This is a genomic window from Bifidobacterium sp. LH_389 (genome assembly GCF_056357235.1).
The window spans coordinates 1-57,671 of sequence record NZ_JBKEVR010000001.1 but is presented as its reverse complement, the minus strand read 5'-3'; the positions used below and the strand labels follow the sequence as shown (position 1 = coordinate 57,671).

The window sequence follows — 57,671 nt, the reverse complement described above, 5'->3', positions numbered from 1 at the left end:
CGATCATTAGTCGGTCATGCCCTTCCCATTTTGTGAGTTAACGGCGAATCACGCCGGCAAACAGACCCACGCATTATATAATGATTGCATCTGCACGAAACCGATCAAAGGGGATTGCTGTGGGCAATTCGGAACGCCTTCACATCCAAGCTCAGGACATCCAGAATACTCAGAACACTCAGGACACCCAGAACGTTACGGATGCTGCAAGCGTTCGGGGAGATCGGGGAAATCACCACGTCCCGTCACCGCAGGCAGTTCCCCCAGCACCGGCCATCACCCACATCCGCATCAACGACCGCATCGAACCGATCGACCTGCAACCCCGCGAACCGGTGCACGTCCGATGGTGGCCCGAACCGGACGCACACCCCGGCAGCGTCTTCTGGCGCGTCGCCGTCCATGGCGATCCCGATGCATCCAACTCCCCCCTGTGGCGATCCAAGGTGACCGCGACACCGTCCCTCACGCTCGAAGGGTTCGTCGCCGAGCCGTCCGCGCGCTACTGGCTCGTGATCGAGGAAGAGCACGGAACGCGGGACCCTTCGGACGGCCCCGCGGACGGACACGCGGAGGAACACCACGCGTCGCAGGTCGAGGCGGGAAACTCCCCCATCCCGGAGACCATTCCGGACGCCATCCCGGCCCCCGCCTCTGCCTTCGTTCCTGTCTCCTCCCCCATCACATTCGGCACCGCACCCGCCGCCGACGGATGGCATGCCACGCCGATCTGGGCGGATGAGGCGGCGATTCCCGCGCCATCCACGGTTTCCGCCGCCGCAGCCGATGCACAGGCCTCGGAGGAAGCCGAGCCGCAGCCGACCTTCTCCCACCTCGCCGAGGAGTCCAGCGACGCGGGGGATGCGTTCTTCCAGCGTCCCGCCATCAGGCAGACCGAGCACAACGGCCTCGGCTGGGCGTTCCTGCGTGGCACGTTCGTCCTGCCGGACAAGCCTGTCCTTTGGGCCACGCTGCACATGACCGCCGCCAGCGTCAAGCCCGGCCGCCAGTTCGTGTACCGTGCGTGGCTCAACGGCACCTTCGTGGGCCTCGGTCCGACGTTCCCCATCGGCAGCGAGGCGCGCACCGACGGCTTCGATGTGACCGACCTCGTCACCCCCGGCGGCCGCAACGCCATCGGCGTGGTCGCCTGGACGCTTGAGGACCGGCGGTTCCTCGCCCAGTTGGATCTGGGTCTCGCCGACGGCAGCACGCTGCATTTCGGCACCGACGCCGACCACTGGGTGGGCATCGTAGGCAATGCCGCATACCCCGATTCCGCGTCCACCGGCACGCAGTACTGCGAGTCCCCCGCCGAGGACCTCGTCGCCGCCCGCTATCCGTTCACGATCAGCGATCCCGAGTCCGACGACAGAGACGCGGAGCCCGCCGCCCCCGCCAAGCCCACCAGTCATATCGACTCCGCCGACCCCGCCACATGGCCCGCGGCCGCCGCCAGGCCCGCATTCGAGGCGCTCGTCCCCACGCCCACGGACAAGGTGCACGTGGGCTACGAGCCGGTCGCAAGCATCACGCTCACCGACGGAAACCATGCGATCATCGACTTCGGCCGCGCGTGGATGGGCGGCATCCGCCTCGCCCTCGACGCCGAGCGTCCCGTCGCGCTGCGCATCCGCTACGGCGAAGTGCTCAACCCGGACGGCTCGGTCAAGTACCAGCTGAGCGCGTTCAACACCTACGAGGAGACGTGGCGCATCCCGGCCGGCTCCCCCGCCGTGGAATCGTGGGGTCTCAAGGTGTTCCGCTACGTGGAGATCATCGGCTCGGACGAAGACGCCTCGCAGGCCGCGGTCCGCCGGATCGCCGCGCATCCCGAATCCGTGGACGCCGCCGCGATCGAATACCCCTTCGACGAATCGGCCGCCGTCTTCGATGCGGACAACCGTACGCTCAACACCGTCTGGCGGTTCTGCCGCAACACCGTCGAAGCGTTCAACGGCCCGATCTACGCCGACTCGTGGACCCGGGAACGCGCTGCGTACGAGGCCGACGCCTGGCTGCAGTGGCGTTCGCACCTCATGCTTGACGACGCGCCGAGCCTGGGCGCGTATTCCATCGACTACCTCATCGCGAACCGCACGTGGCCCACCGAATGGCCGCTGTACCTGATCCTCGCCGTGCACGACGGCTGGATGTCCACCGGCAGTCTCGCCCAGGCGCGCCGCGAGTACGACCGGCTCAAGGCGCTGCTGCCGGACCGGTACCTCGACGAGGCGTCCGGACTGATCGTCAAGGATCCGGGCGATTCAAGCGTGATGGACGGCGATCTGGTCGACTGGCCGCCGGTGGAGCGCGACGGCTACGCCTTCGGCCGCGTCAACACGGTGGTCAACGCACTGGCGTCTCAGGCGTACGCGGACATGGCCGATCTGTCCCGCGCGCTCGGCGAAACCGCCGACGCCGACCGTTTCGCACGCACGTCCGACCGCATGCGGGCAGCGATTCACGACCGGCTGTTCGACGACTTCCAGGGCGCCTACGTGGACGGTCTCGACACGGGCTCGGACGGCAAGCCCCTCGACCATGCCTCCGAACACGCCTCGGCGTTCGCGCTGGCCTTCGCGAAGGTGCCCGCCGACCGTCTGCACCGCGTGGGCAACTTCCTCGAGGCGAAGGGCATGGCCTGCAGCGTCTACACGGCCGCAGTCCTGCTGGACGGCCTGTACCGCGCCGGGTTCGGCAGGCTCGCCAACCGGCTGATCGCCTCGCACGACAAGCCCCGCAGCTGGTGGAACATGATCCTCGCCGGCGCGGGCGGCACCTCCGAGGGCTGGGACGTGTCCATCAAGGGCAACACCACGTACTCGCACCCGTGGGCCTCCTCCCCCGCGTACCTGCTGCCGCAGGGCATGCTGGGCATCAGGCCGCTGGAACCCGGCTACCGCAGGTTCGCCGTATGCCCCCAGCTGGAACCGAACCACGAGGCGGAGGCGACCGTGCCCACGCCGTACGGTCCGATCGTCGCCAAGGCGCAGCACGGCAAGCACGGCGGAGCCACCGGACTGGTGCTACACGTGCCGCCGTTCACCACGGCGGAAATTACGCTCAACGGGGAAACCACCACCGCAACCGGCCCCGCCAAGGTCACGCTCTAGTCCCCAGCCCGTCCGCTGTACCCTCCCGATGCCGGCGCGCCTCCCGGTGCAAGCCGGCATCGGGAGGCGCGGAACCGTCACCCGAACCGTCGCCTGTCTCTTGAGCTTGCCCACTCGCCCTGTTACCCTAGCAATCTGGAAGAGTTTCCTACGTGAAGCGGGTATTGCATGATCTCCAAGGTATTGTTGGGCCTGCCGGGCGCGGATCTGCGCAAATCGATTGCCATGGGCATACTGGCAGCCCTCGGCTCCCTGATCGAAGTGACGATGGTGTTCATCGTCTGCTTCACGGCCGGAGATCTGCTGCGCATTCCCGTACCGGCGTGGACGCTGCCGGTCACGGGTGACATCCCGGTCGCCATCATTACCCTGATGGTGCTGCTGACGGTCAAATTCGCACTGGGATGGGTTTCCAACGCGCTGTCCATTCAGGTGGCGGGCAAGCTCAACGACGGGCTGGCGGACGCCATGTACATGGGCATGTTCCAGTCGGCGCGCAACGAGACCTGCAACGCCCAGCACGACGACGAAGCCAAGCCACTGGCCAATCAGTCGCTCGCCATGCTATCCGTGGAGGGCGTCAAGGCCATCATCAACTACTTCACCGGCTACGTGCCGAACTTCATTCAAGTCATGCTCATGATGGTCGTGACCCTCGTCACCATCGTCCCGCTCAATTGGGGCGCCGGACTCATCCTCGTACTCGGCATGGCGGCGCTGCCCATGGCCGCGAACGGTTCGCGCAAGAAGGACATTGCCGTGCAGACCGGCCAGCTCAAGCAGTACGAGCACGTGGGACTGCGCTTCGAGGAGGCGCTGCGCGGCCTCAACACCCTGAAGATCTTCCACGCCGACGAACGCGAATCGGAACGCCTGTACAAGGATTCGGAAGGATTCCGACGCATCACCATGGACGTGCTGGCCGGCCAGCTGCGCTCCCTGATCGCCTCCGATCTGGTGATCTACGTAGCCGTCATCGCCGCCGCGTTCACCGCCGCCCTGTCCGGCGCGGATCATCCCGACGGCCTCATGGTCACCGCGATCGTGGTGATCGCCGGCGTACGCCTATTCGCCCCGGAACGTCAACTCGTCTACCTCACCCATCAGGCCGTCGTCGCCATGAAACAGGGCAAGGCCATCGCCGCCGCGCTCGCCGTGGGGCAGGATGGCGGCGCGCAAACCGCCGGCACGCAGGCCACCCTGCCCGATGACGACGAGCCGGAGCAACTCAACATCAACGAAGGCATTCGCGCCAAGGGCCTCACCTTCTCCTACCCGAACGGCTTCACCGCCTTGCGCGACATCGATCTCGATCTGCCGGTCATGGGTCATGTGGCCGTGGTCGGCCCGTCCGGCTCCGGCAAGAGCACGCTCGTCTCCCTGCTGACGGGCGAACGCCGCGACTACGAGGGCAGCCTGAAGATCGGCGGAGTGGAACTGCGCGACATCGCCCAGAGCCAGCTCATCAATGTGGAGACCGTAGTGCGCGGCACCGATCACCTGTTCAGCGGCACGCTGCGCTACAACTTGGACCCGGCCGCCCGCGGCTACACGGCCCAGGAGTTCAACACGGTGCTGCGCGGCGTGGATCTGGACCGGGAGATCTCCGACCGTTCCGGCTACGACCTGAAGGTGGCGCCGCAGGGCGGCAACTTCTCCGGTGGCCAGAAGCAGCGGCTCATCATCGCGCGCGGTCTGCTGCGCCACACGCCCATCTACATCTTCGACGAGGCGACCAGCGCCGTGGACCGCGACCACGACGAGACGCTCGCCAATCTTATGACGATCCTCGCGCAGAACGCACTGGTCGTCACCATCACCCACCGTCTGGCCGGCATTCACAACGCGGACCAGATCATCGTGCTCGACCACGGTTCGGTGGCCGAACGCGGCACGTTCGACGCGCTGGCGGCGGCCGGCGGACTGTTCGCCGCGGAATGGGAAGAGCAGGAACGCATCGAGAACACGGAGGCGGCACGATGATTGCACGCATGTTCAAGCAAATTCGCCCGCTCGCCGGCGTGGAGCTCAAGGCCATCGCCTGCGGTTCGCTCGGCCATCTGTTCGCGGTGTTCGCCGTCATGCTGGGCACGTTCGGTGCGGCGCGATGGTTCCAGGGGCGCGATTTCTGGATTCCCGTGACAGCGGCGGTCGTCTGCGGTTTGCTGGCCGGCCCCTGCGCGTACGGCGAGCAGCTCAACAACCATGAGCTGGCATTCCGTCTGCTACGCGACATCCGCACCCAGATGTTCAACGTCATGCGCCGGCTCGCTCCCGCCAAGCTCAAGGAGCGCGGACGCGGCAACTTGGTGACCATGCTCACCGAGGACATCGAGCTGTTGGAACTGTTCTACGCGCACACGCTCTCCCCCATCGCGATAGCCGTACTGTGCGGCATCGTCAACAGCGTGGTCTTCGCGGCGGTCAGCCCATGGCTCGGTCTGGCCGCGTTCGTCGCTTACCTGCTGGTGGGCCTCGCCCTGCCGTTCATGTTCGCGGATGTCACGTTCGGCACGGCGTTTCAAGAGCGCGAGCGTCAGGGGCGTCTGCACACGGATCTGCTGGAGGCTCTCGACGGCCGCCGCGAGCTCATTGCGCTCGGGGCGAGCCGCAACACGCAGGAGCGCCTGCGCGCGGACACGAACGCCATGACGGCCGCCCGGCGCCGCACCCGCAAGGTGACGGGCTTCAACGCGCTGGTCACCGACGCGCTCACGTTGCTGTGCATCATCGCCTTCGCCGGAATCGTCTGGAAGCTGATCGCAGTCGGCGAACTGACCGATCCCGCCGTGGCACTGGCCGCCTTGGGCGGATTCGCCGTTTCGTTCCCGCCGCTGATCGCTGTATCCCGTCTCGGTTCCGGCATCCAGCCCACGTTCGCCGCCGCCCGTCGCGTGTTCTCGCTCATGGACGAGACGCCCGCAGTACGCGAGCATGATGGCGATGAGGGCGTCAAGCTCGGCGAGTTCACCGGCATCGACGCGCAAAACGTCACCTTCCACTACCCGGACAGCCGCGAGAACGTACTCAAGGAGCTGAACCTTACGATCCGCCCGGGAGACGTGATCGGCGTGCAGGGCGAGAACGGCGCCGGCAAGTCCACGCTCATCGACATCCTCATGCGCTTCCGCGACGCGACCGGAGGCAAGGTGCTGATCGACGAGCAGCCGATCGACGCCGTGAACACCGCATCCCTGCGCGCCACGGAGACGCTGGTGAGCCAGGACACGTTCATCTTCTCCGACACGCTCGCCGGCAACATCGCCGTGGCCCGCCCGGACGCCACGCGCGAGGAGATCGCCGACGCGGCGCACGCGGCCTGCCTGGACGAGGTGATCGACCAGTTCCCCGACGGTCTGGACCACATGCTGCTGCGCAACGGCGCCGAACTGTCCGACGGGCAGAAGCAGCGCGTCGCCGTAGCTCGCGCGTTCCTCAGCCAAGCCCCGTTCATGCTGTTCGACGAGCCGACGAGCAACATGGACGCCCTGACGGAGGGTCAGGTGATGCGCGCGCTGATCGACCAGCAGCACGGTCGCGCCTACCTCATCGTCTCCCACCGCCCCGCCGTGCTCGCCCACGCCAGCCGCGTGCTCACCATGGAGAACGGCCGCCTGCGGTAAGGCGGGCACAGTCGCACTCGAGGCTCGCCATGCCACTCGCCATGCCATGGATCGAACATGTATGGCGAGCAAAACACAGAGACGTTCGCAGCACGCTGGGGACAGCGTGGGCACATTGCACCCATGCTGTGTCCACGCTGTCCTCAGTATGATTCTTCGATCTTGGCCATTGTGCCGCGTCGGCTCCGTCGGCTCAGCCCTATCGGCACCAAATGCGTCAACGATTCCGCCGAGGAAAATCACAGGAAAACCGATTACCTCAGGGGTACCGGATCGAGGCCTTCCGCCGTCACCGTCGCGAGAATGCCCTCCCGCAGCCGCGCCCGCAGCGTCGATGCCGCAGCCGTCGTCGGACCGTCCGTCGACTCGCCCGGCACGCGCAGGATCGCCTGTGCTCGCCCGAAATACGTGGTGCAGGCCCCCGTCGCCCCATCCTCCGCAGCAAACTCGTCGGCGGTGATGGGATTCGCACTGCCCACGCCGAGCAGCTCCACGCCGGCCTTGCGCGCATCCGGCGTCAGTGCGACCGTAATGCGACGATCGTCGCTCGCCTGCACCGCTCCCCTGGCATCGGTCAGCGACACGTCCACGTAGACGATCGCCCCGTCCCGGTGCCTCCCCATGCCGACCTCGGGACCGGCCGCGGAATCGGCCGCGTACGGGGATTCCAGCCACTGCGACCCGTCCACCGTGAGACGGGTCCGCCCCCGTGCGGAGCGGAGCGAATCCCGGGCGATCTCGCGCCCGTCTGCATCCAGAGCCACGGCAGTCAGTTCGCCCGGCTCGTACGGCAGCAGGAATTCGGCGCAGCACCGGCTCACCGGCTCCTCGCCTACCTGCCGCCCGTTGAGCAGCAGCCGCACGGCCTTGCCGCCGGAGAACACCTGCACCACGGCGGTACGCCCCTCGTAGCCCCGCCACGACCAGCTGCGGATGCCGTCATGCCCGCGTTCAATGAACCGCTTCGTCTTGTTCAGCCCGTTGCGCCGGTCGTACCCGCCGAGCCGGAGGAGCCTGAGCATGCCGTCCAGCAGTCTGGAGAACAGCGGGCGGCGAGACGGGTGCCGGCCGTGCAGCAGGGTCATGGGCCGCACGGTGATGACCGGTCTGCGCAACGTTCCGGTGACAACCATGCGGTAGTACGCCTGCGCGGTGGGCCGCCCGGTGATGTCGATCAGACCGCTGGCGCCGAGCAGTGCCGGGTAGCGCCGGTAGGGCGCAGTGCGGATGCCGGCCAGACCGAGCCGATCGCCGAACTGGCCGAGCCAGTCACGCTCGTCGCGCACGCCGGCATACGCCCACGCGCTCACGGACGCCTCGCCGATGTAGTCCCAGCCCGTCCACACGAAGTCGCCGATGTAGTACGGCAGCCGCTTGATGGCCGGCCAGTTGCGCACAATGTCCTGCGGGTAGGTTTCGCTCGCGCAGAACACGCGCTGCGGAGACCTCCGGTGGAAGTACATCGGCCCTTCCTTGCAGTAGTTGAGACCGGCCACGTCCACCTCGCGGAACACGTCCCGGGTCTGCCGGCCCATGATGCCGGTGCGCAGCGCCAGTGGCATGAAGCGATCGATGAGCGTGAGCAGCGCCGGTCCGGAGGCATGTTCGAGCGTGGTGTTGAGCCCCGGCTCCCCCTCGACGCGGGGATCGGGGGTGTCCGGTCCGGCGTTGGTGCGTGCGGCGAGCATGAGGGAGATCGTGTTCACGCAGTCGATCACCGGGCGGGTGCCGTCGGTTTCCCGGATGAGCCGGACCATGCGCCGGGCCATCACGGCGGCGCGCGGGGACTTGGTGTCTGCAATCTCGTTGCCGATGGAGTAGAGCACCACGCCCGGATGGTTGCGGTCTTTGCGCACCATCGCCTCAAGTTCCGCAGCCCAATCGTCGCGGAAATGGGAGGCGAAGTCGTGCGAGGTCTTGTGCATCCACCACATGTCGAACGCCTCGTCCATCACAAGCAGGCCCACCTCGTCGCACGCGTCCAGAAACGCCTTGGACAGCGGGTTGTGGGCCGACCTGACGGCGTTGAACCCGGCGGCCTTGAGCATGCGCGCGCGGCGGAATTCGGCCTGATCCCACGTGGCCGCACCCAGAATGCCGTTGTCGTGGTGGACGCATCCGCCGTTGAGCAGCGTGCGCACGCCGTTGATGCGCAGGCCATGACGGGCATCACAGGTGAGAGTGCGGACGCCGAAGCGTTCCACATGCTCGTCCAGCACTGCTCCGGTCTCCGGGTCCGTGAGGGCCAATCGGCACAGGTACAGGTTCGGTTCGTCCGGACTCCACAGACGGGCGTGCGGCACGGAGACACGCAGCTCCCGGTCAACCGGTCCCTCCGCCGTGGCCACGGACCGGGTCGCCACGGCTTGCTGGGCAGGCTTCCCCGCGCTCACTTTCCCAGAGTTTGCACCCGCCGCGTGTCGGCCGTGCCGGGGCACGTTGGCCTTCGGCAACGCCAGAATCTCCGCGCGCAGACGCAATCCCTGCGGCAGCGGATCCGTGGCAAGCCTGCCACGCAGTTCGGCGCGAATGCCGATCGACGCGGTGGCTTCGCCGTCTGCATCGTTGCCATCGCCGTGATCGATCGAAACGGTCCGTATGCGCACCCCGTCCGGGCGAATCCACGCCGACCGTGCCTCAGTCTCCGCCGGCTGCGCCGCCGCCGGATCCCGGCTCCACAGCCATACCGGCCGGTAGATGCCCGCTCCGGAGTACCACCGGCTGTTCGGCACAGGCGTGTTGTCCGCCATCACCGTGACCTCGTTCTCCCCCGCGTGCAGCAGCGGGGCCAGCTCCACGAAGCAATTGCCGTACCCGTAATGGCTTTCTGCCGCCGATCTCCCGTTGACCGTCACCCGGGCCGAAGGATAGACGCCTTCGCATTCAAGGAGCATGGCGCCACCGAGCGCTTCCGCCTCCACGGCGAACCGTCGACGGTACTCGTAGCGGCCGCCCGGATAGTATCCGGTGTTGTAGGCATTCGCCGTGTGCGGAGTGCGCCGCTCATGCACCATGGCGTCATGCGGGAGCACGACCGTCCGCCACCGTGCCTCATTGCCCGTTACGGGCGCACCGGATTCGTCCGCTACCTTGCGGGACTCCCATCCCTGATTCCAATCGGAACGCTTCATGCTTCACAGTGTAGCGAGGCATGGCTGGCCATGGCACGCGCATGCCACCGAATGGGCGCGCGGCACGCCGATCAGGCGCAAGGCACGTGCTCCCCGTTCTTCAGAGCCTTGCGCAGCTGCTCCTTGAGTTCCTCCACCTCATGTTCAAGCTGGCCGATGTGCTGCACCTGCTGGATGATGAGCAGATCGCGCGGATCGGCGCTCGCGTCGCGCCGGGCCTTCATGAGGGTCTCCAGCTCGCGGGGATCCTGCGGAGTCTGCCAGACGGACGAAAGGGCGAATCCCCGGGCCTCTGACGGCTCGTCCTTCCATGCCAGCACGCGGTCGGCGTCCTGACGCCACCGGGCAAAGCAGCGTTCGATGCGCTTGCGGCCGATCAGCGCCGGCGGCATGCCAGCTTCGATGAACAGCTTCGTGGGGCCTTCTCCCTGCAGGTTGCGGCGCAGACAGTCGCGTGCGAACGTCTTGGTGTAGCAGATGCGCGTCGGCGTCACGGATTCCACGGCGGGAAGGCCTTCGAGATAGGCAATCTCGTCAGGGGTAAAGGCGCGTTTCTGCTGCATGATCGGAGACCTCCATCAATGATCGGACATGATTATTCAACGGCGTTAACAGAAAATTAGTCTACCCCCCCCCCGCGAAATTCCTCCAAAAAATAAGCCAATCATAATAGAACTCCGTTCACATTCCCAGATTGTGAACATGAACGCCCGATCATCGACTCATCACGACTCATAACGCGACTTGCCGGCGCGTCCAGCCGTCCGCCATATCAGGCGAGATCCGACCGGGCGCACCGGCAAGCGCCCCAGACACCGGCAGCGGTCAAGCCACCCGCACCGGAGACGTCACTTCAGCGCATCGGCGAACTGTTCCACGAGCGCATCCATCCAGTCGAGCAGATCGTCGTACTGGGCCGGCATCTGCTCGGTGAGGTCCACCACCGGCACATTGCCAGACTTCGCAGCGGCGGTGAGCTGATCGGTGGTGGCGTTGGCCTCCTGCGTGTTGACCACAAGCAGCTTGACCGAGCCGGCGGAAAGCGCATCAGCGTACTGCTTGAGATCCGCGGGGGTCGGCTCGCTTTCGTTGGCGGCGGCCTGCGCATAGCCGGACGGGGTGGCGTCCTTCATGCCCAGATCGTCGGCCAGATACCACGCCACGGATTCGGTGGCGGCATAGGACTGCCCGGAGAGCGCGGCGGACGCGTCCTTGATCTTCGCCTCCAGCGCGGCCTCGCGCTCCTTCCACGCCTTGTTGAGCTCCTCGAACTTGGCCTGCTGCGAGGGCTCGGCGGCGATGTACGCCTTGGTGATCGCATCGGCGGCGGACTCGCGCACCTTGGCGGAGAACCAGACGTGCGGGTTGTCGCCCTCCTTGACGCCGCCCGCCTCGGCCGCATCCACGAGCGCGGCATTGGTGGAGGATGCCGCCTTGGACGCCCACGGGTCGTAGTCGGCGCCGTTGACCACCGCCACTTGGGCGGAGCCGAACTTGGCGACGTCCTGACTGGTGGGCTCGTAGTCGTGCGCCTCCACGTTGGTGTTGGTCATGATGGCGGTGACGTTCACCAGATCGCCGCCAAGATCCTTGGCCACGGACCCCCACTGGTTGATGCTGGCGACCACCTCGATCGGCTTTGCCTCGCCGGTCTGCGCAGACCCGCCGGCAGATGCGGTCCCGTTGGCGGATCCGGCACCCGTGCCGCCGCATGCGGCAAGGCCGAACAGGGCAACCGCGGACACGGCGACCGCCGCAGCGCGCCTGACGTTGGACATGATCGATGCAATGGACATGATGGTTCCTCTCTATGTTGTCGGTTGACCACCATACCACGATATTGAGAGTGATTTTCATTTGCGTGTCGTGGGCGGACCGGACTGACCGCGGACGGCCGGGACCGGATAGACCAAGGAGACCGGGCGAATCATGCTGACCGGGTCAATCGGTCGAATCGACAAACTTTCCGGGGGATTGTTCTGCCCAAACGTTGGAATGCCAAGGACCGAAGCATCAATACCCCCGAAAGTTTGCCCGAACGACATGGTGTCGTGGCAAACTTTCGGGGGTATTTCACGGACGAATGCCGCCATTCCAACGCCCGGGCAGAACAATCCCCCGGAATGTTTGTCTGCCAGCATCGGTCGGCCCGGCCATCCAGCGGGAGGACGGCCGGCAGGCCAGACATACCATCACATGGACAACCAACCGATCAGGGAAACGGACGGACAGCTGACAGGCGACCGACCGGGTCAAACCGACAGGCGACCGACCGGGTCAATCGGAGGAACGGGTGAATCGACAAACTTTCGAGGGTATTTTCCTCACAGTCGTTGAAAAACCAAGGGCCGAAACATCAATACCCCCGAAAGTTTGCCCGAACGACATGTTGCCGTGGCAGTCCGGCCCATTGCCGGGAGATGCCCGGGCATCCTCATCATTCATGTTCGGGCGGTATCTGCACAGTGTGCAGCAGATTCCGGCGGTTGCGAATGTCTATCTGCGTTCTGTGCAGCAATCGTTTGGGCGAAGACGGCCAGAAACGCCTTCCGAACCCGCCTTTGAGCCTCCTTTGAGCCGGCCGATACCGGAAGGAGTGCTGCACAGAACGCAGATAGACCTCCGCACGCTGACGAATCTGCTGCACACTCCGCAGATAGGCGGCCAATGGGCGGCATGGCTAGCCGTCCCAGCAACCTTCACAGGGTATTACCTACTCGACGGGCGAAATTCCGGCTGTCTAGTCCGGGCAGAAAATCTCCCGGAAAGTTTGTCGGCCACAGGCCCGGCCGGGCCTATCCCCGGCCGGGCCGCCTCACCCCTGACTCTGACCCTACGCCTTCTGGCATTCCGGGCACAGACCGAACACCTCGACCGTGTGGCTGGACACCGTGAAGCCGTACTTGGCGGCCGTCTTGCGCACCCACGTCTCGCTCGGCGGCTCTATCTCCACCGTACGGCCGCAACGGGTGCACACCAGATGATGGTGATGCTCGTCGTCCCCGCACAGGCGGAACATCTGCTGGCCGCCCAGACGGATCGTGTCCGCCGTACCCGAGTCCGCGAGCGCGTTGAGCTGCCGGTACACGGTCGCAAGCCCGATATGCAGGCCGTCGTCCTCGAGCTTGCGGTGCAGGTCCTGCGCGGAGATGAACTCCTCGCAGCGCTTGAGCGCCAGCCGAATGCTTTCCTTCTGTTTGGTCTGCCGTTCCATGCGTTCCATCGCCATGTCCGCCCGGCCTCAGTCCTGCTTGCGGTATTTGGCCAGATCGTCCCAGCAGCCGGTGGCCTCCAGAGCCTCGACGGTCGCGGCTGTGTCGTCCGTAAGGACGGTGATATGGCCCATCTTGCGGTCGTGGCGCACCTGCGCCTTGCCGTAGTCGTGCACGTTCCATTCGGGGTGCGTGGCGATCAGCGCACGCGTGGGCATCACGTGCTGGCCGAGCACGTTGACCATCACGGCCGGGCTCAGCAGCTTCGGCTGGGGCAGCGGCCAGCCGGCGATGCCGCGGATGTGCGCGTCGAACTGGTCGATGGAGCAGGCCTCGATGGTGTAGTGCCCGGAGTTGTGCGGGCGCGGGGCGAGCTCGTTGACGATCACACGGTTGTCCTTGGTGACGAACAGCTCGATGGCGAGCGTGCCGGCCAGCTCGAAGCCGTGGGCCAGTCGCAGGGCCAGCTCGTGGGCCTCGCGCTCGATCTCGGGACTCACCTCGGCGGGGGCGATCGTCATGTGCAGGATGTTGTTGCGGTGGTCGTTGCGCACGATCGGGAACGTCACGTAGTCGCGCCCGTTGCCGGAGACGAGGATGCTCGCCTCGAACGCGAAGTCCACGAACCCCTCGAGGATGGACGGCGGGAAGCCGCCGCCGCGATCGCCGCGGGCACGGATTTTCTCCAGATCGGAATCGTTCCTGAGCACGTGCTGGCCGTGGCCGTCGTAGCCGCCGGAGCGGGTCTTGAGCACGCACGGGTAATGCAGTTCGTCGATCGCGGCGTCCAGTTCGTCGAAGTTGTTGACGGCACGCCACGGCGCGGTTTCGGTGCCGTGCTCGTTGATGAACGTCTTCTCGTTGACGCGGTCCTGCGTCACGCGCAACAGATCGGTGCCCTGCGGGGCGGCCACGAGGTGGCGCACCTCGTCGATGGCCTCCGCGTCCACGTTCTCGAACTCGTAGGTGAGCACGTCGGCCTTTTCCGCGAGGTCGTGGATGGCGGTCTTGTCGTCATACTCGCCCACGACCTGGAAATCGGCCACCTGCGCGGTGGGGCAGTCGGGCGTCGGGTCGAGCACGCCGATGCGGAAGCCCATGTACTTGGCGGACAGGGCCATCATGCGTCCGAGCTGGCCGCCGCCGATGATGCCGATGGTCGCGCCGGGCTGGAGCATGGTGACGGCGCCGTTGGTTTCCTCAGACAAGCTGGGCATTGGATTCGGCCACCTTCTCCTTGAGTTCGTCGCGGTAGTTCTGCAGCGCCTCGGCGAGGCGATCGCTATTGATGGACAGGATCTGCACGGCCAGCAGGCCGGCGTTGGTGGCCCCGGAGTTGCCCACGGCGGTGGTGGCCACGGGGATGCCGCCGGGCATCTGCACGATGGACAGCAGCGAATCCCAGCCGGACAGCGCGTGCGAGCGCACCGGCACGCCGATGACGGGCAGTGTGGTCTGGGCGTCGACCATGCCGGGCAGGTGGGCAGCGCCGCCCGCGCCGGCGATGATGACCTTGAAGCCCTTGGCACGCGCCGAGTGGGCGAACTCGCCCATGAGCTCCGGCGTGCGGTGCGCAGAGATCACCTGCTTGTGGTACGCGACGCCGAACTGATCCAGCACGTCGCACGCACGCTTCATCGTCTCCCAGTCGCTCGCCGATCCCATGATCACGGCGACTTCGGGCCTGTTTTCCTCTGCCATGACGGCAACCCTCCGCTCACAATCGAGAACTTAATGAGAATAGCTTCCACTGTACAACGCGGGGTTACCGACCGTCCCGTCCCGTACCTTCCCTTCCCGTATCCACCCGGGCTCCAAAGGCGACCGAACGGCCTACAGCTCCACCGCGATCTTGCCGAATGCGTCCCCGGAGGCCAGACGGGCGAACCCGGCCGGTGCCGCGGCAAGACCGTCGAGCCTCGAGTCGATGGCGGGATGCAGGTCGGCGTGTTCCACGAAGCGCAGCAGTCGGGCGAAGTCCTCGCGACTGCCCATGGTGACGCCCTGCACACGGATGTCCTGGAAGAACACGCGGGTCAGTTCCGCGCCGGGCTGATCGCCGGTGGTGGCGCCGCACGTGGCGATCACGCCGCCGGGACGTACCGAGCGCACGGAATGGCCCCACGTGGCCGCGCCCACGGAGTCGATCACCGCATCCACCTTGCGCGGCAGGCGCGCGCCCGTCTCGAAGGCCGCGTCCGCGCCGATCTCCAATGCCTTCCGCCGCTTGTCTTCGGAGCGGGAGGTGACGAACACCTCGAGCCCGGCCGCGTGGGCGAGCTGGGTGGCCGCCGTGGCCACGCCGCCGCCCGCGCCCTGGATGAGCACCGTGTCCCCGGGCAGCACGTTCGCCGCGCGGAACAGCAGCGAGTACGCGGTCAGCCAGCTGGTGCCGAGGGCCGCCGCCTCCGCGAAGTCGAGGTTCGCGGGCTTGGCGAACACGTTGGCGCTCGGCACGGCCGTTCTCTCCGCCAGCGTGCCCGGGTAGCGCTCGGAGAGGATCGAGCGCCGCTCCCCCGGCGCCACGCCGGCCCCGTCGGTGCCGACGAACGTGTAGAGCACCACGTCCGAGCCGGCCTTGAGCCCATGCTTGCCGGGGATGTCCTCGTCGAGCGTGCCGGCCGCGTCGGTGCCGAGGATCATGGGCGTCTGCTCGGCGGAGAGTCCCACGCCCATGAGGCTCCACAGGTCGTGATGGTTGACCGTGGCCGCCTTCACACTCACCGTGGACCAGTAGGGCCGGGCCACAGGCTCGGACATGTCGCCCACCTCCAGCACGCTCAGTGGATCGTCATGGTTCACGTTCGCCGCATATACCGCCTGCATGGTCCTGCACCTTTCTGGTCGTCCGCGCGGTCGCCGTTTGACCGTCGCATCACGGTTCCCATCCTCTCACCCGCCCTGAACGGCCCGCCTGCGCGCCGAATTCATGGATTGGAACGTTTGACCGCGAAATCCGCGCTTGCAGGGCCCGATTCATGCACGTTCTTTCCAATCTGCGCCGAACGGCATGCAGATTGGAAAGAACGGACTGACGGCCCGATGGCCTGATACGAAGATTTTGGGACGGTTCCGGCTTCCCGGCCGCAGGTCCCCGGGGTTCGCCTACACTTTCGTGCAGTCAGAAAGTTTCAAGGAAACGCCGAGGAGAGGGAGTCGCGCATGGCCGTCGGATTGGGATTGCTGGATACGATCGATTCCCCCGACGACGTCAAGCGCCTCTCCCCCGGGCAGCTAACCGCCCTGTGCGGCGAGATCCGCGGTGTGCTGGTGCGATACGGCCATCTGCACGGCGGGCACATCGGCTCCAATCTGGGCGTGGTGGAGGCCACGGTGGCTCTGCACGCCGTGTTCGATTCACCGCGCGACCGCATCGTGTTCGACGTGTCGCACCAGAGCTACGTGCACAAGATGCTCACCGGGCGCCGGGCCGCGTTCACCGATCCGGAACGCTTCGGAGAGGTCACCGGCTTCACCAACCCGCAGGAGAGCGAGCACGACCAGTTCGTGCTCGGGCACACCGGCACCTCCGTCTCGCTGGCCTGCGGACTGGCGAAGACCCGCGACATGACGGGCACGGGCGGCAACGTGGTGGCCATGATCGGCGACGGGTCGCTCAGCTCCGGCGTCGCGTTCGAGGGGCTCAACAACGCGGCCGCGCAGGGCGGCAACCTCATCATCGTGTTCAACGACAACGAGATGTCCATCGCCGGCGACTTCGGCGGCATGTACGGCCCGCTCGCCCGCCTGCGCGAGTCGAACGGTACGGCGGAACCGAACCTGTTCCGCGCGTTCGGGCTCGATTACCGCTACGTGGCGGACGGCAACGACGTGAACGCACTGATCGCCGCGTTCCGCGAGGTCAGGGACATCGACCATCCGGTGGTGGTGCACATCCACACGCTCAAGGGACTCGGTCTGGACGACGGCGCACCGGACGGCACGGCGGATGGCTGCGCCTGCGGCAACGTCTCCCACAGCGAACCGTGGCATTCCGACCACTGCAACCTCTCGGACGCGCATGCGCACGCCGGTCAGTGCGAGGCAAACCATTGGCTCACCCCGGACAGCGCGATCGGCCGGCCGGACGACCCGCGCAAGCACTACGGCAAGATCGCCATGGCCGCGCTCGAATCCCGTTTCCCCTCCGAGCCGGGGCTGACGGTGGTGGTGCCCGCCACGCCCGGCTCAAACGGCGTCACGCATGCGTTCCGCGAGCGCGCGGGGGCGCACTACGTGGACACGGGCATCACCGAGTCGCACGCGGTGGCGTTCGCGGCCGGTCTGGCCAAGGCGGGCGGACGGCCGGTGGTGGCCACCACGGCGTCGTTCTTCCAGCGCGCCTACGACCAGTTCTTTCAGGAGATGGCGCTCAACCGCACGCGCGTGACCGTCCTCGACTTCCTGGGAGGCCTTTCCGGCTCGGACAACACGCATTCCGGCGCGTACGACCTCACCATGTTCGCGAACATTCCGGGCGTCACCGTGCTGCTGCCCACGTCGCGCGAGGATTTCCTCGCCGATCTGACGTGGTCCACCGCACCCGAGGGCACTCCGGACGAACGGCATGCGAATGGCCCGGTGGTGATTCGCGTGCCCGGCTCGCCGATCCTCGACGCCGAGCGCGCCGGGACGGTCCTGCCCCGGCTGGACGAGCGCACGCGGGAGGCTGCGGGGTCGCCGTCCCCGTCGTCCCCGTTGGATTGGCGCGTGACGCGTCGCGGTTCGCGCGTGGCGGTTCTGGGACTCGGCAACACCTATCCGCTGGCCGTTCGTGTGGCCGATCGGCTGGAGCGCGAGTTCGGGCATGCCGTCACGCTCGTGGACCCGCATCAGTGCTCGTTGATGGACGTGCCCGCGCTCGAATCGCTGCGCAACGGCCACGAGTTGGTCGTCACGCTGGAGGACGGGCAGCTCGAGGGCGGCTGGGGCGAGAAGGTCACCGCCTACTATGCGAACCATCGCATGCCGGACGGCCCCGCCGGCAATCCGCACGTGATCAACGCCGGGGCGACCAAGGAATTCACCGATCGTGTTTCTCTGCCCGCCCTGTGCGAGCGCTACGGGCTGACCGAGGACGCGCTCGTCGCCCGCATCCGGCGCGAGCTGGGTCTGGATTCCGCGGCCTCCCGCTGAGCGTAGGCGCCGGGCAAACGCCGATCCGGCGTGATTCCGGTCGGCGCGACCCCGATCGGCACGGCTCGCGTCCGGTGCGGCTCGCGTTCGTTCACCCGTGCCGCTACTATGGTTCAGGTTTAGCCTCCATAGCTCAATGGATAGAGCATCGGCCTTCTAATCCGCAGGTTGCCGGTTCGAGTCCGGCTGGGGGCACTCGCACAACCCCGCGACCCGTTGGAAACACTGGGATCGCGGGGATTCTTCGTTTCGCGGACGCTCCGTAAAAAACACCCAAGTCCGTATTTACTCCGTAGATTTACTAGCAACGGATGAAACCAGTCTTTCCTCTATCTTCGCCGCGGACTTGCCCGTGCTCCGGCTCCGCTGCATGTAGACGTCCTGTGTGACCAACACGCGCCTATGGCCCAGATGGTCCGCATGTCCCTCGAATTTCAGCCAGCCCGTTCACAGTCTCTCGACCGCACCGCAGGCCGTCGCATACATCCGAACCAGTCATCGGAACCCCCTGCGGAACACCTGCCATGCCATTTGCACAGCAACCAAAACAGTATTATATTCGTATAGAAATGATATGAAAGGCTGTGGCAATGGAGTTTGAATACGACCCCGCCAAAAGCGCCAAAAACCTTGCGAAACACGGGATCGATTTCGAACAGGCGCAAAAGCTATGGGACGATCCCGACCTGCTCGCCATCAGACTCAATTATCCGACCGAAGAGCGGTGGATCTCCATCGGCACTATGGACGGCAAACACTGGAGCGCCATCTGGACTCCACGCAACGGCAGGACCCGCATCATATCCGTCAGACGATCACGTACCAAGGAGGTCGAAGCATATGAACGCCAAGACTGATGCAGAACTCGATCAGATCTTCGATGACGGCGAAGAAGACATCCTTCAATACGCCGACATGAGCACCGCCCACCGGCCCAACCGCGAGAAACTCCGCGCCATGAGCATCCAGTTGCCCGAATGGCTCGTCGGCGTGCTCGACCGCGAAGCCAGCCGCATGGGCATCAGCCGTCAGGCCGTGATGAAGGTCTGGCTTACCGAACGCGCCGACACCCTACAGCACGCCTGAGCACAGCTCCCCTGCATCGAAATGGCGTGAGGCCTTGGAAACATCCAAGGCCTCACGCATATACGTCAATGGACGCATCCGGATTGACACATCACGAAGCGGCGCGGCTCACCGGTGCTCGTACGGCAGCTTCTCGCCGGCGGTCACGCGCACGGGCAGGGTGTTGCCCAGCGGCGCGAGCGGGCAGGTGCAGTACGGCGAATAGGCACACGGCAGGTTGGTGGCGCGGTTGAAGTCGACTTCGGTCACGGCGGCCGGGTCCTTGATGTTCAGGCCGAGCACGCGCGCCCCGCCGTAGGTTTCCGTGCCGGAGGTGCCGTCGCGGAACAGCACGGTGCCGTGGCCGTCGTCGTGGCCCTGGAACACCTGCAGCGTGTAGTCATGGCCGCCGATGGTGACGGTGAGTTCGCCCACGGCCTGTTCGATGTGCTTGAGGAAGTCGAGCGAGGCGTCCACGGTTTCCTCGCGCAGGCTTGCGTACGGCCGGTAGGAGGCCGGAACCACCCATGCCCGGTTCGGCTCGAAGTACGGGGTGCCCTTGAAGTTCACGATGAGCGGGGACTTCGGGTCGCGCACGCGCACGGCGTACTGCCGCTGCCCGCCGAGCCGCTTGATCACCTCGGCCTGCTTGTCCCCGTAGTTGAGGCGGGCCACGTTGGCATCCTCCTGACCGGGCACGATGTACGATCGCGGTCCCACGATGTTGATGCCGTGCACGCGGATCACCTTGCCGGGTTCGGGCGTGTACGTGAACGTGTCGCCGTCGAGGCGGAACGTGCCGGGGAACGTGTCGAGGTGCGTGTCCACGCCGTCCTCGAGCCACGTGAGGCTTACGAGGGCGAGCATTTCGCGCGGACCGGACAGGATGCGGTCGCGCTTGGCGTGCCATTCGTGCCAGGCGCGCGAAAACTCCTCATCGCTCACGCCGGCGGCGGAGACGGACGGGGATACGGTCAGGGAAACGGATGCGGGGGCGGAAACGGCGGGTTCCGTTGCGGTTGCGGTCATGGCGGTGCTCCTTTGGTCGAGATGGTTGAGATGATGAGTTGGTACTGCGTTGGGTGAACGGGTGATTGACGGATGATTGACGTTGCCGATGATGCCGATGCGATCGATGGCCGGTCAGCCGTTCATCCCCGTCCGGGAATGGCGTCCAGCAGTTGGCGCGTATAGTCCGCGCTCGGCTGGTGCAGCACGCGGTCGGCGGTCCCGTATTCCACGAGCCGTCCGCGGCGCATCACGGCCACGTCGTCCGCGATTTCGGAGACGACGGCGAGGTTGTGGGACACGAACACGTAGGTCAGGCCGAGGTCACGTTGTAAGCCGGCCAGCAGACGGAGGATCTGGTCCTGCACGGACACGTCCAGCGCGGAGACCGGTTCGTCCAGAAACAGCAGCTGCGGTTCGATGGCCAGCGCACGCGCAATGGCGATGCGCTGCGATTGTCCACCGGACAGCTCCCCCGGCCTAACTTTGAGTACGGTCTGCGGCAAGGCGACGCGGTCGATGAGCTCCTTCACCCGCGCCTCACGCTTGGCGGCGGAACCGTAGCCGAAGGCGCGCAACGGTTCCTCGATGGACTGCCGGACGGTGAGCGAGGGGTCGAGCGAGTCGAACGGATTCTGCTGGACGAGCTGGAAATGACGTCGTTTCTGTCTCAGGGCACGTCCGCGCAGCTCACTCAGATCGTTGCCAAGCACGCGAACTCTGCCGGACGTGGGCTTGTTGAGGGCCAGCGCCATGGACAGCAGCGTGGACTTGCCGGAACCGGATTCGCCCACGATCGCCAGCGTGCGGCCACGGTATGCCTTGAGCGAGACGTGATCCACCGCAGTCAGGATGCCGTGCGGGGCACGTTCGCTCACGGCGGCCCGATATTCGCGGGTCACGTCCAGCCAGCTGACCGCCGTACGTCCGTCGTTGTCCACGCCGTCCGCATCGTTCGCTGCGTCCCCGGTCCCGATTGCAATCGCGTCCGCATCGTCCTCCTCGATCCTCGGCACTAGGGAGAGCAGTCGGCGCGTGTAGTCCTGCTGCGGGCGGGCCAGCAGCTCGGCGGTGTCGTTCTGTTCGATCGCCTCGCCGTGGAGCATGACCAGAATGCGGTCGGCACGGTCGGAGGCCACGGCCAGATCATGGGTGATCATGACGAGTGTGATGCCACGACGGCGTACCAGGGAGGTCAGCAGGTCGAGCACGACCTTCTGCACGGTCACATCGAGGGCGCTGGTCGGCTCGTCCGCCACCACGATGCGCGGATCCCCGGCGAGCGCCTGCGCGATGAGCACGCGCTGCTTCAGGCCCCCGGACAGTTCGTGCGGGTATTGGCGCGCTCTCAGCTTCGGGTCGTCGATGCCCACTTCGGCGAGCAAACGCAGGGTTTCCGCCCGCACGTCGCGCACCTCCCGACCACGGTGCAGGCGTACGATCTCCGCGATCTGGTCGCCGATGCGCATGGTCGGGTCAAGGCTGGACTGCGGGTCCTGCGGCACGAAGCCGATGAGGCTGCCGCGTACGGCCAGCCATTCGCGTTCCGTGGCGTGGGTCAGATCCCGCCCGTTGAGCAGGAACTTGCCTTCGACCAGCGTGCCTTCCGGCAGCAGTCCCAGCAGCGCGTTGACGAGCGTGGACTTGCCGGAACCGGATTCGCCCACGATCGCGAGAATCTGCCCCGCGTCCGCCGTGACGCTCACGTGGCTGACCGCCCGGACGGTCCGCCGCTTGGTACGGTAGGTCACGGAGGCGTCGATCACTTCGACCGCGGGATTGCCGCGCACGGAATCGTTGTTCTTGCTCATCGCTTCAGCTCCTTTTCGCTGCGGGCCGCCAGCACGGTAACCGCCAAGACCGTGAGCACCACCACCAGTCCGGGCAGCAGCGGCACCCATGAACTGGTCATGAGGTAGCTGCGGCCTTCATTGATGAGCGAGCCCCATTCAGCCGCCGGCGGCTTGGCGCCGAACCCGAGGAAGCTCAACGTGGCGACGGCCATGATGACGCGCCCGAATTCGAGCAGGGCCAGCGAGAACACCGGTCCGAACACGTTGCGCAGCACGTGCCGCGTCACGATCCCGAACGGGGTGACGCCGGAGACGACGGCCGCCTCGATGTACGCGCTGGAGCACACGCGCAGGGTCTGGGCGCGTGCGGTGCGGGCGAACGTGGGAATGGATGCCACGCCGATGGCGATCGCAACGGGGATGGTGCCGAAACCGATGGCAGTGACGATGGTGATGGACAGCAGCAGCCCCGGGATGGACAGCAACACGTCCACGAACCGCATGAGTGCGGCATCCAACGCCCCTCCCGCGTAGCCGGCGAGCACGCCGAACAGCACGCCGACCGCAACGGCGATGGACAGGGAGATCAGCGAGGCGAGGATGGTCGATTGGGCGCCGTACACCACGCGGGAGTAAAGGTCGCGGCCGAGCTGATCGGTGCCGAACCAATGCTCTGCGCTGGGAGGCAATAGCATCTGCGTGGGCGCGGTGGCGTACGGATCCTGCCGTGTGAGGGCCGCGGGATGGATGGCCGCGAGGACGACGAGCGCCATGAACGCACCGGCGAGCAGCGTACCCGGATAGCGCACGGCTGCGTATAGCCAGCCGCCCACACGGCGCAGCGCCCGGCGGGATACGCTGCGATCGGCGCCGAGTCCGACGGCGGCGTGCGTTTCGGAGCCGGATGCGGCACGGACTCCGCTCTGCGGCGCGATGACGGTTTCCACGGCACTCATGGCCGCTCCTTTCCTGCCGTCCGGACGACGATGCGCGGATCGAAGATCGGGTAGATCATGTCCACGGCGAGATTGATGACGACGAACGCGGCCGCGGCGAGCAGCACGCATCCCTGCACGACGGGAATGTCCTGTGCCTGCACGGACTGCTGGATGAGCATGCCTACGCCCTGGCGGGAGAACACGGTCTCCGCCACAATGGCTCCGGTGACGGTGGAGCCGACGATCATGCCGAGCACGGTGAACGCCGGCAACGAGCCGTTCTTGACGACGTGGCGCAGCACGAGCCGGCTGCGGCTCAGGCCGTGCGCACGGGCCGCGGTGATGAACGGGGAGGCCAGCGCCTCGTCGAAGCCGTTCATGAGCATGCGTCCGAGCAGCGCGGCTGGCGGAATGGACATGGTGACCACGGGCAGCACCATGGTCTGCCATCCGTCCGCTCCCATGGCCGGCAGCCAGCCGAGCGAGAACGAGAACACCTGCATGAGCAGAAGACCCACCCAGAAGATCGGCACGGAGATGGTCACGTTCGGTACGAATTCCAGCAGGCTACGTACAGCCGGATGCCGGGTGTACGAGGCCAGAAACGCGAGCGAGAACGCCACGACCGCGGCCAGCGCTATGGCCGCCAGACTCACGCCCAGCGTCATGCCGAGACGGGATGCGATGAGTCCGGAGACGCTTTCGCCCTGCATGTAGGAGACGCCGAGGTCGCCGTGCAGCGCGGCGAGCATCATGACCGCATACTGCACGAGCACCGGCTTGTCGAGCCCGTACTGGTGCGCGAGCGCAGCGATCTCCTGCGCGGAGGCGTCATCCTGCCCGCGCGACTGCAGGATGGTCTCCATCGGGTCGGACGGCAGCAGGTGGAGGATCGCGAACGTGAGCGTGTAGGATGCCCACAGCACCGCGACCGCCTGCAGCAGCCGTCTGCCGAGGTATGCGAGGTTCGCCTTGGTCATGACAGTCGCCTCCGTCCGTCACTTGGCCAGCCAGGCGTCGTAGAAATCCACCCAGGATTCGCCGATGAACCGCGCGCCCTGTAGCTTGGCAGAGTGAGCGTAGTCCTGACTGCGTTCGTAGAGCGGGAACACGGCGTACTGGTCTTCGAGCAGCTGCTGGAACTGCTTGTAGTCCTCGGTGCGCTTGATCTCGTCCGGCTCGGCGCCGCCGGCCTGATAGAGCTGCTGCGCCTTGGCCCAGTTGGCTTCGTCCAGGGACAGTTCGCCCATGCGGTAGCTGGCCTGCGTGCTGTAGTAGAGGTTCAGCGCGGAAGGATCGTTGCGTGTGTAGGAGGCGATGCTGCTCAGGTCGTAGTCACCGGACTTGTCTCGGGACTTGGCCACGGCGGCGGTCGTCTGGTCGAACTGGAGGTCCACGCCGATCTGCTTGAGCTCATCGATCACGAGTTCCACGCCGGTCTTCTTGGTCTTGTCCAGCCAGTGCAGTGTGAGCTTCCTGCCGTCCTTGTAGCGGTAGCCGTCGGGCCCGATCGTCCAGCCGGCTTCGTCGAGCAGTTTCGCTGCGGCCTGCGGATCGTACTTGGTCAGTTCCGGCGTGGCGATGGACGAGCTGGTGGTGGCCCCGTAGAAGCCCGAGACGACCGTGTAACCCTTGCGGATGGCGGTGGAGGCGTATGTGGCGCGGTCGATGGCCAGCGAGACGGCCTGACGCACGCGGATATCGGACAGGATGCGTCCCTCGCGCACGTTCGGATACAGGTTGAACGCCTGACCGGGTAGGGCGCGGCTGTCCACTACGCCGCCGGCGGCCTTGATCTGCGTGGCGGCGTTGTCGGTGATCTGCTGGTCGGCAGGGGCCACGATCGCCTGCACCTGACCGCTCACCAGACTGCCGGTGCGCACGGATTCCTCGGGCACGTACACGTATTCGATGCCGTCGAGGTAGGCGGGCCCGTCGTGTTTGGCGAGCGCGGAGTGCGCCTTGTAGTCGGCGCGCTTCTTGAGCACGGCCTTGGTCTTGGGATCGTAGGATTCAAGCGTGAACGGACCGGTGCCGTACAGCGCCTTGCCGGTGCAGCGCTGTTCGGGCGTTTGCTTGAGGGATTCCGGGGCGAGGATGCCGAGCTTGGTGATCGACGTGGCGCTCAGGAATGCGGGGTTGGGCTCCTTGAACGTGATTTCCACGGTGTCGTCGTCCACGGCCTTCACGCCGTCCAGCGAGATCAGTGCGGTGGAGGCGGGTGCGCCGGGCGTGGCGGCCACGGATTCGATGTTCTTCACCACCGCGTCGGCGTTGAAGGGCTCGCCGTTGGAGAACGCGATGTCGTGCTTGAGGTTGAATGTGTACGTCTTGCCGTCCGGGCTGACGGTCCAGTCGGAGGCGAGCCATGGCTTGATCTCGTTGGTTTCCGGATCCTGATCCGTCAGGGATTCGGCGAACTGGCGCACGATGTTGCGCGAGCCGCTCCACGAGGCCTGCGACGGGTCGATGCACGAGTAGATGTCCGGGATCTCCGCGACCTTAAGCGTACCGCCGGATTGCGGGGTACCGGCGGATGCGGCGGATTGGGAGGAGGCGTTGGCATTGCCGCAGCCGGACAGGGCGAGGACTGCGGCGAGTCCCGCCGCAGACAGGGTGACGGCCAGCGGACGGCGACCGCGCGCGGCGGTCGGATGGAACGGTTGATTGAACATGATGGCGAACTTTCTTTGCGAGCGCGGATTCAGTCCGTGGCGAAGCCCTGGGCGGCGACGGTGCGGATGATGGGACGGGGATGGGTGACGGGGGTGCGGGCGATGCCGGCTACGTAGTCGGTGAACGAGGAGATGGGGTTGTCGGGGTTGCGGCGCAGGTAGTAGTCGTGCACTTCGCGGTCGAAGCCGGCGAGCGGGGCGAGCGGGTCGGGATTGGCAGCGTCGTCCGGGTAGGCGTCGTCGAAGAACTGCACCTCGCGCGGTGGGCGGGGCTTCAATTCCGGCACCTTGGCCGGGTAGCCGAGACCGAGGCCGAGCACGGGGAAGACATGCGGGGGCAGGTGCAGCAGGTCGATCACGCGCTCGAGGTCGAACGTGATGGCGCCCAGGATCACCGCTCCGAGACCGAGCGATTCGGCCGCAGTCTCCGCCGCGTGCACGGCGAGGACGGCGTCGTCGTAGGCCTGGAAGAACAACGCGGACGTGGAGAACGGGGTGTCCTTGTCCACCGCCACGCCCTTGGCACGGGCGATGCGCAGGTTTCGGTGCTCGTCGGCCACGAAGACGTACAGCAGGGGTGCCCGGGCGATGCGCGCGTGGCCGCAGATCTCGGCGAGAGCCTCGCGGGTGCTCCGGTTCTTGATGCGGATGGCGGACCAGGCGCTCAGCGACTGGCTGGTGGCGGTCTGACGGGCGGCGTTCTCGATGGCTTCCACGACTTCGGGTTCGACGGGACGCTCCTCGAACTTGCGGATGGTCCTTCTGGTGGTGAGGATGTCCAGCGTCGGGTTTGACGGGACCGACTGGTCTGGCGGCGGAGTTTGGGTGTGCTGATCGGCCATTGCGGTGTTCTTTCTGACGGGGGTGGAAGATTGAGGAGGCACGGCGCCGAGCCGATCGGACATCCCCTTCCGGATGGCCCGGCCGCCGTGCTTGACCATCACCATACGGCACGGCGGACGCGACCGGAACCGCGCGGCTACAGGCGTTGGTTATAGGCGGTTCAAGGCATCCGGCTCAGGCATTGCAACGCCGCGGATCGATAACCGGCCCTCAATTGCGCCGATGGCCGCGCCACGGGACGTTCCTGTTACCATGCCGCTTGTCAACCCCGCAATCCACCTGTCACGAAGGACGTTCCCATGACCGATAAATCCGCTTCCGGTCCCTCCTCCCCGGCGCAGTCTACGCAGTCGGCGCAGTCGGACGATCTGCCCGAGCCCAGCGCCGGCGGTCTCACCGAGTATCTGGGCATTACGATCACGCAGTGCACCGCCGACCACGTGGAGGCCACCATGCCCATCACCGAACACCATCTGCAGGGCTACGGGTTCCTGCACGGCGGGGCCACGTGCGCGCTGCTGGAGACCGTGGGCGGCGTGGGCATGCGCCACCGGTTCGACCCTGCCACCGAGCGCGTGTTCGGCGTGGACATCCACATCCGCCACCGCCGCAGCGGGGTGCGCGGCACGGTCACCGGCATCGCGGACTTCGACCACGTCAGCGGCAACGAATACTACTATCGCGTCCGGGCCGTGGACGAGGACGGCTGCGTGCTGTCCGACGGCATCGTGATGAACAAGAAGGTGAGCATCGACTACCTCAGACGCCGCCGCGCGCAGCAGCTGCACGATCGCGAGGAAGCGGCCGCGGCCAATCCGACCCGCTATAGCCGCGTATAAGAGCCTCGTATAGCCACGCGGTTCACGGCGGCGTCGATCCCTGCTATCGTCGGCATCAGCTTCGCGGCAAGACACGCATTCGCGCCATCCCCTCTTCACGCGGTAGCCAATCAATCCATCAGCATCACATCACGCGAGAGGGGACCGTCATGTCCGCAACCACTGCAACCACTGACCCGATCTACGGCACCGAGATCGTGCACTACGAGGTGAAGGAGCACATCGCCACCATCACGCTCGATCACGCGCCCGCCAACGCCTTCAGCTACGCGCAGTCCCGCCAGTTCGTCGACGCCTTCACCCGCGCCGACCGTGACGATGACGTGCGCGTGATCATCCTGAGGGCCGAGGGCCGCATCTTCTCCGGCGGCCACGACCTCAAGGAGTCCAAGAACCCGCCGGTCATTCCCGAGGGCGAGATCCCGTCCAAGGAGCTCGGTCCCAAGACGTTCCCGCAGCCGGCCATAGTCTCCAAGCCGGTGATCACGCTCGTGCAGGGCTGGGCGGTGGGCGGCGCCTTCTGCGTGGTCGCCTACTCGGACATCGTCATCGCCTCCCCGGAGGCCAAGTTCTCCGTGCCGGAGGTCAAGATCGGCGCGGTGGGCGGCACCGGCGGTGCCGCATGGGCCCTGCCGAACCACATCGCCTCGTACCTGGCCCTGACCGGCGCGCCGATCGATGCCGAGCGGGCGTATCAGGTCGGGTTCGTCAACGAGATCGTGCCCAAGGACAAGCTGGTGGAGGAAGGCGAGCGCGTGGCGAAGCTCATTCTCGCCAACCCGCCCATCACCGTCAAGTACATCAAGCAGTCCCTGCGCGACATCTACCCGCTGAGCCGCATCACCGAGCCGGTGCGCATCAACGCCTCCCGCAACGACGTGGCCCTCAACACCGAGGACGCCCGCGAGGCCGTGGCCGCGTTCGTGGAGAAGCGCCAGCCGGTGTTCCACGGGCGCTGACCGGACCGTGCCGCAGACTTACCCATCCACCTCATCATCGTCCATCCCGACCCCAAGGAAACCCCACCCATGACCGACTTCGCCCAGGAATACCGCAACAAGCTGCGCACCGTCCCCCAGATCCTCGACCTCATCCACTCGCACGACACCATCGTCGCCGGCAGCTCCGGCGACGAGCCCATCCAGGTGCTGCGCGAACTGCACACCATCGCCGACCGCGTCACCGACGTGAAGGTGCTGCTCTACGGGCTGCCCGAACCGTTCGAGTTCGCCACGAACCCCGCGTACCGCGACTCGTTCTACACGGTGTCCAGCTTCTCCGACCGCAACACCCGCAACGCGCACGACGCGCACACCATCCACTTCGTGCCCTCCCACGGGCACGACGCCGTGGACACCTCGCGCCGCGGCCTTGCCGAGAACCCAGAGGTCTACATCGGTCAGGCGTCCGCGCCGGATCGCAACGGCTTCGTGAGCTTCGGCGGCGGCACCGGCAACTTCTGGCAGGCGCACAAGGCCAAGACCGTGATCATCGGCATCAATCCGAACATTCCGCACACCGGCGGGTACACGGAACTGCACATTTCCGACATCGATTACTTCTACGAGGCCGAGGAGCGTCCGCTGCATTCCCTGGCCGAGGTGCCGCCCTCCAACGACGTCGAACTGGCGATCGGACGCAACGTGGCCGGGCTCATCGCCGACGGCTCGACCATCCAGCTGGGCGTGGGCAAGGCCCCGGCCGCCGCCGCGCAATTCCTCACGGACAAGAACGACCTGGGCATCCACTCGGAGATGATGCCGGGCAGCCTGCTGCCGCTCATCCAGTCGGGCGTGATCAACGGCAAGGCCAAAACGTTCCTGCCGTACAAGCACGTGGCCGCCTTCCCCGCGCCGTTCAAGGAATTCTACGAGTACATCGACTACAACCCGAGCTTCCTGTTCCTGCCGATCAGCTACGTGAACTCCGCGCCGGTCATCACCCGGCACCGGCGTCAGGTGTCGGTCAACTCGGCGCTGCAGGTGGACCTGACCGGGCAGATCGACTCGGAAACGCTCGGTTCCACGCAGTTCTCCGGCACCGGCGGGGCGGCGGACTTCGCCATCGGCGCCAGCCGCGCCCCGGAAGGCAAGTCAATCATCGCGATTCCCTCCACCGCATCGCACGGCGAGGTCTCGCGCATCCAGCCGGTGCTGAGCCCCGGTTCGGTGGTGTCCATCTCCCGCAACGACATCGACTACGTGGTCACCGAGTACGGCGTGGCGGCCCTGCGCGGTGTGCCCGTGGACGAGCGCGTGCGCCGGCTCATCGCCATCGCCCATCCGAAGTTCCGCGACGAGCTCGCCGAAGGCGCCGAACGCTACCGCCTGTGGTGAGGGCCCGCGGCGGCCCGGTGACCAGCCAAAACAGTGGTGGCGGTCTGAGACACAGACAGACCTATTTGTGTCTCAAGCCGCCACCACTGTTGCGTCGATCTCCCATAAAAAGCACTGGCCCCCGAAGGAGGCCAATGAGATCACAGGCAGGACGACCTGCCCAGGTAGAGCCAGTGTATCATGAAGGCATGAGCGACGGGGCAACGATCATCGGTCAGGCGGAGAAATTCTGCGGAAGGGCACGGTTCGGCAGGTATCTTGACGACGCCGCTGCCGATCCGACGCTCGCCGTTGCGCTGTGCAAGTGGAATCATCGCTTTGCCGGCGTATTGCATGAACAGATCGGCTACGTCGAAATCGCCGTTCGCAATGCCATCGACCGTCAGCTGCGTGCCTTGGCCCGAATCCGAAACGGCAATGAGAGTTGGACGTGCGAAGGCAACGAACCCGAACAGGTCCTCAAAATCATCGGCAAGCAGATTCGTGAAGCGAGACATCTGACCATAGCAGCACATCCGGGGCAAAGCATCACCCATGATGACGTGCTGTCCAAGCTGATGTGGGGCACGTGGGTCAAGCTCATCGGCCTGCCGGAGGACAGTGAACGCACGGAACTTCAGCGCAAGCTCTGGGCATCCTGCATTTCGCATGCCTTTCCGCGCGCCATGCAGGACGAATCCGGCCGTCAAAGCATCGCGAAGAATCTCGGCTATCTGCGAGGCATACGCAACAGGGCCACACACTTCGATAACCTGTACGACGCCGCCACGCATAAGCGGCGCATCATCAACGCCTCCATGTATCTGCTGACTGCCATCGACAAGGATTTTTCGCGCGGATGGATCGACATAGGCCGACTGCGCAAGGAGGCGCGTGCCAAAGACGAATTGCTCAATAGCCGTTGAGGTATCCTTCGCTGCAATATGTCATCTCGAAACCGCCTGTGGTGAGGGCCCGCGGCGGCCCGGTGACCAGCCAAAACAGTGGTGGCGGTTTGAGACACAAGCAGACCTATTTGTGTCTCAAACCGCCACCACTGTTGTTATATCGGTCATCCGAGTCCGGCGATGGCGCGGAGGGCGGCGACGTGGGCGTCGAACGCCTCGCGGCCCTCGGGGGTGAGCGAGACCCAGGTGACGTCGTGGCCGTTGCGCTGCCCGGGCCGTTTGGCGAGGGAGACGTACCCGTTGTCCGCCAGTACCTTGAGGTGCTTGGAGCAGACCGCGTCGCTGACGCCGAGCATGTCGCGGATCGCGGCGAATTCGACTTCGCCGGCCCCCTGCAGCATGCCGCAGATGCGCAGCCGCAGGGGCGCATGGATCACTTCGTTGAATTGTGCCGTAATGACGGGAGTTGCCATGCCATCTCACGCTCCCTTCGCGATTTCACCGTACCGGCGGCGATCATACAGCTGGCCGAAGATGGAGAAGAGCACCACGTAGGCCGCGCCTCCCACCGCCAGTTCGACGAGCGGCACCTGCGCCGGCGAGTGCCCCAGTATGAAGCCCAAGCCGTAGCCGGCAAGGTAGACGGGGATGAAGCAGGTGGCGACCATGGCGAAGAACAGCGCCCAACTGGCGGTGCTCGCCGGCATCATGCGGGTGTCTGCCTTGACGTCACGGGTCCATCGCGTCACGGCGGTTGCCATCGCGGCGATCAGGGCAAAGTCCATCGCGGTGATCACGAAGCTCGTCGGGCTGGATCCGCCCATGAACGTGGCCACCGTTTCCAGCACGCTCACGATGCACAGCATCACCATCAGTCCGATGGCCGGGTGCAGCCAGACCGGGGCCGTCAGCCGGCGTGCCGTCTCGCGGCGTTCGTCGTCGGGCAGGGCGAGGAGACGGGCGCGGGTCCACAGTTCGCCGTCCTTGCCGGAGCGCCGTCCGCCGCCGTCGATCTGCACCTCGGACATCGAGCCGCCGGCCATGATGTAGTCGCGCACTTCGGCGTCGCTCAGGTTGACGAGCATAAGGATCGCCCCTCCCCCGGCGACGGCGACGCCCAGGGCGGCCCACCATGGCAGACCGTGATGCACGATGGGAGCGACCACGACCGCCAGGCAGAAGATCGGCATCATAACGCTGTAGAGCCAAGCCTTGAGCGTCGGCGGTTTGGTGAGCCAGTGGACGCCCCTGCGTTCCATCCGCACGACCAATGCGATCTCGACCGCCATGCCGACCACGATGACGCCGGCGCAGCCCAGAAGAATGTGCAGATCCGTGAACGAGGCGAAGAGGCCTCCCCACAGCGCCCATATCAGCATGGTCATGACCACGGTGCAGCCGAAAGATGCGATCTTGTACCACAACGGGGTAACGAACCGGCGGGCCACGGCCTCGCGGGAGTCGGTGAGCGAGGAGAGCGAGGAGAGCGCGTCGGCCGCAGAGAGCCGCGCGTCCGGAGGGGTGGACAGGGGTTGGGTCTGAAGAGGCGTGTTCATGGCGATCATCTCTTTTCCTTGCGATGGGTCACGGATGGAATTAGGACAATGGATATGGATTGCGTTGAAGTCGACCGGTCCGGAAACCTTCGTTGATTGTTTCCGTTATGGAAAGCATAACACTTTCCACTTTGGAAAGTCAAGAGGCCCCGTCCCCGAACGCCCTTCGGCGTGTCTTTCCATGATGGAAAGCATCCTGATGCGACGATGCGGCCCCGACTGTCGCCTTGCGACGGTACCCTCGCGGTATGGGGATTGAGACTTCAGGCACCGGCGCAATGACCTTCGACGTCGCCCGGGCCGCATTCGAGGGCAGACGCATCGCGTGGGATCCGGACTCCTGCACCGACCCGATCGCACGGACCGTGATGAGTGACCAGAACCCCTTCGCACTCAAGGTGGCGGCATACCGAGACGCCAACAAGACCGCACTGGCGGAGCACCGCAGCTTCGCCGGCAGCGCGGTCGGCCAGCTCGACCGGGCGCTCGCATACATCGCCTCGCTGCCCCAGCTGAGCGCGCAGCGGGCCGAAGCCACGGCGGGCGAACCCGGCATCGACGTCCGACCGGTACCGCAACCGGCGATACGCGAGGCGCTCGTCAACGCGATCGCCCACCGCGATTACGAGACCTACACCGGCTCCACCATCGTCAACGTGACGCCGGCCGGCGTGGAGGTGATCTCTCTGGGCGGCCTGTACGGGAGCCTCAAGATCAACGATCTGATCAACGGCGCCAACCAGCCGCGCAACATCGCGCTCGCCGGACTGCTGGAACGGCTGGGATTCGTGCACAACCTCGGCAACGGCATCCAGCAGATCATGCAGGCGTACGACGACGGCATCGACGCCCCGCAGCTGCGCGTGGCACCCGCCTCGGTGGCGGTCATCCTGCCGCTGCTGCGCGTGGAGGTGCCGGACGCGGGCGACGGCGCACGCACCGACGCCGGAGGCAACGGCAACACCGGCAACGGCGGTGCAACGGCAGCCACGGGCCGCGTCGCCACCAAGTATCGCTTCCCGGGCATGCCGCAAGGCCGGTTCACGCATCGCATCGACCGGGGAGATGCCGTCGACCAGATTGAACTGCGGGCGGCCTCGCCGTGGGCGGTGCCGCTCGTGCGTCCCTACGAAGCGCCGCTCGTCGCGGCCGCCGCCAAGCCGATCACCGCCCCGGACCTGCAACCCGACAGCGGGCGCCTCAACCGCAGCGAACTCGAACCGCTCGTCCTCGCGTTCATGATCGAGAGGGGTCTGCCGCTCAGGCGCATCGAGATCCAGGAGCCGCTCAACCTGTCCAAGTCGCAGGCCAACTACGCGCTGCGGGGCCTGACGGAGGCGGGCAAGGTGCGTCGCATCGGCCACTCGCGCGCCACGCGCTACCTTGCCGTGGCGGCGGGCTGACCGTCATGACTGCCTGAGCTCCACCAGCGTGACCGACCGGGGCTTGAAGCTCAGCGCGAAGCGCAGCGGCCGGCCCTCGTCCACCGGCAGCCGGGATCGGTTCACCCTCCGGCGGATGCCCGGCACCGGCTCGCCGTCCCACGCCGGCAGGTTCCTGGCGTCCGGCCCGCCGTACAGCGTCTCCACGGTGAGCGTGAGACGGCCGGCGTCGATCGCCGCGGCGGACGGACGCACCTCCACGGTGGCCGATTCCGCCTCGCCGGACACGTTGACGATCTTCACGATCCTGCGGAACGGCTCGTCCTCTCCGCTCGCGCTGACGAACAGGCGGTCCGCGTCCCCGTCCGCGCCGGCGACCGCCGCCTCGTACGCCGTGCGTCCGACGTGCGCGGAGAACAGGCGTTCCGCCTCGTAGTTGACGGTGGGCGCCACATGCGAGGGACTGAATTCAATGAGGTTGTGGTTCCACACCTTGCCGCCCGTCATGGCGAGCAGCGGCGCGTACGACGTCATGCGCACCACGTCCGAATTGCGTTCGCATCCGGCGAGGAACGCGGCCTCCGCCAACGCGGAACGCCACCGGTTCGAGGCCCTTTCGGTCTGCGGCTGCGCGGCGAGGAACCCGTTGGCGGAGTATTCGCCGAAGTACACGGCGGCCCCGTCGCGCGGATAGTCGTCGAACCGCGAGGCCTCGCGGATGAACCAGTCGGGCGAATGGTACGAGTGCTCGTCCACCACGATCGCATCCCCGGTGGCGCTCCCATGCGCGGCCAGCAGCTCGCCGGTCACGCCGGGCACGCCTCCGGAGGCGATGGTCCGGGCGTGCCTCCAGGCGGGGGCCATGGGCAGGGCGAACGGGAAGAGGCCGGCGCTCATCACGCACAGCATGCCCGGGTGGCGGTCGTGGATGGCGGAGCTGATCGCATCGAACTTGGCCTGGTAGTCGGCGCCGAAGTTCTCGTTGCCCACGCCGACCATGTCGAGCCCGAACGGCTCGGGATGCCCCATGGCGGCACGCACGCCGGCCCATCCGCCGTCCGTCGCGTCGCCGTTGGCGAAGTCGATGAGGTCGAGGTAGTCGTCGATGACGGCCCGGAACGCGGCCGAGTCGATGGGCATGTGCTTGGGGTCACGGTACGGCGACTGGCAGCTGAGCCCCGCGAACAGGGTGGGCAGCGGCCTGGCGCCCAGGTCCTCGCACAGGCAGAAGTATTCGTAGAAGCCGATCTGGTAGCTCTGTGAGTAGCTTGACCCGTCCGGCGTCTTGTATGCCCACATGTTCGGCTTCTGCCGGCGGGCGGGCAGTGCGCCCACCGTGTCCTTCCACCGGTATTCGTTGCCGGGCGTGACCCCTTCCGTGATGCACCCGCCCGGGAAGCGCACGAACGCCGGCTTCAGCGCGGCGATCGCCTCGACGAGGTCTCGCCGCAGCCGGCCGTGGCGCCATTTCGGGTCGCCGGCGCCCCACGAGTCGGCGCGCATCAGGCTCACGCAGTCGAGGTCCACGGTCAGCAGGTCCCGGGCCTCCGCGGACTCGCGGCCATCCTCGGGATCGTCCAGCACGTCGATGCGCAGCTTGCCGTACCGGCTGACCGATCCCTCCAGCGTGCAGGCCACGCGCGTCCACCCGCCGCCGGCCTCGGGCAGGGGCACCACCTCGGCCTCGACCAGCGCCACGCAGTCCTCGTCGATCACGCGCACGCCGAGCCTGCCGCGGCCGGCCACGGTCCGCACCAGCGCGGAAAACTCGTACGTCTCGCCTTCCTCGACGGCCATCGCGCATTCGCCGTCATGCTCGCCGCCGCCGTTGTACCCGAGGTTCTCGATGTACGACTTGTTGGTGTGCGACAGGCGCGTGACGCGCACGTACCGGCTGTTGACATGCACGGGCGGCGCGGGGCATTGGCGGGACGTGTCGATCCGCTGACCATGCTCGCCGGTCACGTACGCGCCGCAGCTTTCCGCCTTGAGGCCGACGAAATGCCAGAAGCGCAGCGGATCCGCCTCGCACTGCCAGCGTTCGCGCCCGTGCAGGTGCATGCTGCGGTGGCGCAGGTAGACGCCGTCGAAGCTGTAGTTGTTCACCATGTTGGCGTTGAGCCCGCCGTCCACCGCGAAGTTGATGTCCTCAAGGAACACGCCGTAGAGCCGCGGGGAGACCGGGTGAAGCGCCCCGCCTATCGCAATCGTTGCCATGGCACCATCATCCCATACCGCCGTCGCGCGCGGCAAGGCCGACCCGTCCGGCCGCCCGCCTTGCCCGGGGCAAACGTTATGCTTGGTCCCCATGACGCTTACGAAGAAACAGACCCGCCAGCTGCGCGCTCTGGCCAACCAGCTGAAGCCCCTCGTGCACATCGGCAAGAACGACATCACCGAATCCCTGATCAAGCAGGCCGACGAGACGCTCGACAGCCACGAGCTCGTCAAGTGCCAGGTCCAGGACGGCTCCGGCTGCACCGCCAAGGAGGCCGCCGACCAGCTGGCCGAGGCCCTCGGCGCCGAGGTGGTGCAGACCATCGGCAATCGTGCCGTCCTCTACCGGCGCTCCAAGCGCGACGACGTGGAGCACATCCAGCTCGTCCGCGAGTAGCCGATCGGCCCGATCCGAACCGATCGCAACCGCAACGGCCCGCCGCCGCAAGGTTTCCCAAGACCATGCCTTCTTCGCGCATGCCCCGGGAAACCGCACGGAGGCGGGCTGTTCGCATATCCATCTCATTCCCTGCCCCTGCCCCGATCTTTGTGAGCCACGTCACACCGCATATGAACGCAGCATGACCTGCGCATGACGCCAGATGAACCTTAGAGGCCACGCCGATGAATTCCGGCGTTCCCCGCCGCGTTTCCCACGGCCCCCTGCCATAGTGGGGACCGTAAGTACGCGCCGGCCGTTCAGCCGGCACGCCGTAAGGGGATGCCCCATGGCAATCGCAATCAGTAAACTCAACAAGACCTATGAGAACGGGTATCAGGCCCTCAAAAGCATCAGCTTCGACATTGCGGACGGCGACCTCGTCTGCCTGCTCGGCCCCAGCGGCTGCGGCAAGTCAACCACGCTGAACATCATCGCCGGCCTGCTCGACCCCACCTCCGGAGACATCAGCATCGACGGACACTCCATCATCCACGAACACCCCAAGGACCGCAACATCGGCATGGTGTTCCAGGACTACGCGCTCTACCCGCACATGACCGTACTCGAGAACGTCACCTTCCCCCTGCGCGTGGGCGACCACCGCAAGCCCAAGGACGAGGCCGAAAAGATCGCCCACCGCTACATGGCCATGACCGGCATCGAGGAACTCGCGGACAAGAAGCCGGGCGCCATGTCCGGCGGCCAGCAGCAGCGCGTCGCCATCGCCCGCGCACTAGTCAACGACCCGAAGGTGCTGCTCCTCGACGAGCCCCTGAGCAACCTCGACGCACGCCTGCGCCTGCGCATCCGCGAGGAGATCCGCCGTCTGGTCAAGTCCACCGGCATCACCACCGTGTTCGTCACGCACGACCAGGAGGAGGCGCTGTCCATCAGCGACCGCATCGCGCTGATGAACCAGGGCGTGATCCAGCAGTACGACGTGCCCCAGCAGCTCTACCTCGACCCGGCCAACCTGTTCGTGGCCAAGTTCCTCGGCAGCCCGATCATCAACCTGTTCGAGCTCAGCTACGACCAGTCCGCCAAGGCGCTCGCCGGTCCCACGTTCTCCATCCCGCTCGATCGCCTCGACCGCTCCCGCATGCGCGAGGGTCTGGCCAAGGCGCTCGCCTCCGGCCCGGTGACGGCCGGCATCCGCCCGGAGCACTTCATCGTGGCCGAGGCGGGCCAGACGCCGGACTTCACGGTGAAGATCGACTCGGTGGAGATGATCGGCCGCTACAGCGTGCTGCACTTCGACGCGGACGGCGTGCACGCCTCCTCCACGGTGGACGCCCGCTCCCCCATCCGCGGCGGCGACAGCGTGGGCTACGTGATCGACTACGACGACATCTTCCTGTTCGACGCGGACGGAACGAGGCTGTACTGATGAGCACCGCAACCGAAACCGCACGGACCGCCGCCAAGCCGGCCAAGCGCGGCCCGTTCTCCTACAGCGCCGAGCGCCAACCGCGCGCCTGGCTGTTCCTGGCCCCCGCGCTCGTGCTCATCGCCCTGTTCAACGTGTGGCCGCTGGTGCGCATCTTCATCATGGCGTTCCAGACCAACAGCCTGCGGCGCCCCAAGTTCGCCGGCGTGGACAACTTCGCCTTCGTGCTCGCGGATCCGGAGTTCCACACGGCCATCATCAACACGGCCGTCTTCGCCATCGTGGTGGTGCCGGTGGGCATGATCATCTCCATGGCCATCGCGCTCAGCCTCAACGGGCACATGAAGGGCGGGCGCTTCTTCGAGGCGCTGTTCTTCATCCCGTACCTGACGAGCGTGATCGCCATCGGCATCGTGTTCCGCTACCTGCTCAACGGCGACTACGGCGTGCTCAACTTCCTGCTGGGCAAGGTGGGGCTCGGCCCGTTCGACTTCCTCAACGACCCGAAGCTCAACATGACGGCCCTGCTGATCTTCGGCATCTGGTCGTGCCTCGCGTTCAACATCATCATCATGCTCTCCGGCCTGAGGTCCATCAACCCCAACTACTACAAGGTGGCCAGCATGTACGGGGCGACCGGCATGCAGCAGCTGCGCCGCATCACGCTGCCGCAGATGATCCCCATGCTCACGTTCCTCGCGATCGTGAACTTCATCAACAGCTTCAAGGTGTACACGGAGGTGTACGCCCTGTTCAACGGCAAGGCCGGCATCGGCAACAGCGCCACCACGGCCGTGTTCTACATCTTCAACAAGTTCTACGTGGACCACAAGTACGGTCAGGGCATGGCGGCCGGCGTGCTGCTCTTCCTGCTCATCCTCGCGTTCACGCTGCTGGAGAACGCGCTGCTCAAGCAACTGTCCAAGTAGAAGTGAAGTGAGTGACTCATGAAGCACATCGGTCTGATTCTTCGCTACGTGTTCATCGTCGCGATGGCCGTGATCACGCTGTTCCCGTTCGTCTACATGCTCTCCGGCAGCCTGATGACCTACCAGGAGGGCACGAGCATCCCGCCCACGCTGGTGCCCGCCGTCCCGCAGTGGGGCAACTTCGCCGAGGCCATGCATCAGGCGCCGTTCGCACGCTACTTCGTCAACACCATCCTCGTGGCGGGCGCCTGCACGCTGGGCACCATGGTCACCACTGTGCTGGCCGGCTTCGCGCTCACCTGTCTGGACTTCAGGTTCAAGAAGACGCTCATGGCCTGCCTGGTGGCGCTGCTCATGGTGCCCTACGAGATCGTGGTGTTCACCAACTACAGCACCATCGCGGATCTGGGCCTGCTGGACACGTATCCGGCGCTCATCCTGCCCTCGCTGGCCAGCGTGTTCTACATCTTCTACCTCACGCAGTACCTGACGGCCGTTCCGCGCACCTACTACAACGCGGCCAAGGTGCAGGGCTGCGGCGATCTGGAATTCATCTGGAAGGTGATGCTGCCCATGTGCCGGCCGGCGCTGTTCACGATGGGCCTGCTGCTGTTCATCGGCGGATGGAACAACTTCCTGTGGCCCATCCTCGTGACCAACACCACCGAGATGCGTCTGATCAGCAACGGTCTGAGCGCGTTCGCCTCGGAAAGCGGCACGGCGGTGCAGCTGCAGATGGCCGCGAGCGCCATCACCATCATCCCCATCCTCGTCCTGTACGCGATCTTCCACAGGCACATCATCGAAGGAGTTGCTCAAAATGGCATCAAAGGCTGAGTTCGGCGTTCCCGCGGCTCGCGGACCGCGTCGCGACCGCACACGCGTCACGTTCTACCGGGGCGTGCGCACGATCGGCGGCAATCTCATCGACGTGGAGTACGGCGACAGCCACGTCATGTTCGACTTCGGCTGCGCCTACGATCCCGGCGCCGCCGAGCAGCCGCGGAACCTCCCCGATCTGGTGCGTCTGGGCCTCGTGCCCTACCTGCCGGGCATCTTCGACCGGGACATCCCGGTGCCCGGCCACGAATGGCACGCCGACGACCACGCCCATGCGGCCGTGTTCCTCTCGCACGCCCATCTGGACCACACCAAGATGGTCAACTACCTCGACCGCAGCATCCCGCTGTACGCCTCGAACGACACGAAGGCCGTGCTCGAGGCCATGAACACGCACGACGACTTCGACTTCCCGCCGTTCGCACGCGAGCAGGGCGACGCCTCGGCGCCGCACACGCGCCCGATCAACGGCCTGCCGTACGGCGGCGCGGTGCGCATCGGCTCGATTACGGTCACCCTGCTGCAGGTGGACCACGACGCGTACGGCGCGAGCGGATACATCATCGACACGCCGGACCGCCGCATCGCCTACACGGGCGACATCCGCTTCCACGGGTTCCTCAAGGACAAGACCTACGCGTTCCTCGCGGCCGCACGCCGCGCGGACATGCTCATCATGGAGGGCACGGCCCTCTCGTTCTCCGAACCGGGCGTGGGCGAACCCCGTCAGGAAGTCACCGAGGAGGAGGTGTGCGAGCGGATCGCCGCGCTGGTGGGCGACAACGCGCACCGGCAGATCACGTTCAACTACTACCCCACGAACCTCGACCGCATCCGCCATCTCATCCACGCGGTGCCGCGCATGACGGTGCTCGCCGAGCACGAGGCCGCCGTGTACACGGCGGTGACCGGCGAGCAGGTCTACTGGTTCCGCGGACCCGGCGAGCCGGAAGGCGCCGACGAGGCCGTGCGGCTCGACCCGGCGCTCGAGGTGCCGCTGGACGCGCTCCTGAACGACGAGGGCTCCTACTTCTGGCAGCTCGACGACGCCACGCGCGCCGCGCACCAGAAGGACCTGAAGCGCGGCGGGCTCTACGTGCACACCGGCGCCGCCCCGCTCGGCCCCTACGACCCGTCCTACGAGCCGTTCTTCCGGAGCTTCGCGGATCTGGGCATCGACGCGCAGCGCATCAGCTGCGACGGGCATGCGACCGTGGAGCGCGAGTTCGAGATCATCGACACGGTCCGTCCGCACGTGCTCGCGCCCGTGCACGGCGAGCATCCGGAACGCTACCGCAACGACTACGGCATGATGATCCTGCCCGAGCGCGGGCTCGTGGTGGAACTGTAAGCACAACGCTTATCCCGAAATCAGAACACTGAAGGAAACAAGGAACAAGAAAGTAGAACAACCATGAAGCAGTTCAAGTACGTCAAGGCCGTGGCCGCCGTCGCAGCCCTCACCATGGCGCTGGCCGGATGCGGTTCCGGCAATTCCAACGGTGCGGACGCCGAGGATGCGCCTGTCACCACCATCGACAAGGACGTGGAGATCACGTTCTGGCACGCCATGACCGGCGCGCAGCAGACCACCCTGCAGCAGCTGACCGACGAATTCATGAAGGCCAACCCGAAGATCAAGGTGACCCTGCAGAACCAGTCCAGCTACGGCGACCTGCAGCAGAAGCTCACCGCCACCATGCAGAGCCCCAAGAATCTGCCCACCATCACGCAGGCCTACCCGGGCTGGCTGTCCCAGGCGTTCGAGGACGGCACCGTCGTCCCGCTGGACAACTACATCAAGTCCTCCGACAAGAACCTCGCGTTCGACAACTGGGACGACGTGCTCCCCGGCCTGCGCGAGGGCGTGACCTTCGACGGCAAGATCCTCGGCATGCCGTTCAACAAGTCCACCGAGGTGCTGTGGTACAACAAGACCCTGTTCGACAAGCTCGGCATCAAGGTGCCCACCACCTACGACGAGCTGGTCGCCGCCTCGCAGAAGATCAAGCAGTCGGAGAACATCCCCGGCATCGGCTTCGATTCGCTGTCCAACTTCTACATCACGTACCTGAAGAACAACGGCACCGAGTTCAACGAGTCGCTCGACGTCTCCGGCAAGGCCTCCCAGGATGCGTTCAACTGGTACGGACAGGGCGTCAAGGACGGCACCATGCGCATCGCCGGCACCGACAAGTACATGTCCGGCCCGTTCGGCAGTCAGAAGGTGGGCATGTACATCGGCTCCAACGCCGGCGAATCCTTCGTGAAGAAGGGCGCGGAAGGCAAGTTCGAGTACGGCGTGGCCCCCTACCCGGCCAAGTACTCGCTGCAGCAGGGCACCGACATCTACATGTTCGACTCCGCCACGCCCGAGCAGCGCACCGCCGCGTTCATGTACGAGAAGTTCCTGACCAGCAAGGACAGCCAGATCACGTGGGCCGTGGGCACCGGCTACATGCCCGTGCGCTCCAGCGCCATCAAGGACGACAAGTACACCAAGTCCGGCAGCAGCATCGCCCCGATCCTCGCCGACGCGACGAAGAACCTGTTCACCGCGCCGCTGTCCGCCGCCTCGCAGCAGGCCGTGGACGACACCGATTCCGCGCTCGAGGGCTACCTCGCCAACCCGTCGCAGAACCTCACCGACGTGCTGTCCCGCTACAAGGGCACGTTCGATTCCGACGTGAAGCAGTGAGCCCGTCCCGCTGACCTGCCCGCCGGCGGCTATGATCGCCGGCAACCAATCCCATGAACGGCTCCCCGGATTCGCCCCGAACCCGGGGAGCCGTTCGCTTGCCGCGCTCATTGCATTGCATTCGCTTCATCGAAAGGACCATCATGACCGTTTTCAACTGCTCTCCCATGTATCCCGACCGCAAGGTGGCGGTCTTCGACTTCGACGGCACGGTATGCCTCGGCTCGGCGCCGGTGTGGGCGTACGCCGACGCGGTGTTCGCGCACATGACCGACCGCGAGGCCGAGGCTGCGCGCAACGATCTGGGCCGATTCCTTGCCGACCCGACCGCGTTCCCCGACTGCGAGGACGCCTACGACGTGGTCCAGCGCGCCGCCGTGCAGGCCCGCGTGCCCGCCGAGTTCACCGGCGAGGCGTATCTCGCCTCCCGCCGCGCGCTGACCCAGGGCACGCTGGACGTGCGTCCGCCTGAGGGGCTCGGCGCGTTCCTGGACCGTCTGGCCGACGCCGGCTGCGCGTGCGTGCTGGTGACCAACTCGCCGATCATCGGTCTCAAGGAGACACTGACGCGCTTCGGCGTGCTGAACCTGTTCGAGGCCATCCTGCCCGGATCCGGCAAGCCCGACGGCTGGACGGACGTGATCCGCCGGCTCATCGGAGGCGACGGCGCCCGCGAGGACGGCAACGGCGGCACCGGAGCCGATCAGCCCGCGCAGGCCGCAGCCGGAACCGATACCGCCGCGGAAGGCCGCGTCCACCGCCTGCTGAGCATCGGCGACCACTGGATCAACGACATCGCCCCCGTCGCCCGCCTCGGCTACGCCACCGCGTACATCCACGAGCCGATAGCCGGCCGGAACCCCACGTTCTGCGCGCCGCGTCTGGCGGACATGACGGACGACATCCTGACCCGCTTCTGAGGCTTCCGGGCCGCCGCGCGCTGCCGATCCGCACTGCCGGACTTGCGCCGCGCGATACCGGGCAACCCGACCCGCGGTCCATACTGCCCGCTCCGCGTGCACGCTGTCCGTGTTACCCGCCGTTCGCACCGCCGTTCGCACTGCCTATCCCGCGTGCCCGCTACCCGTCCACTGCACGATCGGTCCAACCTGTACCCCCAAATTCGCAGCTTGGACCGAATGGAAGAAAAATCAGCCTCCGAGGGGCCGTTTTTTCGCATGATCGGTCCAAGCTGCCAAAACAGGGGCACAGGTTGGACCGAATGGAAGAAACCGGTAGCGCGTGCTACCGGTCCGCGCTACCGGTCCGCGCTACCGGTCCGCGCTTCGGGCCCGCGCTACCGGTCCGACATGGCGAACGCGTTGCGCATCAGGTTGCTGGACGTATACAGTACCTGAGCGAGCAGGTCCGCAGTCTGCGTCTTGAGGTAGTCGGCCATGGCCTGGTTGGCGAGCTCCAGATCACCGAACACCTCGTGCGGCTCCTCGCTGCGCGTCTCGTCACTCACCGTCGCGTCCGCCTCGGCGGAATCCACGGCGGCGTCGGTGTGCGCGATGAGCCGGTGCCCGTAGGTGAGCACGTTCTCGCGGTAGTGCTCGATGGCATTGCGGTTCGCCACGTAATGCGGGTCCGCCAGCGCGGCGATGATGCGGTTGGTCCAGTACAGCGAGTCGGTGCTCACCTCCGCGGTGGTGTTGTTCAGGTATGCGGGCGTCTGCGTCACGTTCGCATAGAACGGGGCAAGCGACGTGAACGGATTGGAACCGTAGGAGATCCACATCACCGAACGGTTCGACTCGGAGACGTACGGGCGGATCTGCAGCGCCACGAGCTGCCCGTTGCGGTTGATGCCGATCGGACGGTAGCGTCGGCGCGTCTCCTCGGTGCCGCGCGTGCCGTACGGGTCGTACGGGGTGCCCTCGAAGTGCGAGCTCATGAGGAAGTCCACGTCCTCGATGCTCACCTTGCTTTCCGGCCGACGGCACCACGGAATGTCGTCCGAGTCGGGCGTGTAGCGGGCGGCGGGCGAATCCCAGTCGTCGCTCGGGTTGAGGTAACGCTGCATGTACCAGGCGCGCGGCGTGTTGTAGATGTGATCCCGGTCGGAGCGCGTGCCGAACAGGCGGCGCGGATTGAGGTGATGCGGGTCCGCATCCATGGACACGTCGAGATGGTTGGAGCCGATGAACTCGCGCATGTCCGCGCTGCACATGTATTCGCGCTGTTCGCCGAGCGCGTCCTCGAGGTCGAAGTCGTCCAGCCCGAGCTGGTTGGGGATGGCCGCATAGCAGTCGTCCGGCACGCGGCGGGCAATCCAGTGGTGGCCGCCGATGGTCTCCACGTACCAGATCTCGTCCACGTCGGAAATGGCGATGCCGTTGGCCTCATACGTGCCGTAACGTTCCAGCAGCGCACCGAGCCGCTCCACGCCCTCGCGCGCGGTATGCACGTACGGCAGCACGAGCGTGATGAAGTCCTCCTCGCCGATGCCACCGGGCTGTTCGGCGCGGTATTCCGGCGTGCCGGGCTCCCCCACGGCCGGGCGCAGCGCCACCATCGGGTCTGCGGCGAGCACCCGCTCGTTGACCGCGATGGTTTCCGTGGCGCTCATGGCCACATTGTGCACGCTGGCGCCGGCCTCCGCGAGGATGCCGCGGCCGGGCAGCGCGTTGGGCACGATCGCATACAGGCACGGGTCGTCGGGCAGGTCCTTGGTCATGTGGCTCAGCTCGCTCACGTAGTGCCGCGGCTGGTCCTCGGGCCTCACCGCCACGAAGCGCTTGGGATCGTACCTGCCGGAACCGGAATCGTCGTTGCGGGCCACGATCGTGGAACCGTCGTAGCTCGCATCCTTGCCGATGAGAATAGTGGTGCATGACATGGCCTCCACTGTAGGAGCAACGGTAAACGTCGGCACTGCCGGCGGCGGACGGTGGACGGAGACCGGCCGACCGACAACCGGCAACCGGCCCCGGGGCAATCCGCCGGACACCCGCGCGCGCTACCATGTGCTCGTGAACGAGAGAGCGAACGCACGCCAATCCGACCGTATCCCGATCCCGGCCCCGGACGCCGGCACCGCCCGTCAAGACGGCACCCGTCTCGGCGGCTCCCGCGCATACCTCATGTGGGGCATGGGACTGCTGGGCTACCTGTTCGCCGTGGTATGCCGCTCCTCGCTGTCCGCCACCGGCATCGAGGCCGCCAACCACTTCCACACCACGAGCACCGCACTGTCCGGATTCCTGTACCTGCAACTGTTCGTCTACGCGCTCATGCAGGTGCCGGCCGGCGTACTGCTCGACCGGTTCGGCGCTCGGGCGCTCATCGCCTCGGGAGGCCTGCTCATGGCGGCCGGCCAGTCCACGGTGGCGCTCGCGCCGGTCACGTGGCTTGCGGTGGTGGGCCGCGGCGTGGTCGGACTGGGAGACGCACTGGTGTTCATCTCGGTGGTCCGGCTCGTCTCCGCATGGTTCCCGGTCCGTCAGGCGCCGCTGCTCACCCAGCTGACCTCGGTGATCGGCGGTCTCGGGCAGATCATCTCCCTCTACCCGTTCGCATGGCTGCTGCATCTGACCGGCTGGCAAGCCGCGTTCCTGTCCGTCGCCGGCGTAGGCGTGTTCGTGGCGGCCGCGGTGTTCCTGTCGGTGCGCGACGATCCGCATCAGACCTCCCGCCATCACGACCGCCCCGCAGGCGGACTGGCTGCGGCGGTGCGCGGATTCGGCGCGGCCCTGCGCTCCCCGGGCACGATCTGCGGTTTCTTCGTGCATTTCAGCACCTGGTTCCCGATCAACATGATGAACCAGCTGTGGGGTCTGCCGTTCCTGCTGGCCGTGGAGGGGTGGTCTCGCGGGCAGGCCAGCGCCTATCTGGGCGCCGGCGTGGTGATCAACATGGTGTTCGGTCCGGTCATGGGCCGTCTCGCCGGCATCCATCCGATCCACGGTCGCGCCGCCGTGGTGTACGTGTCCGTGGGCGCGCAGATCCTGCTGTGGACCGTGCTGTTCCTCACTCCGGGACCGCACCCGACGTGGTTCATGGTCCTGCTGCTCATCGCCATGACGAGCGGCGGCCCCGCCTCGAACATCGCCATGGACTACGTGCGGGACACGAACCGACCGGCGAATCTCGGCTCTGCCACCGGGTTCGCGAACACGGGCGGGTTCCTGTCCTCCACCATCGTCTTCCTGGGCTTCGGCCTGCTGCTGGACATGCAGGGCGCCACCGATCCGAGCCTGTACACCGCGCAGACGATGCGCATGGCCGCACTCATCCAATACCCGCTGTGGACGGTGGGGCTGACCGGCTTCACGCTCATGCTCCGCCCCACACTGCGGCTCATCCGCGCCCGCGGGGACTGACCCGCCGGCCGTTGCGCCTCGCTATGCTGGTTCCATGAGATTTCTTGGCAACGTGCTGTGGATCGTTCTGGGCGGTCTGGCCATCGCGATCGAGTGGGCGGCGGTCGGGCTGGTGCTGTGCGTCACGATCGTGGGCATTCCCCTGGGGTTGCAGGCCTTCAAGATGGCCGGGCTGACGCTCACGCCGTTCGGTATGACCGTGCGCTACGGCGGCGGGTTCGGCTCGGCGGCGGCCAATCTGGTGTGGGTGGTGCTGGCCGGCTGGTGGCTTGCGCTGAGCTACGTGCTCGCCGGACTGGTCAACTGCGTCACGATCATCGGCATCCCGTTCGGCATCCAGTCGTTCAAGATGGCCAAGCTCGCGCTGTTCCCCTTCGGCGCGGACGTGCGCTAGAGCCAGTGGAGCGTCTGCATATTGCGCCATCATGTTGGCTGAACGGCGGCAGATGGCTCCTGCAGCGGGACATTACGTCATTGACGGATGGGCCGGCCGTCAGCCCTGTCTGCTGATGCCGCCCTTGTGGCCGGTCGCCTTGAACGGCATGAATCCCTTGCCCCGGCCTTTGCCCTTGCCGTTGCCACCGGTGACCGCGCCCACCGGACAGCCGCCGGGCCATACCTTGCCGGAGCATGTGCGCTTGGCGTCGAGCGCCTGCTGCCACGGCGTGCGGCCGGCTTGGCCACCGGATTCGCCGGACTGACGGGCGGCATGCCCGGGACCGGAATGGGAAGAAGTCGTCATACCTGCCAGTATTACCATGAAAGTGCATCACGATCATGGCATCCGGCCGCCCCGCAACCATACCTACCTGCGAGCCCGATGCCGTCCCAGTCCCAAGGAGGCACACCATGACGCTGCTCGAACCGCCCGCCATTCCCGTCCGCCGCGCACACGACGGCCTCGAACTGCCCGCCATCGGCTTCGGCACCTACAAAGTCAATGGATTCGCCGGCGTGAGCGCCATCCGTTCCGCGATCGAGGTGGGCTACCGGCTCATCGACTCGGCGTTCAACTACGAGAACGAGGGCGTGGTCGGCCGTGCGATCCGCGAATCCGAAGTGCCGCGCGAGCAGATCATCGTCACCTCCAAGCTGCCCGGCCGCCACCACCAGTACGACCAGGCCCGCGCCACCATCGAGGAAAGCGTGGCTCGCATGGGACTCGACTACATCGACCTGTACCTCATCCACTGGCCCAACCCGTCTCAGGGCCAGTTCGTCGAGGCGTGGCAGGCGCTCGTGGATGCGCAGCGGCAGGGCATCGTGAGGCACATCGGCGTGAGCAACTTCCTGCCCGGGCACATCGACCTGCTCATCCGCGCCACCGGCGTCACCCCGGCGGTCAATCAGGTGGAACTCCACCCGTTCTTCCAGCAGGCCGACCAGCGCGCATACGACGACGCGCACGGCATTATCACCGAGGCGTGGAGCCCGCTCGGCCGCGCCAACCAGATGCTCAAGGACCCGACCGTCGTGCGCATCGCGGAAAAGCACCATGTCTCCCCCGTCGCCGCCATCCTGCGCTGGCATCTCCAGCTCGGCGACGTGGCGATCCCGAAGTCCACGCACCCGGACCGCCAGCGCGCCAACCTCGACCTCACCGGCTTCACGCTCGACGAGGACGACATGGCGCAGTTCGCCGCCATGGACAATCCGGAGGGCTACACGTTCGGGCAGAACCCGCACTGGCACGAGGAGCTCTAAGGCTTCGCATCCTGCCGCCGCTCCGCTCGACACCGCCGCCGGACCGCCAGCCACCGCCATGCGATCGTCGCCGCCCAGATAACCGGCGTGGCGACGATCGCGCCGGATGCCACGAGCGGCCAGGACGACCCGGCGACCGCGGTGAGGCTCGTCATCGCGGTCGCCACGTCGTACATGCCGTGCGCCACGATCATCGGCGTGATCATGCCGACCCGCCGGTACAGCATCACCGCCAGCACGGGCCACACCGCAATCGCGAATGCAGCCCAGCCGTAGTACAGGTGGAACGGCACGCGCAGGCCCACCGCCACGCACGTCACCAGCCACCAGGGAGCGCCCACCCATCTCAGGGCCGTCACCGTGAATCCCAGCAATACCAGCTCCTCGGTGGGGCCGGCGAAGAACATGTTGACCAAGTACAGTGCGGCCGCCGCCCCGCTTTCATACCGCGTGCCGAACGGATAACTGTGGAACGTGGTGCGCAGCAAGGCCGAAGCCACGTCGATCGCGGCGAACCCGGCGAGCATGCAGAATACGTAGGCGAATCCGGCGTCCCACCAGCGGCGGAGGGTCTCGCCCGGTTTCCGTACCGGGATGGGGCGGAAACGGAAACCCGCGCGGGGTCGTGTACCGGATCCGGCGGCCGCCCCACCGCCGGCACGGCGTTCGTGCGGCCGCGGCCGCACGAACGCGAATCCGCAGGTCAACCGCCGGACCGCGCAGAACGCCGCCGCTGCAGCGGCGGTCAGCAGCACATGGTTCCCCAGTCGGCGCATCTGTCCCGCCACGGTAACCGTGCCGGACGTGTTCGCGCCGGAATCCGCAGTCAGGGCACGAATCGCCGCAACGATGCCGTCACCCCAGCCCCACCGGTACAGCGCCGCCAGCACGGCGATCACCGCAATTACCGCCACGGCCCGGCGCCCACTGGCGACCGGACGTATCCATACGTCGAGTGCATTCGCCGTTCCGAGTCGGAGCATGCCCGGGTCCGCACTGTATGCTCCGGCATCGGGTCCTTCGTTATGGGTACCGGTCATATTCGGAGCATTCAGGGCATCTGGGGCATCCGACTTCCACGCTGTCATGCCGTGCACTCTAGCAGGGCAACATGATGCCGCGCCGGGCTCACCGGTGCGGGGAACCCGGCGGATGCTCCCGAGACCAAGGAACCAAGCGGTCCGCAACCGCAATGCCAAGGGCTTTCCGCGCTCGTGGGGAAGATTCCGGACGATGCGGCAAGCCATCTGCGCTCGTGGGGGACATTGCCGCGGCCATACCGGCATAAAAACACCGCATCGCAACGCCATGACGCCAGTGTCCATGCCTTTGGGCGTACAGAAGTCCCCCACGAACGCAGATACCATCGCGCAGATGCCGGAATCTTCCCCACGAATGCGGAATAGCCGCAATGCCGAACGACATTACCCTCCAACAGCGCCCGTCGCATCGGTCCATCGCCGCATCCGGCGGACCCGGCGGCCGGAGCCGGGCCGCCGATGCGGGAGTGAAGGCTGAACGGCAGGGGCACTATGCCGGTACGCATTGCCGCACGCCGCTTGTCGATCGAGAGACGCAGCTTTCCGGGACGACGCCCGGGTACGCATTGCCGCACGGGCCGGCCGAGGGCGGCGATATCCCGTCGCGCACCATGATGCCACGCCGCCATATAATGAAGCCACGCGCGCCGGCGAGCGCATCGCCGCAGAAAGCCAAGGAGGCCAGCCATGCCGCATTCCCCATTCTCGCAGGCGGAAAGTCCGTCGGCGCTGCCGGTGAAGCTGCGCTTCGCCGCATCGCTCGGCAGCGCCGGCGACGGCCCGCTGTTCCTCATGTTCCACGGCTACGGCAACGACGAGCGGGAGATGATCCGCATTCTCGACGCGGCCGTTCCCGGAGCAGACTATTTCTCGTTCCGCGGCACCCACGACCGGCCGTACATGGGAGGAGCCTACTGGTATCCGGACGGATGCGACGTGGAGGAGCGCCGGCGCGCATGCCACGCAGTCGGCACAGGCGTGACGGGCCTGCTGGATGCGTCGGCGTTCGCGCATCGACGGAAAGTGCTGGTCGGTTTCTCGCAAGGAGGCTATCTGTCCTACCGGCTGACGCTCGAGCACCCCGACCTGTTTGACGCGGCGATTCTGCTCAGCCCGTCGTTCCGCGGCGAGGAACATGCAGATCCGGCCGCGCTCGGCAGCAGGACCGCGTTCCTGCTGCTGTACGGCGCCGAGGATCGGGTCATTCCTGCGGCCGATCAGTCCGCAGCCCGCCGCGTGCTCGGCGCGACCGGCCGCTACACCTACCGCGAATACCCGGGCATGGGCCATGCGGTGTGCGACGGGGAGATCGCAGACATTCGAGCCTTCGTGGAGAACCTGAACGGTCGAAAGGCCTGATCGACCGGCGGATCTGACCGCTCGGAGAATCTGACCGCTCAGAAGACGAGCTGCACGAGCACCATGTAGAGCACGGTTCCTCCGGCGATGGACACCAGCATGCTGCGCTTCCACCAATGCAGCAGAATGATCGCCGCGATCGCTATGGCTTCGGGAATGCCGTGCGAGCCGGATGCGAACGAGACGTCCTTGAGCGAGTAGACCACGAGCAGCCCGGTCATGGCGTACGGCAGCACCTTGCCGAGGTAATCCACGAGCTGCGGCGGGCGTTTGGAGTCCGGGAACACAAGGAACGGCAGGAACCGGGTGAGCATGGTGCCGAGCGCCACCACGGCGATGGTCGTCACGGCCTGCCAGACGGTCATGGTCATCGCGCGGTCTCCTTGTCCCCGCCGTTCCCGTCCCCGCCGCGGTCGTCCAGCAGGGGTCGCAGGGCGAGGAACAGGACGAGCATCACGACCATGGCGGGAATCATGAACCGGCCCGAACCGAAGATCAGCAGGCATGCCACGGACGATGCCACGCCGATGATGGCGGGCAGGTGTTTGCGCGCGGCGGCCGCAACCGCCGTGGCCATCGCGCCGACCGCGGCACGGGCCCGCTCGCGGAAGGCGGACGGCATACGCAATGCGCCGCGGCCCGCCGACCGTCCGCCGCGCTCGATCTGCCGTTTCCTGCCCATCCACTGGTCGAGGAAGATCGTCAGAAACAGTGCGGTGAGCACGAATTCGATGCCACGCGTGCTGAACGGCAGCATCCCGCCCGCCAGCCATCCCAGCGCCGCGCCGGCGATCCAGTACCAGCGGTTGAGCACAGAGACGAACGTCATGAACCAGCCGTGGTCCACGGTCGGCGGAATCTGCGCGCTGGAGTTGATGGCGAAGGTTTCGTCGCACATGGCGAAAATGAGATACGGTTTCTTCCAGCCGAGCCCGCGGAACCGGCCCAGCATGGACAGTCCGTAGAACAGGTGCCGCGCGTTGACCATGAGTGCGAGCAGGAACGCGGCGAGGGGATCGAACGCGGAGAGCAGCAGGTTCACGGTCACGAATTCCATGGATCCGGCGAAGATGAAGAACGCCATGCCCACCGGATACCAGAAGCCGAAGCCCTGCGCATGCATGAGCAGCCCGTAGGATCCTCCCAGAAACAGGAATCCCGTGGCGATGGGCACGGTGAGCGGGAACGCGGCACCGAACGCAGTGCGAATGGCCGCCATCCGAACGGACTTGTCGTTCCGAGCGTCGTTTTGCTCGTTCTGGCCGGTTCGGTCGGCTCGACCGGCTCCTACCCGAGCGGATTCGTCGGCACGGATTCCGGCCTGGCCGGCGGCCCCGGACCATCCGTCCCGCCCGAGATCCGTCCCGCTCGCCATATGCGCTCGCACCGCCGCCTGCCCTTTCCATTTCGTCCGATTCAGACCCGCACCATCATAGTCGCGGGCTCGCCCGGACCACCCGCCACGTTCCGCGCAGCAGGGCGCCTCGGCACGGACGCGGCGCGCGCTCAGCCGACGAGCCGCATGAGCATGGGCAGCGCGGGCATGAGCACGGCGGCCCCGAAGATCACCATGAGCGTGCCGAGGAACAGGAACGGTCGGGTCATGCCTTCCCATGCGGGCAGCCGCCGCACCGTGCGCACGCCGTAGGTGACGCCCGAGAGCACGAATGACAGCATGCCGAATACGAACAGCGGGCCGCCCACCACCAGCAGACCCATCTGCGAAAGCAGGTTCATGTCCATCATTTTGGCCTCCTTCCAGCCGTTCGTCGGGGTTCGCATCCATCGCGCCCCGATTGTGTCTTCAGTGTCCCAGATCGCGCGCCGCCGCGCCCTCATGCGTCGGAATGATCATGACGTGCGTCCGTCACCCGCCCTCATCCTTGGGGATGATGCGCCCCGCAAGCCACGCCATGCCTTCCGGAAAAGTTCACCTGCGCTTCAACTACGTTGGCAGGTTCCGCCGCCGGCCCCTTTTAAGCTGGAGTACGTAGAGCCGTTCACATGATGAAACATGGAGCAAGAGCAATGGGTTCGACATCGCACATCATCGAGCGCATCAACCGTATCTACCCTTCGCTTCATCCGGCCGAGAAGCAGGTCGCCGCATTCGTGCGCGACCGCATCGACCTCATCGGTTCGCTCACCGTGGGGCAACTGGCCGAGCGCTGCGAGGTCAGCCAGCCCACGGTGATCCGTCTCACCCGCAAGCTCGGGTTCAACGGGTACCGCGAGTTCCGTTACGCGATCGCGCACCCGCAGCCCGAATCGGAAGCGCTGGACGAGGCGGCCTTCAACCCTCTGGAAGGGTTCAACCTGCATCCGTGGGACAATCCCGATGACGTACCGCACAAGACTGTGGCAGCCGCGACGACGATCCTCAACGAGATGCTCTCCACGCTTGACAACAAGTCGTTCCGCCGCGCGGTCACGCAGCTGTCCCGCGCGCGCGTGATCGACATCTACGCGGTGGAGGATTCGCTCGCCCCCGCCACGGACCTCAACACCAAGCTCAGCTACCTGGGCCTGCAGTCGCGCCTGCACTTCGACCCGTACCTGCAGCAGATCTCCGCCGCGCATCTGACGGCCGCGGATCTGGCGGTCGCCATCTCCTACTCCGGTTCCTCCAGCGACACGGTCAAGGCGCTGCGTCTGGCGAAGAGTCAGGGCGCGTCCACGCTGGGCATCACCAACAATGCGGGTACGCCCGTGGCCAACTGGTCCGACGTGACCCTGCTCGCCGGGCGCGATTCGCACACCATCTACGGCAACGCGATCTTCTCGCGCATCTCCCACGCCGCCCTGGTGGACATGCTGTACATGGGCGTGATCCTCACCGACTACACGCGCTACGCCGCCGTGCTCGACTCTTCGGGCCGCGCCATCGCCGACCGCGCGTTCGAGGCCTGAGCACGCGCGCAGCTCAGCAACCTGCGCGCACCAGCCATGCCCCATCGACTACGTTGACTACGTAGCTTCCGTGTAGCTTAACTTATTGTTCACCGCAGTTTGAACAACCTTTTCCCTGATGTCCCGTTCAGCCCCCACAACGCGCGCGACCATTGAATTGGTTCCGCAAGGGACCGGCAATACCAACCAAACAACAGCCAAAACCGCATAACTGAACACCGATCCCGCACGGCCCGAAGCATCCACGCTGTTTCGGAAGGGGAAGGCCGCGCACACATAGAAGCACGAAGGTCAAGGAATATGCTCGAACTCAAGAACATCACCAAGTCATTCGGGGACGCGCACGTCCTCAACGGCATCAGCCTCACTCTGGACAACGGCAAGATCATGTCGATCCTCGGCCCCTCCGGCGGCGGCAAGACCACGCTGCTGAACATCATCCTCGGCATCACCGAGGCCACGAGCGGCCAGCTCATCTACAACGGCGAGGACCTCACGGACGTGCCGATGGAGAAGCGCGGTTTCAACATCGTATTCCAGGACTACGCGCTGTTCCCGAACCTCACCGCGTACGAGAACATCACCTACGGCCTGAGGAACAACCCGGGCATCTCCTCCGAGAAGGAGATCAAGGACATGATTTCCCTGCTGGGCCTCGAGGAGCACCTGGGCAAGCGCATCGACGAGCTGTCCGGCGGCCAGAAGCAGCGCGTGGCGCTGGCCCGCACGCTGGTCATGAAGCCGAAGCTGCTGCTGCTGGACGAGCCGCTGTCCGCCCTGGACGGCGTGATCAAGGAGTCCATCAAGGCCAAGATCAAGCAGATCGTCGAGCAGTACAAGCTCACCACCATCATGGTCACCCACGATCCGGAGGAGGCCTGCACGATGAGCGACAAGGTCCTCATCATCAACCACGGCAAGATCGCCCAGTACGACACCCCGGAGAACATCATCGAGCACCCGGCGAACGACTTCGTCAAGAAGTTCATCCTCCACCAGCTCGAGGTAAAGCGCAACAACATCTACACGCTCTTCAACGAGGGCGACGCCGCGCAGGCCGCCGAGGCCAACGCGCAGGCCGTCCGGAACGCGGAGGCCTGATAGTCATGTCGGTCGAATCCATCCAGGCGGGCAAGCAACTGCCCAACGTCGCCCCGGAGATCTCCAACCACGAGCGGCGTCCCCGCGCCCCCAAGCAGACCGAGCTGTGGACGCTGCTGGTCATCGTCTCGATCGCGTTCCTCGCGTTCCTCGTGGTGCCGATGGTCACCGTCATCGTCAAGTCGTTCCAGACCGGCGACGGCGCGGCCACGCTGTCCAACTACTGGGCGGTGCTCTCCCGCCCCGAGTTCGGCACCTCGGTGGCCCACTCGCTCATCGTCGCGGCCACGAGCGCGCTGGTCGCCGTGCTGCTCGCGTTCCTGCTGGCCTATACGGTCAACTGCACGAACGTGCCGAACGGCCTGAAGAAGGCCATCACCCTGCTCACCCAGGTGCCGATGCTGCTGCCGACCATCACGTACGGCTTCGCCATCATCTACTCGTTCGGCAAGCAAGGCCTCATCACGCGCCTGTTCGGCTTCCAGCTGTTCGATATCTACGGCTTCAACGGCCTGCTCATCGGCTACGTGATCTACACGCTGCCCACGTGCTTCCTACTCATCAACAACAGCTTCCAGTTCGTGGACAAGAAGTTCATCATCGTCTCGCACATCATGGGAGACAAGCCGTGGACCACATTCCTCAACACGGTGGTCCGCCCGCTGATCGGCACGATGGCGATCGCATTCATCCAGTCGTTCTTCCTGGCGTTCACCGACTACGGCATCCCGACCTCGGTGGGCGGCGAGTACGACGTGCTGGCCATGACGCTGTTCAACCAGATGCTCGGCTCGATCCCGAACTTCAACCGCGGCGCCGTGATCGCCGTCGTGATGCTCATCCCCTCGATCATCTCGATCATTCTGGTGACCGTGCTCGAGCGCTTCGCGATCCGCTACAACAAGATCTCGCAGGTCGAGCTGCCCAAGGGCAAGAAGCGCGACTGGCTGTGCGGCATCGGCTCGATCGTCACCCTGGTGTGCGTGCTGAGCCTGTTCGCGGTGATCATCCTCATCCCATTCGTCACGGAATGGCCGTTCAACACGAGCTTCACGTTCAGCCACATCACCGCGCTGTTCACCGATTCGGAGCTCACGCAGGTGTACACCAACTCGCTGTACGTGGCCGTGATGACCGCCGTCATCGGCTGCCTGTTCGCCTACGCGGCCGGTCTGGTCACCTCCCGCTCGAAGCTGCCGAACTGGGCGCGCCGCACGGTGGACGCCATGAGCTCGATCATCAACACGGTCCCCGGCATGGTGCTCGGCATCGCATTCCTGTTCGTGTTCTCCGGCACGAGCCTGCAGAACACGTTCTGGATCCTCATCGTGGCGAACATCGTGCACTACTTCGCCACGCCGTACCAGATGATCAAGGATTCGCTCACCAAGATGAACGCCTCGTGGGAGACCACGGCGAAGCTCATGGGCGACAGCTGGTTCAAGACGATCGTGCGCGTGGTCACCCCGAACGCGCTGCCGACCATCCTGCAGGTGTTCAGCTACTACTTCGTCAACGCGATGGTCACCATCTCCGCGGTGGTGTTCCTGACCGGCGCCCGCACGCAGGTGATCACCACCAAGATCTCCGCGCTGCAGCACGTGGCCAAGTTCGACGAGATCTTCGCCCTGTCCCTGCTGATCCTGGCGACGAACCTGATCGTCAAGGGCGTGGTGGCGCTGCTCACCCGCGACCACAGCCGCGAGAAGGCGAAGGCGACCGCCAAGGCCAAGGTGCCGCAGGTGGCCGTGGCCGCCGCCGCGGTGCGCCCGGACGCCGCGCAGACCGCCGCCGCCCAGACCGCCGCGAACGGCAGCCCGGACTTCCCGCTGCCCACCTCCGGCAACCGCAGGGCCCGCAACATCTTCACCGGCGCGCTGTCCGCCGTGCTCGCGGTGCTGCTCGTGGCCTTCGGCTTCGGCGCGACCGCCTCGAGCGCGAACGGCCAGGTGGTCATCTACACCAACGCCGACGACGAGGCCGTGGTGGCCTTCCAGAACGCGCTGGACAACAACGGGTTCAAGGGCCAGTACATCATCCAGAGCTTCGGCACCTCCGAACTGGGCGGCAAAATGCTGGCCGAGGGCAAGGCGCTCGAGGCGGACATGCTGACCATGAGCTCCTACTACGTGGATTCCGCGCAGGACCGCAACCACATGTTCGCGGACCTCACGGACGTGAAGACCAAGCTGCTCGGCACCTCGGAGAACTCGAAGGCCCCGGCCTACCGCTCCCCGACCACCGCGCAGGAGGGTGCGATCATCGTCAACACGAAGACGCTCGCCTCCTCCGGCGTCCCGGAGCCCAAGAGCCTCAAGGATCTGGCCGATCCGCAGTACAAGGGCCTGATCTCCGTGCCGGACATGGAGGGCTCCTCCACCGGCTGGCTCATGATCCAGGCCATCGCGGATGCGTACGGCACGGGCGCTGAGGGACAGAAGATCCTCACGGACATCTACCGCAACGCCGGACCGCACCTCGAACAGTCCGGCTCCGGCCCGCTCAAGGCCGTGCGTTCGGGCGAGGTGGCCATCGGCTTCGGCCTGCGTCATCAGGCCGTGGCGGACAAGGCCAAGGGTCTGCCGATCGACTTCGTGGATCCCTCCGAGGGCAACTACTCGCTGACCGAGTCGGTGGCGGTGCTGGACAAGGGCCGCGCCACCAACCCGAAGGCGCAGCAGATGGCCGCCGTGATCATCGACAAGGGCCGCAAGGAGCTGCTCCAGACGTACCCGACCCCGCTCTACCAAGGCGAGAAGGCCGCGGCGAATGCCTCGAAGAACTCCAAGTCCTTCCCCCAGCCCCTGACCGTCGATCTGCTGCAAGAGCATCAGGACTTCTCCTCCGCCTGCAAGCGCGCAGCACAGAGCGAGTGACGGCCTAGCCAGCCCCTCGCCGCCCCCCCCCCGCATGGCCCGGTTGGCCCGGTCTCACGTCCTGAGCCTCCGGGCCATGCGGTTCCCCGCCCCATTACCATGTTTGGTAGGCCCTGATGGTCGGGGCCGGGTCGCCGGTTCCGGTATGACTCTCTCGCCCTGTCGTTGATGATCCGGGGGGTGTTGTCGCCGGGAACGGGGACGTTCGCAGACCGCTGATAGGAACCAGGCCGGCAGCACGGACGCTTCGGGGCGCATGGCGCAGGTCTCTCCGTAATGTGGGTGCGGCGCGGGCGTCCGGAT

At 66.1% G+C, this 57,671-nt stretch carries 47 protein-coding genes and 1 tRNA gene; 26 read left to right on the top strand and 22 right to left on the bottom strand.

Annotated features, from left to right (window positions below):
- Nucleotides 1–446 precede the first annotated feature (446 nt).
- From AC1AZA_RS00240 to AC1AZA_RS00230, 3 genes are all read left to right on the top strand, one after another.
- Nucleotides 447–3,116: a family 78 glycoside hydrolase catalytic domain gene (locus AC1AZA_RS00240; protein ID WP_476512748.1), complete on the top strand. Its 2,670-nt coding sequence runs from the start codon at nt 447–449 to the stop codon at nt 3,114–3,116.
- A gap of 168 nt (nt 3,117–3,284) precedes the next feature.
- On the top strand, nt 3,285–5,099 hold the full coding sequence (locus tag AC1AZA_RS00235; RefSeq protein ID WP_476512747.1) for an ATP-binding cassette domain-containing protein: 1,815 nt from the start codon (nt 3,285–3,287) through the stop codon (nt 5,097–5,099).
- 8 nt (nt 5,100–5,107) lie between these two features.
- On the top strand, nt 5,108–6,739 hold the full coding sequence (locus AC1AZA_RS00230) for an amino acid ABC transporter ATP-binding/permease protein (RefSeq protein ID WP_476512746.1): 1,632 nt from the start codon (nt 5,108–5,110) through the stop codon (nt 6,737–6,739).
- A 254-nt stretch (nt 6,740–6,993) separates the two neighbouring features.
- On the opposite strand, the gene AC1AZA_RS00225 is transcribed toward AC1AZA_RS00230, so the two are convergent.
- From AC1AZA_RS00225 to AC1AZA_RS00195, 7 genes are all read right to left on the bottom strand, one after another.
- Nucleotides 6,994–9,870, bottom strand: a complete 2,877-nt coding sequence (locus AC1AZA_RS00225) for a glycoside hydrolase family 2 TIM barrel-domain containing protein (protein WP_476512745.1) — start codon at nt 9,868–9,870, stop codon at nt 6,994–6,996.
- A 71-nt stretch (nt 9,871–9,941) separates the two neighbouring features.
- Nucleotides 9,942–10,433: a hypothetical protein gene (locus AC1AZA_RS00220; protein ID WP_476512744.1), complete on the bottom strand. Its 492-nt coding sequence runs from the start codon at nt 10,431–10,433 to the stop codon at nt 9,942–9,944.
- 285 nt (nt 10,434–10,718) lie between these two features.
- Nucleotides 10,719–11,666: a metal ABC transporter solute-binding protein, Zn/Mn family gene (locus AC1AZA_RS00215; protein ID WP_476512743.1), complete on the bottom strand. Its 948-nt coding sequence runs from the start codon at nt 11,664–11,666 to the stop codon at nt 10,719–10,721.
- A gap of 1,037 nt (nt 11,667–12,703) precedes the next feature.
- On the bottom strand, nt 12,704–13,093 hold the full coding sequence (locus AC1AZA_RS00210) for a Fur family transcriptional regulator (protein WP_476513145.1): 390 nt from the start codon (nt 13,091–13,093) through the stop codon (nt 12,704–12,706).
- A gap of 18 nt (nt 13,094–13,111) precedes the next feature.
- The gene (gene purK, locus AC1AZA_RS00205) at nt 13,112–14,299 is read right to left on the bottom strand and encodes a 5-(carboxyamino)imidazole ribonucleotide synthase (protein WP_476512742.1); all 1,188 of its coding nucleotides are present in this window, start codon (nt 14,297–14,299) and stop codon (nt 13,112–13,114) included.
- A complete protein-coding gene (gene purE / locus AC1AZA_RS00200) occupies nt 14,283–14,783 on the bottom strand; it encodes a 5-(carboxyamino)imidazole ribonucleotide mutase (RefSeq protein WP_476512741.1) in 501 nt (166 codons plus the stop codon). The genes purK and purE overlap by 17 nt, the downstream gene beginning before the upstream one ends.
- 132 nt (nt 14,784–14,915) lie before the next feature.
- Nucleotides 14,916–15,908 carry a zinc-binding dehydrogenase gene (locus AC1AZA_RS00195; RefSeq protein WP_476512740.1) on the bottom strand — a complete coding sequence of 331 codons (993 nt, stop codon included), beginning with the start codon at nt 15,906–15,908 and terminating at the stop codon, nt 14,916–14,918.
- A gap of 336 nt (nt 15,909–16,244) precedes the next feature.
- Between AC1AZA_RS00195 and AC1AZA_RS00190 the strand changes: the two genes are divergently transcribed.
- From AC1AZA_RS00190 to brnA, 4 genes are all read left to right on the top strand, one after another.
- Nucleotides 16,245–18,218 carry a 1-deoxy-D-xylulose-5-phosphate synthase gene (locus AC1AZA_RS00190; protein ID WP_476512739.1) on the top strand — a complete coding sequence of 658 codons (1,974 nt, stop codon included), beginning with the start codon at nt 16,245–16,247 and terminating at the stop codon, nt 18,216–18,218.
- A 122-nt stretch (nt 18,219–18,340) separates the two neighbouring features.
- Nucleotides 18,341–18,413, top strand: a tRNA-Arg gene (locus AC1AZA_RS00185).
- 395 nt (nt 18,414–18,808) lie between these two features.
- A complete protein-coding gene (locus AC1AZA_RS00180; RefSeq protein ID WP_476512738.1) occupies nt 18,809–19,075 on the top strand; it encodes a BrnT family toxin in 267 nt (88 codons plus the stop codon).
- Nucleotides 19,059–19,304, top strand: a complete 246-nt coding sequence (brnA, locus tag AC1AZA_RS00175) for a type II toxin-antitoxin system BrnA family antitoxin (RefSeq protein WP_476512737.1) — start codon at nt 19,059–19,061, stop codon at nt 19,302–19,304. Before AC1AZA_RS00180 ends, brnA begins: the two co-directional genes overlap by 17 nt.
- A gap of 108 nt (nt 19,305–19,412) precedes the next feature.
- On the opposite strand, the gene AC1AZA_RS00170 is transcribed toward brnA, so the two are convergent.
- The 6 genes from AC1AZA_RS00170 to AC1AZA_RS00145 all read right to left on the bottom strand — a co-directional run bounded on the left by AC1AZA_RS00170 (nt 19,413) and on the right by AC1AZA_RS00145 (nt 26,539).
- The gene (locus tag AC1AZA_RS00170; protein WP_476512736.1) at nt 19,413–20,312 is read right to left on the bottom strand and encodes a DUF1684 domain-containing protein; all 900 of its coding nucleotides are present in this window, start codon (nt 20,310–20,312) and stop codon (nt 19,413–19,415) included.
- 122 nt (nt 20,313–20,434) lie between these two features.
- Entirely contained in the window at nt 20,435–22,102 is a 1,668-nt protein-coding gene (locus tag AC1AZA_RS00165) for a dipeptide ABC transporter ATP-binding protein (RefSeq protein WP_476512735.1), read from the bottom strand.
- Nucleotides 22,099–23,040: an ABC transporter permease gene (locus AC1AZA_RS00160; protein WP_476512734.1), complete on the bottom strand. Its 942-nt coding sequence runs from the start codon at nt 23,038–23,040 to the stop codon at nt 22,099–22,101. Before AC1AZA_RS00160 ends, AC1AZA_RS00165 begins: the two co-directional genes overlap by 4 nt.
- Nucleotides 23,037–24,002 (bottom strand): ABC transporter permease, encoded by a 966-nt coding sequence (locus tag AC1AZA_RS00155; protein ID WP_476512733.1) that lies wholly within the window; start codon nt 24,000–24,002, stop codon nt 23,037–23,039. Before AC1AZA_RS00155 ends, AC1AZA_RS00160 begins: the two co-directional genes overlap by 4 nt.
- Nucleotides 24,003–24,020: 18 nt before the next feature.
- Nucleotides 24,021–25,697: an ABC transporter substrate-binding protein gene (locus AC1AZA_RS00150; protein ID WP_476512732.1), complete on the bottom strand. Its 1,677-nt coding sequence runs from the start codon at nt 25,695–25,697 to the stop codon at nt 24,021–24,023.
- 29 nt (nt 25,698–25,726) lie between these two features.
- On the bottom strand, nt 25,727–26,539 hold the full coding sequence (locus tag AC1AZA_RS00145) for a nitroreductase family protein (protein WP_476512731.1): 813 nt from the start codon (nt 26,537–26,539) through the stop codon (nt 25,727–25,729).
- Between the two features lie 300 nt (nt 26,540–26,839).
- On the opposite strand from AC1AZA_RS00145, the gene AC1AZA_RS00140 reads away from it, so the two are divergent.
- The 4 genes from AC1AZA_RS00140 to AC1AZA_RS00125 all read left to right on the top strand — a co-directional run bounded on the left by AC1AZA_RS00140 (nt 26,840) and on the right by AC1AZA_RS00125 (nt 30,620).
- Nucleotides 26,840–27,379, top strand: coding sequence for a PaaI family thioesterase (locus AC1AZA_RS00140; protein WP_476512730.1), 540 nt, complete (start codon nt 26,840–26,842; stop codon nt 27,377–27,379).
- Between the two features lie 149 nt (nt 27,380–27,528).
- A complete protein-coding gene (locus AC1AZA_RS00135; protein WP_476512729.1) occupies nt 27,529–28,338 on the top strand; it encodes an enoyl-CoA hydratase/isomerase family protein in 810 nt (269 codons plus the stop codon).
- A gap of 69 nt (nt 28,339–28,407) precedes the next feature.
- Nucleotides 28,408–29,715: an acetyl-CoA hydrolase/transferase family protein gene (locus AC1AZA_RS00130; protein ID WP_476512728.1), complete on the top strand. Its 1,308-nt coding sequence runs from the start codon at nt 28,408–28,410 to the stop codon at nt 29,713–29,715.
- 188 nt (nt 29,716–29,903) lie between these two features.
- Nucleotides 29,904–30,620, top strand: coding sequence for an Abi family protein (locus AC1AZA_RS00125; protein WP_476512727.1), 717 nt, complete (start codon nt 29,904–29,906; stop codon nt 30,618–30,620).
- Between the two features lie 146 nt (nt 30,621–30,766).
- Here AC1AZA_RS00125 and AC1AZA_RS00120 read toward each other — a convergent pair whose 3' ends face one another.
- Nucleotides 30,767–31,075 carry a transcriptional regulator gene (locus AC1AZA_RS00120; protein ID WP_476512726.1) on the bottom strand — a complete coding sequence of 103 codons (309 nt, stop codon included), beginning with the start codon at nt 31,073–31,075 and terminating at the stop codon, nt 30,767–30,769.
- Between the two features lie 6 nt (nt 31,076–31,081).
- Nucleotides 31,082–32,167: a hypothetical protein gene (locus AC1AZA_RS00115; protein WP_476512725.1), complete on the bottom strand. Its 1,086-nt coding sequence runs from the start codon at nt 32,165–32,167 to the stop codon at nt 31,082–31,084.
- A gap of 239 nt (nt 32,168–32,406) precedes the next feature.
- Between AC1AZA_RS00115 and AC1AZA_RS00110 the strand changes: the two genes are divergently transcribed.
- A complete protein-coding gene (locus AC1AZA_RS00110) occupies nt 32,407–33,561 on the top strand; it encodes an ATP-binding protein (RefSeq protein ID WP_476512724.1) in 1,155 nt (384 codons plus the stop codon).
- A 3-nt stretch (nt 33,562–33,564) separates the two neighbouring features.
- Here AC1AZA_RS00110 and AC1AZA_RS00105 read toward each other — a convergent pair whose 3' ends face one another.
- The gene (locus tag AC1AZA_RS00105) at nt 33,565–35,757 is read right to left on the bottom strand and encodes an alpha-L-arabinofuranosidase C-terminal domain-containing protein (RefSeq protein WP_476512723.1); all 2,193 of its coding nucleotides are present in this window, start codon (nt 35,755–35,757) and stop codon (nt 33,565–33,567) included.
- A gap of 91 nt (nt 35,758–35,848) precedes the next feature.
- Between AC1AZA_RS00105 and AC1AZA_RS00100 the strand changes: the two genes are divergently transcribed.
- The 7 genes from AC1AZA_RS00100 (at nt 35,849) to AC1AZA_RS00070 (ending at nt 42,973) form a co-directional block, all read left to right on the top strand.
- Nucleotides 35,849–36,154, top strand: a complete 306-nt coding sequence (locus AC1AZA_RS00100) for a YhbY family RNA-binding protein (RefSeq protein ID WP_476512722.1) — start codon at nt 35,849–35,851, stop codon at nt 36,152–36,154.
- Nucleotides 36,155–36,485: 331 nt separating this feature from the next.
- Nucleotides 36,486–37,586 carry an ABC transporter ATP-binding protein gene (locus AC1AZA_RS00095; protein ID WP_476512721.1) on the top strand — a complete coding sequence of 367 codons (1,101 nt, stop codon included), beginning with the start codon at nt 36,486–36,488 and terminating at the stop codon, nt 37,584–37,586.
- Nucleotides 37,586–38,515 carry a carbohydrate ABC transporter permease gene (locus AC1AZA_RS00090; RefSeq protein WP_476512720.1) on the top strand — a complete coding sequence of 310 codons (930 nt, stop codon included), beginning with the start codon at nt 37,586–37,588 and terminating at the stop codon, nt 38,513–38,515. Before AC1AZA_RS00095 ends, AC1AZA_RS00090 begins: the two co-directional genes overlap by 1 nt.
- A gap of 18 nt (nt 38,516–38,533) precedes the next feature.
- Nucleotides 38,534–39,352 (top strand): carbohydrate ABC transporter permease, encoded by an 819-nt coding sequence (locus tag AC1AZA_RS00085; RefSeq protein WP_476512719.1) that lies wholly within the window; start codon nt 38,534–38,536, stop codon nt 39,350–39,352.
- The gene (locus tag AC1AZA_RS00080) at nt 39,336–40,706 is read left to right on the top strand and encodes an MBL fold metallo-hydrolase (protein ID WP_476512718.1); all 1,371 of its coding nucleotides are present in this window, start codon (nt 39,336–39,338) and stop codon (nt 40,704–40,706) included. Before AC1AZA_RS00085 ends, AC1AZA_RS00080 begins: the two co-directional genes overlap by 17 nt.
- Before the next feature lie 63 nt (nt 40,707–40,769).
- On the top strand, nt 40,770–42,053 hold the full coding sequence (locus AC1AZA_RS00075) for an ABC transporter substrate-binding protein (RefSeq protein ID WP_476512717.1): 1,284 nt from the start codon (nt 40,770–40,772) through the stop codon (nt 42,051–42,053).
- Between the two features lie 143 nt (nt 42,054–42,196).
- Nucleotides 42,197–42,973: an HAD family hydrolase gene (locus AC1AZA_RS00070; RefSeq protein WP_476512716.1), complete on the top strand. Its 777-nt coding sequence runs from the start codon at nt 42,197–42,199 to the stop codon at nt 42,971–42,973.
- A 377-nt stretch (nt 42,974–43,350) separates the two neighbouring features.
- On the opposite strand, the gene AC1AZA_RS00065 is transcribed toward AC1AZA_RS00070, so the two are convergent.
- Nucleotides 43,351–44,895, bottom strand: a complete 1,545-nt coding sequence (locus tag AC1AZA_RS00065) for a C69 family dipeptidase (RefSeq protein WP_476512715.1) — start codon at nt 44,893–44,895, stop codon at nt 43,351–43,353.
- Between the two features lie 133 nt (nt 44,896–45,028).
- Here AC1AZA_RS00065 and AC1AZA_RS00060 point away from each other — a divergent pair, with 133 nt between their 5' ends.
- Complete coding sequence (locus AC1AZA_RS00060; RefSeq protein ID WP_476512714.1) at nt 45,029–46,378, top strand: MFS transporter; 1,350 nt, start codon at nt 45,029–45,031, stop codon at nt 46,376–46,378.
- Nucleotides 46,379–46,412: 34 nt separating this feature from the next.
- Nucleotides 46,413–46,772 carry a YccF domain-containing protein gene (locus AC1AZA_RS00055; RefSeq protein ID WP_476512713.1) on the top strand — a complete coding sequence of 120 codons (360 nt, stop codon included), beginning with the start codon at nt 46,413–46,415 and terminating at the stop codon, nt 46,770–46,772.
- A 99-nt stretch (nt 46,773–46,871) separates the two neighbouring features.
- Here the strand turns inward: AC1AZA_RS00055 and AC1AZA_RS00050 are convergent, their stop codons facing one another.
- On the bottom strand, nt 46,872–47,120 hold the full coding sequence (locus AC1AZA_RS00050; RefSeq protein ID WP_476512712.1) for a hypothetical protein: 249 nt from the start codon (nt 47,118–47,120) through the stop codon (nt 46,872–46,874).
- A gap of 113 nt (nt 47,121–47,233) precedes the next feature.
- Here AC1AZA_RS00050 and AC1AZA_RS00045 point away from each other — a divergent pair, with 113 nt between their 5' ends.
- Complete coding sequence (locus tag AC1AZA_RS00045; protein WP_476513144.1) at nt 47,234–48,082, top strand: aldo/keto reductase; 849 nt, start codon at nt 47,234–47,236, stop codon at nt 48,080–48,082.
- Here the strand turns inward: AC1AZA_RS00045 and AC1AZA_RS00040 are convergent.
- Nucleotides 48,079–48,996 (bottom strand): CPBP family glutamic-type intramembrane protease, encoded by a 918-nt coding sequence (locus tag AC1AZA_RS00040; RefSeq protein ID WP_476512711.1) that lies wholly within the window; start codon nt 48,994–48,996, stop codon nt 48,079–48,081. The two genes, AC1AZA_RS00045 and AC1AZA_RS00040, sit on opposite strands and share 4 nt — an antisense overlap.
- A gap of 867 nt (nt 48,997–49,863) precedes the next feature.
- Between AC1AZA_RS00040 and AC1AZA_RS00035 the strand changes: the two genes are divergently transcribed.
- Complete coding sequence (locus AC1AZA_RS00035; protein ID WP_476513143.1) at nt 49,864–50,481, top strand: alpha/beta hydrolase; 618 nt, start codon at nt 49,864–49,866, stop codon at nt 50,479–50,481.
- 38 nt (nt 50,482–50,519) lie between these two features.
- Here the strand turns inward: AC1AZA_RS00035 and AC1AZA_RS00030 are convergent, their stop codons facing one another.
- The 3 genes from AC1AZA_RS00030 to AC1AZA_RS00020 all read right to left on the bottom strand — a co-directional run bounded on the left by AC1AZA_RS00030 (nt 50,520) and on the right by AC1AZA_RS00020 (nt 52,227).
- On the bottom strand, nt 50,520–50,852 hold the full coding sequence (locus tag AC1AZA_RS00030; protein ID WP_476512710.1) for a branched-chain amino acid transporter permease: 333 nt from the start codon (nt 50,850–50,852) through the stop codon (nt 50,520–50,522).
- Entirely contained in the window at nt 50,849–51,700 is an 852-nt protein-coding gene (locus tag AC1AZA_RS00025; RefSeq protein WP_476512709.1) for an AzlC family ABC transporter permease, read from the bottom strand. Before AC1AZA_RS00025 ends, AC1AZA_RS00030 begins: the two co-directional genes overlap by 4 nt.
- Before the next feature lie 287 nt (nt 51,701–51,987).
- A complete protein-coding gene (locus tag AC1AZA_RS00020) occupies nt 51,988–52,227 on the bottom strand; it encodes a hypothetical protein (RefSeq protein WP_476512708.1) in 240 nt (79 codons plus the stop codon).
- Between the two features lie 282 nt (nt 52,228–52,509).
- Here AC1AZA_RS00020 and AC1AZA_RS00015 point away from each other — a divergent pair, with 282 nt between their 5' ends.
- The 3 genes from AC1AZA_RS00015 to AC1AZA_RS00005 all read left to right on the top strand — a co-directional run bounded on the left by AC1AZA_RS00015 (nt 52,510) and on the right by AC1AZA_RS00005 (nt 57,368).
- Complete coding sequence (locus tag AC1AZA_RS00015) at nt 52,510–53,391, top strand: MurR/RpiR family transcriptional regulator (protein ID WP_476512707.1); 882 nt, start codon at nt 52,510–52,512, stop codon at nt 53,389–53,391.
- A gap of 300 nt (nt 53,392–53,691) precedes the next feature.
- Nucleotides 53,692–54,492, top strand: a complete 801-nt coding sequence (locus tag AC1AZA_RS00010) for an ABC transporter ATP-binding protein (RefSeq protein WP_476512706.1) — start codon at nt 53,692–53,694, stop codon at nt 54,490–54,492.
- Nucleotides 54,493–54,497: 5 nt separating this feature from the next.
- The gene (locus tag AC1AZA_RS00005; protein ID WP_476512705.1) at nt 54,498–57,368 is read left to right on the top strand and encodes an extracellular solute-binding protein; all 2,871 of its coding nucleotides are present in this window, start codon (nt 54,498–54,500) and stop codon (nt 57,366–57,368) included.
- Nucleotides 57,369–57,671: the final 303 nt, after the last annotated feature.

What these genes read in the sequence shown, in the direction of transcription:
- purE (WP_476512741.1), bottom strand. Translation starts at nt 14,783, where the DNA reads ATGGCAGAGGAAAACAGGCCCGAAGTCGCCGTGATCATGGGATCGGCG.
- AC1AZA_RS00170 (WP_476512736.1), bottom strand. Translation starts at nt 20,312, where the DNA reads ATGACCGCAACCGCAACGGAACCCGCCGTTTCCGCCCCCGCATCCGTT.
- AC1AZA_RS00100 (WP_476512722.1), top strand. Translation starts at nt 35,849, where the DNA reads ATGACGCTTACGAAGAAACAGACCCGCCAGCTGCGCGCTCTGGCCAAC.
- brnA (WP_476512737.1), top strand. Translation starts at nt 19,059, where the DNA reads ATGAACGCCAAGACTGATGCAGAACTCGATCAGATCTTCGATGACGGC.
- AC1AZA_RS00020 (WP_476512708.1), bottom strand. Translation starts at nt 52,227, where the DNA reads ATGATGGACATGAACCTGCTTTCGCAGATGGGTCTGCTGGTGGTGGGC.
- AC1AZA_RS00125 (WP_476512727.1), top strand. Translation starts at nt 29,904, where the DNA reads ATGAGCGACGGGGCAACGATCATCGGTCAGGCGGAGAAATTCTGCGGA.
- AC1AZA_RS00235 (WP_476512747.1), top strand. Translation starts at nt 3,285, where the DNA reads ATGATCTCCAAGGTATTGTTGGGCCTGCCGGGCGCGGATCTGCGCAAA.
- AC1AZA_RS00110 (WP_476512724.1), top strand. Translation starts at nt 32,407, where the DNA reads ATGGGGATTGAGACTTCAGGCACCGGCGCAATGACCTTCGACGTCGCC.
- AC1AZA_RS00225 (WP_476512745.1), bottom strand. Translation starts at nt 9,870, where the DNA reads ATGAAGCGTTCCGATTGGAATCAGGGATGGGAGTCCCGCAAGGTAGCG.
- AC1AZA_RS00030 (WP_476512710.1), bottom strand. Translation starts at nt 50,852, where the DNA reads ATGACCATGACCGTCTGGCAGGCCGTGACGACCATCGCCGTGGTGGCG.
- AC1AZA_RS00145 (WP_476512731.1), bottom strand. Translation starts at nt 26,539, where the DNA reads ATGGCCGATCAGCACACCCAAACTCCGCCGCCAGACCAGTCGGTCCCG.
- AC1AZA_RS00025 (WP_476512709.1), bottom strand. Translation starts at nt 51,700, where the DNA reads ATGGCGGCCATTCGCACTGCGTTCGGTGCCGCGTTCCCGCTCACCGTG.
- AC1AZA_RS00050 (WP_476512712.1), bottom strand. Translation starts at nt 47,120, where the DNA reads ATGACGACTTCTTCCCATTCCGGTCCCGGGCATGCCGCCCGTCAGTCC.
- AC1AZA_RS00120 (WP_476512726.1), bottom strand. Translation starts at nt 31,075, where the DNA reads ATGGCAACTCCCGTCATTACGGCACAATTCAACGAAGTGATCCATGCG.
- AC1AZA_RS00080 (WP_476512718.1), top strand. Translation starts at nt 39,336, where the DNA reads ATGGCATCAAAGGCTGAGTTCGGCGTTCCCGCGGCTCGCGGACCGCGT.
- AC1AZA_RS00095 (WP_476512721.1), top strand. Translation starts at nt 36,486, where the DNA reads ATGGCAATCGCAATCAGTAAACTCAACAAGACCTATGAGAACGGGTAT.
- AC1AZA_RS00220 (WP_476512744.1), bottom strand. Translation starts at nt 10,433, where the DNA reads ATGCAGCAGAAACGCGCCTTTACCCCTGACGAGATTGCCTATCTCGAA.
- AC1AZA_RS00210 (WP_476513145.1), bottom strand. Translation starts at nt 13,093, where the DNA reads ATGGAACGCATGGAACGGCAGACCAAACAGAAGGAAAGCATTCGGCTG.
- purK (WP_476512742.1), bottom strand. Translation starts at nt 14,299, where the DNA reads ATGCCCAGCTTGTCTGAGGAAACCAACGGCGCCGTCACCATGCTCCAG.
- AC1AZA_RS00160 (WP_476512734.1), bottom strand. Translation starts at nt 23,040, where the DNA reads ATGAGTGCCGTGGAAACCGTCATCGCGCCGCAGAGCGGAGTCCGTGCC.
- AC1AZA_RS00230 (WP_476512746.1), top strand. Translation starts at nt 5,108, where the DNA reads ATGTTCAAGCAAATTCGCCCGCTCGCCGGCGTGGAGCTCAAGGCCATC.
- AC1AZA_RS00065 (WP_476512715.1), bottom strand. Translation starts at nt 44,895, where the DNA reads ATGTCATGCACCACTATTCTCATCGGCAAGGATGCGAGCTACGACGGT.
- AC1AZA_RS00115 (WP_476512725.1), bottom strand. Translation starts at nt 32,167, where the DNA reads ATGATCGCCATGAACACGCCTCTTCAGACCCAACCCCTGTCCACCCCT.
- AC1AZA_RS00075 (WP_476512717.1), top strand. Translation starts at nt 40,770, where the DNA reads ATGAAGCAGTTCAAGTACGTCAAGGCCGTGGCCGCCGTCGCAGCCCTC.
- AC1AZA_RS00070 (WP_476512716.1), top strand. Translation starts at nt 42,197, where the DNA reads ATGACCGTTTTCAACTGCTCTCCCATGTATCCCGACCGCAAGGTGGCG.
- AC1AZA_RS00010 (WP_476512706.1), top strand. Translation starts at nt 53,692, where the DNA reads ATGCTCGAACTCAAGAACATCACCAAGTCATTCGGGGACGCGCACGTC.
- AC1AZA_RS00005 (WP_476512705.1), top strand. Translation starts at nt 54,498, where the DNA reads ATGTCGGTCGAATCCATCCAGGCGGGCAAGCAACTGCCCAACGTCGCC.
- AC1AZA_RS00165 (WP_476512735.1), bottom strand. Translation starts at nt 22,102, where the DNA reads ATGAGCAAGAACAACGATTCCGTGCGCGGCAATCCCGCGGTCGAAGTG.
- AC1AZA_RS00180 (WP_476512738.1), top strand. Translation starts at nt 18,809, where the DNA reads ATGGAGTTTGAATACGACCCCGCCAAAAGCGCCAAAAACCTTGCGAAA.
- AC1AZA_RS00015 (WP_476512707.1), top strand. Translation starts at nt 52,510, where the DNA reads ATGGGTTCGACATCGCACATCATCGAGCGCATCAACCGTATCTACCCT.
- AC1AZA_RS00130 (WP_476512728.1), top strand. Translation starts at nt 28,408, where the DNA reads ATGACCGACTTCGCCCAGGAATACCGCAACAAGCTGCGCACCGTCCCC.
- AC1AZA_RS00150 (WP_476512732.1), bottom strand. Translation starts at nt 25,697, where the DNA reads ATGTTCAATCAACCGTTCCATCCGACCGCCGCGCGCGGTCGCCGTCCG.
- AC1AZA_RS00090 (WP_476512720.1), top strand. Translation starts at nt 37,586, where the DNA reads ATGAGCACCGCAACCGAAACCGCACGGACCGCCGCCAAGCCGGCCAAG.
- AC1AZA_RS00055 (WP_476512713.1), top strand. Translation starts at nt 46,413, where the DNA reads ATGAGATTTCTTGGCAACGTGCTGTGGATCGTTCTGGGCGGTCTGGCC.
- AC1AZA_RS00140 (WP_476512730.1), top strand. Translation starts at nt 26,840, where the DNA reads ATGACCGATAAATCCGCTTCCGGTCCCTCCTCCCCGGCGCAGTCTACG.
- AC1AZA_RS00190 (WP_476512739.1), top strand. Translation starts at nt 16,245, where the DNA reads ATGGCCGTCGGATTGGGATTGCTGGATACGATCGATTCCCCCGACGAC.
- AC1AZA_RS00215 (WP_476512743.1), bottom strand. Translation starts at nt 11,666, where the DNA reads ATGTCCATTGCATCGATCATGTCCAACGTCAGGCGCGCTGCGGCGGTC.
- AC1AZA_RS00155 (WP_476512733.1), bottom strand. Translation starts at nt 24,002, where the DNA reads ATGACCAAGGCGAACCTCGCATACCTCGGCAGACGGCTGCTGCAGGCG.
- AC1AZA_RS00195 (WP_476512740.1), bottom strand. Translation starts at nt 15,908, where the DNA reads ATGCAGGCGGTATATGCGGCGAACGTGAACCATGACGATCCACTGAGC.
- AC1AZA_RS00105 (WP_476512723.1), bottom strand. Translation starts at nt 35,757, where the DNA reads ATGGCAACGATTGCGATAGGCGGGGCGCTTCACCCGGTCTCCCCGCGG.
- AC1AZA_RS00135 (WP_476512729.1), top strand. Translation starts at nt 27,529, where the DNA reads ATGTCCGCAACCACTGCAACCACTGACCCGATCTACGGCACCGAGATC.
- AC1AZA_RS00085 (WP_476512719.1), top strand. Translation starts at nt 38,534, where the DNA reads ATGAAGCACATCGGTCTGATTCTTCGCTACGTGTTCATCGTCGCGATG.